Raw genomic sequence first — 57,057 nt, forward strand, 5'->3', positions numbered from 1 at the left:
CTGGAATTTATTCAAGGCAGCTTTTTTACCGGCCCCGGCTCGTCGACGACGGGCGCTTTCGCATCGAGTGCCAAGCCGCGCGCAGCCGGCGCACCGATCGTCCAGTCATGGAGCACGGTATAGGCGACCGCCAGCAAAGTCGGGCCGATGAAAACACCGAGGAAGCCGAAAGCAAATGCGCCACCCAGGATACCCAGCATCACCAGGATCAGAGGCATGTCGCTATTCTTGCCGATCAGGATCGGCTTGATGACGTTGTCTGACATGCCGACGACCAGCACGCCCCACACGACCAGAAAGATCGCCCATCCTGTCGCGCCGCCGTGGTACAGCCAGATTGCAGCGGGCAACCACACGACAACCGGGCCGCCCGGTATCACCGACAGAAAGAATGTCGCCAGCCCGAGCAGCGCCGGCGCCGGCACGCCGGCGATCCAACATCCGAACCCAGCCAGAATCCCTTGCACGAGCGCCGTGCCGAGAATCCCGTAGACCACGCCCTTCACCGTGCTGCCAGCCAGCGCCAGCAGATAATCGGCGCGCTCGCCGGCAATACGCCGCATGCCCGCATTCAGCCAGGCCGCTGCGCCCTCGCCCCCCGTATAAAAGAAGAAAGCGAGCACGATGCTTAAGGCCAGCAACCCGAGACCATGCGTAACAGCAATCGCAGCCGCCAGAATCCACTTGCCGGCCGGCGCCGCGAGCGTACGCAATTGCGCGATCAGTTCCGAATTGCTGCTTGTGAGACGCTCCCAGAATGCATCGATGCTGGAACCCACCAGCGGAATCCGGGCAACCCACGGTGGCAAATCCGGCAAGCCGGCCTCAAAGAGCCGTTGAACCAGTGCGACGATTTCGTGCACGTGCGCCCCAAAGGCGAAGCCCGCATAGACGAACGGTCCGAGCACCACAATCAGAATGATCAACACGATCAAGGTGGCGGCCCCTTTGCGTCGGCCGCCCATGGCCGCGGTCAGCCGCCGGTACAAGCCCCACGAGCTATAGCTGAGAATGGCGCCCCACAGCAGCGCGGTCGTGAAAGGCGCCAGCACCAGCAGCGAGCCGCCCACCAGAATAATCAGCGCGAACACTGCGGCAAGGCGTTCGATCAGTTGGTCCGATTTCACAATGAATCTCCTGTTGCGCCAAACCCCAGTGACGAGCGGACATAAGCTTGTCGGGCGCCCGCTGAAAGGGTCAGTATAGAAGCGAGTCATGCGCCTGGGGGCGTCTTATATCACCGAGCCAGGTCGCCCCGCAACGACTCCACAGGCACGCTAAACAGCGCTGATTTTTCGTGTAGAAACGTCCTAATTCATCCGGCATTGCCGGCCAAACAATATGGCGGCATAGAAAAGACTAGAATATAAGGTTCTGTGCACCCCAATTTCCGGATTTATGCGCTCGCGAATCGCCAAACGTCTCCCCCCCGATGCCGACAAGCTTGTCGGTCTCTCGCTCGCGCTTTTCGCGTCGGGCAGCCGCACCGAGGACCGCTTCTGGGAAGCGAAACTCGATGCGCTGCTGGCCAAGATCGTCCGCAACGCCAACCAGACTACGCTGGACGCCGCGCTCGATCATCTGCAGCAAAATCATCCCGATGCCTACGGCGCGCTCGCCGATATGGCGGAAACCCATAGCGAGTCTTTCATCGTCGAACACGAAGGCGTGCCGTACGAGGCGCTGCTGATCGCCGCACCCGTACTCGCCTGGACGCGCTACATGATTCCGTCCGGTCCGCTCAAGACCGACGCCGCCGACGCCCTGCGCGCGCACCTGCAGGCACACGTGCTCGCGGCCAACACGCGGGTCGCCATGGCGCCGTTCCTATACAGCATCGATCAACTGCCGCGTCATCACGTCGAAACCTGGCGCATTGCCCAGCAACTCACCCAGGCGGCCATGGCCGGTGGCAACGTCAAGCTGAATTTCGGCGAGTTGCCGGAGACTTCGCCGATTCTGGCCGACCCGCGCTTCCTGCTGGCCGTGGTCGCGGCGCCGGTCGGCGAGCCGACGTTCCGCTGGCAGGAAGAAGAACACGGCAGCCGGATCGAGCGCGGGCAATGCCTCGAGCAATGGGCCACGCAAGGCGGCGCCAACTTGTCGCTGGTGCTGCCGGGCTGCGAATTCGAGTGCCTGCTGCCGGATGCCTATTACTCGGCCTGCCGCGACGCCGACGAACGCGTGCGCCCTCACACGGTGCGCACCGCCGTGCGCTATCTGTTCGACACGATCGGCGCGGCGCCGCAGGAGTTGCGCGCGGTTGTCGCGGGCTTCGGCGAACGCCGCATCGACGAATACCGCGTCGGCTTCACGCGCCGCGGCAGCAACGACGTGATCTACGGCGTCGTGTGGCCGCTGTACGGCCGTGAGAACGGCGAACCCGGCATCGACGAGGAACCGCAGGAAACCCCCGCCTCGGACGATCCGCTCGAAGAAATCGTCGCATTGCTCAAGGAGACCGGCGTGACCGAAGTGCGCCGCCACGCCGGCCGCTTCGAGCCGGAATACTGCGACGACTGCGGCGTGCCGCTGTATGCCGATCCGCTCGGCGAAATCGTCCACGCCGAAATGCCGGAGGACGCGGAACCCGCGCAGCCGCACTTCCATTGACCATCCTCGCCGGCGCGCTCGCGCGTCGAAGTCGACATAAAGAAGCCCCGCCACGCGCGGGGCTTTTTTTTTGCCGGTTCATTTTTACGTCATTCCTCTTATGCCTTTTGGACAGGCCGCCAAGTTGAAGGGAATTTGTCATCATAGGAACGGCGACGCATCGCGAACGCATCCGGCTCCTCACGTGCCGTGCGCGCGCATCGCGCCACTTCGCCCGACTCATCTGGAGACATGCATGCGATTCTCGATACTCAACTCAGACGCGGAACGACGTGATGGGCTCAAAGCGCTGCTGCGGCAGATCGACCGGCTGGCGCGTTTCAACGAGGCACAAGACTGGCGTCAGGTCGAACGCACGCTCAAACGTCAACGGCCCGACCTGCTCCTGATCGATTGGCAGGACTGGATGTCGATCTCCGACATTCGCCATCTGCTCAGCCATTACCCCGATCTGCGCATTGCCGTGCTCACCGATCAGATCTCGCCGGTCGCCGTGCGAGAACTGATGGACGAAGGCGTGCTCGGCGTCGTGCCGCGCGACACCGATCCTTGTCTGATCGTGCGCGCGTTTGAAATGGTGCTGCTGGGCGGTCACTACGTGCCGCCCGGCGCGCTGGCGCTCGATCCTCCGCTGCCGCCCGACACCGCGATCCGGCCGTTCGACGAGAAGAGCCCACCGCCGCGCCGCACCAGACTGGCCAACGTACTGTCGCCCCGTCAGCAGCAGATCATGCGCTGTGTCCACATGGGCAGCACCAACAAGATGATCGCGCGCACGCTCGGCATCAGCGAAGGCACCGTCAAGATCCATCTGACCAGCATATTCCAGCAGCTCGGTGCGCCGAATCGCGCCGCCGCGGTCGCGCTCTACAACGGCTGGCTGTCGAACCATTTGCAAGTGCTGCGCAATGGCGGCGATGGCCTGCTGCGCCCGATCATGGGGCAACCCGGCGTGGTGCCGTTGCGGCGCCGCGCGCGGCGCCGCTTCCAATATCCGTTGCCGGCTAACGACACGGCCGCCTTGTTGCCCATGGCGGCCGAACAAGGCGCGCCATATGGCGACGCGGCGCCCGCCGGAGCGGCACCGGACCCGCTCGCACAAGGTCCTGCATGAGCGCAGCCGGCGCGCGCAACAGAATCCGGGCGAGCACTTTCCGGCAGCGTTTGCGCGTGCTGGCATGGAATCCGCTCACACCTTTTCTCGTCCAACGAGTAATATGAGACTCATGGGTTTCCTCTACACACCGCTTCCGTTCTGGGTCGCTGTCGGTGGCTGGATCGCCACTGCGATAGTGGTCGCGCTCGCGCTGTGGAAAAATCCTTTCAAACGACTTCAGGACGGCACACTGCAGCATGTCTGGCTTGCGATCATCGTCGCAGTGTCGGTGCTGTGGGCAAGTAATGCATGGCTCGACGACGGCACCGTCATGCATCTGCTCGGCGCCACGCTAGTCGTCACGTTGTTCGACTGGGCGTTGGCGCTGATCGCCATGGCGGTGGTCACCGGTCTTGCCGCCGTCATCTTCGATGCCCCGTGGCAGGGCATCGCGCTAACTTTCCTCGTCTACGGTGCACTGCCGGTCGGCATTTCCACTTTGCTCCAGCGCATCAGCATCGCGTGGCTGCCACGCAATCTCTTCATGTTCATCCTCGGCCAGGGTTTTGTCTCGCCTGCCATCGCCGTGTCGCTCACGGCCGCCGCCGCCCTCGGCATTCATATCGCCCTCGCCGACGGTTCGATGACCGTGGTGCCTGCGGGCTACGCGTTCAGCGTGTTTCTACTTGCCATCGGGGAATCCTGGTTCACTGGCATGTCGACGGCATTGATCGCGGTCTACCGCCCTGCGTGGGTCACCACTTATGATGTGCGGCGATACCGGCTAGGCGGACCGCGCACCTGACACTTGCGCGGGCACCGAACGCGTACTTGCGGCAATTGGCGACTCGACAACATCGAGCCGCCAGCGGACACGCCATCAACAGGACAAAATATTTGTGTCAGGATTGAACTCCACCCTCTCGCCGGGCATCTTACGTGCCTCATCTCATTAGCGTCTAACGAACTAGATGGATCGCACCAACGTACCGCGCCGATTGCTGCGGTTGGTCGGCCGGTTGGCAACATGTGCGGCGAGTCTCTCGCTCATATGCTCTGCTCCCGCATTCGCCGATCAACTCGAGCAGCACAACGATCTCGTCAACAAATTTGTCAATGATATGCACGCGGACCCGCTGGTTGCGGACTGCGCGGCTCATGGCAACTTTGTCGCCAGCACGTCGACCGCCTTCGACCATGTCGAATTTCCACCTAGTTCGTTCGACAGCGCGCACGCGTCGGTCACGCCATGGAACGATTCGTTCGACGAGGGCAAGCAGCGCGTCAAGGTAGATAACATCGTCACCGTCGAAGGGCTCGGCATCCGCCAGAGTGGCGGCGGCGATCCTGCCGATCTGAAGTTCCGCTGCGGCTATGTCGGCGCGCAGATGCTGGCGTTCAGCTGGAACGATCCGGTGCCGCCGACCCGTGCACGCAGCGCTGAACCATCGGGGTCGCAAGCGTCGTCAGGCAAGCATAAAAGCGCCAAAGGCAAGCACTCGGCGAGCGGCAAAACGACGAAGAAGGCGACCACGAAGTCTTCCAAACCGAGTTCGGGCAAATCGTCGCGAACGAGTTCGAACAAAGCAACCGCGAAGAAGACACCGGCGAAGAAAAAGACTCAATAACGGGTCACGCTTGCGGCATCGGGCCGCCGGTGCCACAGGTCAAAACAAGCGCCCCAATGAAAACAAGGCACACACCGTGAAGTGTGTGCCTTGTTTTTTATGCGCGGCGATGTTCAGGCAAATGTTTCCACGTGCCGCAAGATCGCCTGCAGCATCGCAGCGCCGAGCGACGCGCTACGCTCGCCGTTCCAACCCACCCGTTCGTCGGGAAGATTGGCGTTGTCCTTGAATGGCATCTCCAGGGTGAGCGACAGACAACCGAATTCGTTGCCGATGTACTTCGACGCCAGCTTCAGTGCGTCCTCGCGATACTTGCTCGCGGCGTAGCCGTACTTGTCCTGAAAATCAGGGCTCGCCTGCTTGAACGCTTCAATGAACGCTTTCTGCTCCTGCCCTTGCCGTTCGGTAAAGCCCGGCAGCATTTCGGAGCCGGCCACGAACACGTAAGGCAGCGCCTCGTCGCCGTGAATATCGAAGAACAGATCGCAACCGGTGGCATGAATCGCGTCGCGCACCACCAGCACCTCAGGACTGCGCGTGGCATCCGGCTCCATCCACTCGCGATTCAGATTCGCTCCGGCCGCATTGGTGCGCAGATTGCCGTGCACGCTGCCGTCCGGATTCATGTTCGGCACGATGTAGAAGACGGCGTGATCGTAGAGCTTGCGCGCGACCGGGTCGCCCGCCCAATCGCCCCAACCCGCGAGCCGCTTCACGAGACCTTCGATAAACCATTCGGCCATCGTCTCGCCGGGATGCTGGCGCGCGATCAGCCAGATTTTCTTCTTGGGCGTGTCGCCGCTTTGCGGCGTGCCGAGCGTGAGCAGCGACATGGGCCGGCCTTCGACGGTCGTGCCCAATTCGGTGAGCGTGGCCTGCGGCATCTGCTGCACCGCCCCGAGAAACTCCGAATGACGCTCCTCGCTGTACGGCTCGAAGTACGCGTAGTAAATACGGTCGAAATCCGGCGTGTGATCGATCGTCAGCACACGGCCGTCGTAGGACGTGGGCACGCGAAACCAGTTCACGCGGTCATAGCTCGCCACCGCCTGATAGTCGCGCCAGCCTTCGGCGAAGGCACACGCGGCCGCATTCTCGAAGGTCATCACGCAGCGCTCGCCCGCCGCGCCCGACAAACCGAAATAAAACCACTGCGCGAACTCGGCATGGCTGTCCGGCCGCACGCGCAAGCGGATATTGCCCGCGTCTTCGCAGGACAGCACTTCGATCGCACCCGCGTCGAAGTTGCTTGTAATCGATAACGTCATGATGTTCTTCCCTGCTTCTATGCGCGGCGCAACGCTTATTCAGCGACGCGGCGGCGGAATACGTAAGTGGAATCGTTCGAGGCATCAGCGTCGAACGCATAGCCGTCGGCGTCGAAGTCCTTCAGTTGCTCAGGCCTGTCGAGGCGGTTTTCCACGGCATAGCGCGCCATCAAGCCGCGCGCGCGCTTTGCATGAAAGCTGATGATCTTGTAGCGGCCGCCCTTCCAGTCCTCGAAAACGGGCGTGATGATCGGCGCTTCGAGCAGCTTCGGCTTGACCGACTTGAAGTACTCGCCCGATGCGCAGTTCACCAGCACGCGCGATGCCGCGGCGTTCTTCTTCAATTGCGCATTCAACGCCTGCGTGATGCGCTCGCCCCAGAACGCGTACAGATCCTTGCCGCGCGGGTTGGCGAAACGCGTACCCATTTCGAGCCGGTAAGGCTGCAGCAGATCGAGTGGACGCAGCAAACCGTACAGGCCGGACAACACGCGCACGTGATTCTGCGCATAGTCCAGATCCGCCGACGAGAGCGTCTTCGCGTTGAAGCCCTCGTACACGTCGCCATTGAACGCCAGCACCGCCTGCTTGGCGTTGTGCGTGCCGAACTTGGGCGACCACTGCGCGTAACGCTGAAAATTGAGGTGCGCGAGCTGATCCGAAATGTCCATCAGGGAGGCGATCTGCTGCGGCGACAAACGACGCAATCCGCCGATCAATTCGGCCGCGTCGTCGACAAAATCGGGGATCGTGTGCTTTTTGACGTGAGGCGGGGTTTCGTAGTCGAGCGATTTCGCCGGCGACAGAACGATTATCATAGAGGCTTGCAGGCACGCCGTGCCTGGCGGTCAAAGACGAAAGCCAGATTGTAACGAATGCCCGGTTCCCATGCCTCACCCGACGCTTTGCGCGTCGTCCTCGATTCCAATGTGTGGATCGACATACTCGTGTTCGACGACCCGCACACGCGGCCGATCGCGGCCGCGCTTGAAAGCGGCGCGCTGGCCGCGCTGATCGACGCGCGCTGCCTCGCCGAACTCACCTACGTGCTCGACTATCCGCAATTCGTGCATCGGAACGTGGACAAGGCCGCGGCGCTGGCGGTCGTCGCGCGGCTCGCGCAGCTGGTCGAACCCGAGGCGCAAGCGGAAGACGCCAAGCCCTTGCCCAAATGCAAAGACCGCGACGACCAGAAGTTTCTCGAGCTCGCGCACGCCGCGCAGGCCGACTGGCTGGTTTCGAAAGATCGCGCGGTACTGAAACTGGCCAAGCGGATTGCGCGTGACTTCGGCTTTCAGATCGCGCAGCCGGCGCCGTTCGTCGCCGCCATCGGCATGTCCCTGAGCGCCGCCGGCGAGCCTTTAACAGCATGACTCTTCAGCCGCATGGCCCTGGCCAGACGGCTAACGTGAGTTCCGTGGCGCGCACACCACGCCGCGATTCCCTACAATCAGGCTTCGCCCGTTTCAAACGACGCCTTTGCCTAACCCATTTGCCCACGCTCCGGACAGCACCATGAATGCACCGCACGACACGCCCACGAGTCCCACGTTTCCGTCTCGCCTGCCTGATGTCGGCACGACGATTTTCACGGTGATGAGCGCGCTCGCCGCCGAAAAAGGCGCGGTGAATCTCGGTCAGGGCTTTCCCGATTTCAACTGCGATCCGCGGATCGTCGACGCGGTCGCGAACGCCATGCGCGACGGCCATAACCAGTACCCGCCAATGGCCGGCGCCGCGCCGCTGCGTCAGGCGATCTCGGACAAGATCGAGAACCTGTACGGCCGCCGCTACAACGCCACCACCGAAATCACCGTGACAGCGGGCGCGACGCAAGCATTGCTGACCGCGATTCTGTGCACGGTCCACCCGGGCGACGAAGTGATCGTGGTCGAGCCGACCTACGACAGCTACCTGCCGTCCATCGAACTGGCGGGCGGCAAGCCGGTATTCGTCACGCTCGACGCGCCCGACTACGCGATCCCGTTCGACAAGCTGGCCGCCGCGATCACGCCGAAAACGCGGCTCCTGCTGATCAACACGCCGCACAATCCGACCGGCACGGTCTGGCGCGCGGATGACATGCGCAAGCTCGAAGAGATCGTGCGCGGCACCAACGTGCTGATCCTGTCCGACGAAGTGTATGAACACATGGTCTACGACGGCGCGCCGCACGAGAGCGTGGCCCGCTATCCGGAACTGGCGCAACGCAGTTTCGTGGTATCGAGCTTCGGCAAGACCTACCACGTGACGGGCTGGAAGGTCGGCTACGTGGCCGCGCCCGCCGCGCTCACCGCCGAGTTCCGCAAGGTGCACCAGTTCAACGTGTTCACGGTGAACACGCCAATGCAGATCGGCCTCGCCGACTACATGAAAGATCCGTCTCCGTATCTCGACTTGCCGGCGTTTTATCAGAAGAAGCGCGACTTCTTCCGCGCCGGCCTCGCGAATTCGCGCTTCAAGCTGTTGCCGTGCACGGGCACGTACTTTCAGTGCGTCGACTATTCGGCGATCAGCGACTTGCCCGAAGCCGAATTCGCGCAATGGCTGACCGGCGAGATCGGCGTCGCGGCCATTCCCGTCTCGGCGTTCTATCACGAGGCCCATGAGTCGGGCGTGGTGCGCTTCTGCTTCGCCAAGCAGGAAAACACACTCGCCACCGCGCTCGAGCGGCTGGCGCGCCTCTAGCATGTCCCGCGCGATGCTGCGAACGAACCTACGTTCCTCGCCATCGCGCGCAGCGGCCCCGGCGTGCGCGGCACGCGCCGGTCCGCTTCCTTCGGGGCAACGCCCGTCAAGCAGGGCGCGATGCCGCGATATGCGCCTTGCGGTCCTCGGTCACACGCTGCGCGGCCGGCCTGGGGTTGATCGCTTTCACATAGCTCTTCCAGTCAATGCCGGCGTCGACCAGAAAATCGCTGCCGTAAATGGTCTGCGTTGCCATGCCCACCAGCGGCAAGCTCACATACCCGGCCGTATCCGCCACGCTGAAGCGTTCGCCCATCAGATACGGCCCGAACTTCGCGATCCGTTTGAAGCCGGCAATGTGGTGCTTGAGCAGTTTCTCCACGCGCCCCTTGGTCGCGTCGGTCACGGTGCCGCCGAAGAACGCTTCCTTGTAGAGATTGCGCGCGGTCAGTTCGAGATGCACGTCGACGAACATGATCAGTTCGCGCTCCTTGGCCGCTTCCCATGGGTCGGCGGAGAAAATCGCCTTGTCGGGAAAACGCGCGGCCAGATACTCGACGATGCATTGCGACTCGCACAGATCGCCGTCTTCAGTCTGCAGATAAGGCACTTTGCCGAGCGGCGAATGCTCGAGCATCGCCTCGTCCTGACTGGGCTTCACGGACACTTCCTCGAACGGAATGCCGTGTTCGAGCAGCACGAACTTCACTTTGTTGTAATAGTTAGAGAGCGCGAAACCGCACAGCTTGATCATCAGGTGTCTCCTTCCCTTGAGTTGTATGCGACCGCCCGTCAACGTCAAAGCAGCGGCCTTCGTTCAATCATCCAGTAAATTGCACGATCGTACTATTCTAAAATAACCATGGAGTCGAGCATCACAATGACCTCTCGCAATTTCAGCATCGAGACTATTGGCATTGTCGGAACCGGAGCAATGGGCCGCGGCATCGCCCAGATCGCCGCACTGGCCGGTCTCACCGTGCGTCTGTACGACACTAACCCTGCCGCGATCGGCGCCGCGCGCGACTACCTTGCCGAGACTTTCGCCAAATTGACCGCCAAAGGCAAGCTCGACCAGGCGCGCTCGCTTGCGGCGCTCGCGAACGTGAGCGGCGCGCAAAGCATCGGCGAGCTGGCCGGTTGCGATCTGGTCGTGGAGGCGATTGTCGAGAAACTCGACGTGAAGCAGGCACTGTTCCGCGAACTCGAAACCGTCGTGAGCGGCAACTGCGTGCTGGCGTCCAATACGTCTTCGCTGTCCATCACGGCGATTGCCGCCGGCTGCAGTGACTCGTCGCGCGTGGTCGGTTATCACTTCTTCAACCCCGTGCCGTTGATGAAGGTGGTCGAAGTGATCGACGGTCTACGCAGCGACCCCGCGGCCGGTGACGCGCTGATGGATCTCGCGCGCCGCATGGGTCACACGCCGGTGCGCGCGAAAGATATGCCCGGCTTCATCGTGAATCACGCGGGCCGTGGCATGAATACCGAAGGCTTGCGCGTGGCGGGTGAAGGCGTGGCCAGTTTCGCCGACATCGACCGCATCATGCGCGAGCAGGCAGGCTTTCGCCTCGGGCCGTTCGAGTTGCTCGATCTGACGGCGCTGGACGTCTCGCATCCGGTGATGGAGTCGATCTATCACCAGTTCTATGAAGAGCCGCGCTTCACGCCGTCGCCCATCACCGGCACGCGGCTCGCGGGCGGATTGATCGGCCGCAAGACGGGCGAAGGCTTTTATCGCTACGAAGAGGGCAAGCAGCAAGTGCCTGCCGAAGCGCCCGCGCCGACTGAATTGCCGGCCAGCGTGTGGGTCAGCAAGCGTTATCCGCAAGCTCACGATGCCGTCGTGCAACTCATTGAGAAAGCCGGCGTGAAACTCGACGACGGCGCTACGCCCGCAGCGAATTCGCTGATCGTCGTCACACCGTTCGGCCACGATGCGACCACGGCCGCTGTCGACGAAGCACTCGACGCCAGCCGCGTCGTCGCCATCGATGCGCTCTTCCCGCTCGTCGGCGCGCAACGCCGCACGTTGATGTCCACACCCGCCACCACGCGCGCCGCGCGTGACACGGCGCACGCGCTCTTTGCCGCCGACGGCGTGCCCGTCACCGTGATCCGCGACTCGACCGGCTTCGTCGCGCAACGGGTGGTGGCGACCATCGTCAATATCGGCTGCGACATCGCGCAAAAACAGATCGCCACGCCGGACGATATCGACCTTGCCGTCACGCTCGGCCTCGGCTACCCGCGCGGCCCGCTTGCCCTCGGCGACGCGCTAGGCTCGACGACCATTCTCGCGATCTTGCGCAACATGTTCAGTGTGCTCGGCGATCCGCGCTATCGTCCGTCGCCCTGGCTTGCGCGACGCGCCCAGCTTGGCCTGTCGCTCACTCAGCGCGACGCGGCCGATACCGAAACGCAGACCCTGGAGACGCAACAATGAGCGCCGAACTGCTGACCTCGCGCCCCACCGAAAGCGAATCGACGCTGGTCCTCACGCTTTCGAACCCCGGCGCACGCAACGCGCTGCATCCGGACATGTACGCCGCCGGCATCGAGGCGCTCGACTCAGTGGAGCGCGATCCGTCGATTCGCGCCGTCGTAATTACCGGCGCCGACAACTTCTTTTGCGCGGGCGGCAATCTGAACCGCCTGCTGGAAAACCGTGCGAAAGATCCGTCCGTCCAAGCCGAAAGCATCGATCTGCTCGGCGAATGGATCTCGGCGCTGCGTCTATCGTCGAAGCCGGTGATCGCCGCCGTCGATGGCGCCGCAGCCGGCGCGGGATTCTCGCTCGCGCTCGCGTGCGACCTGATCGTCGCCGCGGACGATGCCAAGTTCGTCATGTCGTATGCACGTGTCGGCCTGACGCCCGACGGCGGCGGTTCGTGGTTTCTCGCTCAAGCCCTGCCGCGTCAATTGGCCACCGAAGTGCTGATCGAAGGCAAACCAATCGGCGCCACGCGTCTGCATGAACTCGGCGTCGTCAACAAACTGGTCAAGACCGGTGCCGTGCGCGATTCCGCGATTGCCTGGGCCGACGAGATCGGCAAGATTTCGCCTAACTCGGTCGCGCGCATCAAGGGGTTGATCAGCGCAGCCGGCACGCAGCCGCTCGCCGATCATCTCGTGGCGGAGCGCGACAGCTTTGTGGCTTCGCTGCATCACCGTGAAGGGCTGGAAGGCATTTCCGCGTTCCTCGAAAAACGCGCGCCGGTCTACAAGTGAGCGAAGGGACGATGCCTGACTACCAGCTGCCCAAGCGCCGCCGCATCTTTCTGATGCGTCACGGCGACGTCACCTACTTCGACGACTCCGGCCGCGCGATCGATCCCGAAACCGTGCCCCTGAACGCCAACGGCCGCGAACAGGCCAGCGCGGCGGGCCGCGTGTTCGCCGAACAGCAGGTCCGCTTCGACCGGGTGATCGTCAGTGGCTTGCCGCGCACCATCGAAACCGCGCGGCGCGTGTTGGCCGAGACCGGCCAGCAGATCGAACTCGAAATCGAGCCTGCCTGGGAAGAGATTCGCGGCGGCAAGCTCGGCAATATTCCGCCGCAGGATATCGAGGCCGCGTTTCTCGGCGTGTTCGATGGCATCGTGCCGGACAGCACGCGCTTTCTCGACGGCGAGACCATCGGCGCCCTGTTCGATCGCGTCTTGCCCGCGGTCGCGGCGTTGCGAGAAGACACGTCGTGGGACACCGTGCTGCTCGTGCTGCACGGTGGTGTGAATCGGGCAATCCTGTCGCATGCGATCACCGCCGGCGGCCGCACGTTCTTCGGCCATCTGGCGCAAGCCACCGGCTGCATCAACGCGCTCGACGTCGGCGCTGCCCCGCGCGACTGGGTGCTGCGCACGATCAACTATTCACCGCCGTCGCCGCTGCATCGCGACGTCCGCAACACCACGATGGAAATGCTCTACGCACAATTCATTCAATACAAGCGTAGCTGAACCCCGAACTGGAGGAGACAGATGGTGCAAGCCACACAGACCGGCGAACCAGAACACCGACCGGACTATTCGGACTTCGAGGGCACGCGCCCGGTCAGCGAGCGGCAACGCTTCGACACCGATGCGCTCGCCGCCTGGCTGACCCAGCATGTCGACGGATTTTCCGGGCCGCTCACGCTGGAGCAATTCGCCGGTGGTCAGTCCAATCCCACGTTCAAACTGCTCACGCCGTCGCGTTCGTATGTGATGCGCGCCAAGCCAGGGCCGGCGGCGAAACTGCTGCCGTCAGCGCACGCCGTCGAACGCGAATACCGCGTGATGCATGCGCTCGCCGACACTGACGTGCCGGTCGCAAAAATGCTCGCCTTGTGCGAGGACGAAAGCGTGATCGGCCGCGCGTTCTATGTGATGGAGTTCGTCGAAGGCCGCGTGCTGTGGGATCAATCGTTGCCCGGCATGACGCCCGCCGGGCGCGCCGCCATCTACGACGAAATGAACCGCGTGATCGCGGCGCTGCACAGCGTGGACGTCACGGCTGTCGGTCTCGCCAACTATGGCAAGCCAGGCAATTACTTCGTGCGCCAGATCGGCCGCTGGAGCAAGCAGTACATCGCATCCGAGACCGAGCCGATCGACGCGATGCAGCGCCTGATCGAATGGCTGCCGCAGCATATGCCGGCCGAAACGGGTGAGCGCGCATCGGTCGTGCATGGCGACTACCGGCTCGACAATCTGATTTTTCATCCCGACGAGCCGCGCGTGCTCGCGGTGCTCGACTGGGAGTTGTCGACGCTCGGCGATCCGCTCGCCGACTTCGCGTATCACTGCATGGCGTGGCACGTCGACCCGACGCAATTCCGCGGCATCGCGGGCCTCGATTGCGCGGCCCTCGGCATTCCCGACGAGCGCGAGTACGTCGAACGCTATTGTCAACGCACCGGCTTCGAGATTCACGGCGACTGGAATTTCTACCTGGCGTACAACATGTTTCGCATTGCCGCGATCCTGCAAGGCATCATGAAACGCGTCGTCGACGGCACCGCGGCCAGCGCTCAGGCACTCGACGCCGGCCGTCGCGCGAAGCCGATGGCCGAACTCGCCTGGCGCTACGCGCAGAAAGTGCGCTGACCGGAATCGCGCGCTAAGTCGCGCGTCCGGGTGTGCATCATGCTGCGCCCCGAACAAACGTCGTTCGTTACTCATCATCCGCGAGGTCTTACGTGAATTTCGACTACACCCCGAAGGTTCAGGCGTTGCGCGAGAAACTGCTCGCATTCTTCGACGAACACATCTATCCGAACGAGCAGGCGTTCTACGCGGAAATCGCACGCAATCGCCAGAACGGCAACGCGTGGCTGCCAACCGAACTGATCGAACAACTCAAACAGAAAGCGCGCGACGCCGGCTTATGGAACCTGTTCCTGCCCGACTCCGTGCGCGGTGCGGGCTTGACGAATCTCGAATACGCGCCGTTGTGCGAGATCATGGGCCGCGTGCCTTGGGCGCCTGAAGTATTCAACTGCAACGCGCCCGACACCGGCAACATGGAAACGATCGAGCGCTACGGCAGCGACGACAACAAGCGCGCGTGGCTCGAACCGCTGCTGCAAGGTCAGATCCGTTCGGCGTTTCTGATGACGGAACCTGAAGTGGCGTCGTCGGATGCGACCAATATCCAGACCAGCATCGTGCGCGATGGCGATTACTACGTGATCAATGGCCACAAGTGGTGGTCGTCCGGCGCGGGCGATCCGCGCTGCAAGATCTATATCGTCATGGGCAAGACCGATCCGGAAGCGCCGCGCCATCAGCAGCAGTCGATGATTCTGATTCCCGCCGACGCCACCGGCATCACCGTGCATCGCCCGCTCACCGTCTTCGGTTACGACGACGCGCCGCACGGGCACATGGAAATCACGCTCGAAAATGTGCGCGTGCCGGCCGGCAACATGCTGCTCGGTGAAGGCCGTGGCTTCGAAATCGCGCAGGGCCGACTCGGACCGGGACGCATCCATCACTGCATGCGTTTGATCGGTCTTGCTGAACGCGCGCTCGAATTGATGGCGAAACGCTCGCTGCAACGTGTCGCGTTCGGCAAGCCGGTCGCCGCGCAAGGCGTCACGCAGGAGCGTATCGCCGAAGCGCGCTGCATGATCGAACAGGCGCGCCTCCTCACCCTGAAAACGGCCTACATGATGGACACCGTCGGCAACAAGGGCGCGCGCGGCGAGATCGCCATGATCAAGGTCGTCGCGCCGAACATGGCGTGTCAGGTGATCGACTGGGCAATTCAGGCGCACGGCGGCGGCGGTGTCAGCGACGACTTCCCGCTAGCGTATGCCTACGCGTCGGCACGAACGCTGCGTTTCGCCGACGGTCCCGACGAGGTGCATCGCAACGCGATCGCCAAGCTCGAACTCGCGCGTTATATGGATGCCGGCGCGGCCGCTCGTGTGGAGACGCCGATCACGCGGGTTTGAGGTCGAGTCGCGCGACCATGCCTGTTGCTGCGATGTCGCGACCGACTCGCGGCGCCGCAAGCAGCATCGCGCGATCTATGCTCTAATTTTCGTCAACTGCGGCGCCCTTCGAGGCGCCGCTTTCACGAAACAAAGGAGATACGATGATCGACGTCTATAGCTGGGCGACCCCGAACGGCCACAAGGTTCACATCATGCTCGAGGAAACGGGCCTCGCGTACAACGTCCACGGTGTGAATATCGGCGCGGGCGACCAGTTCAAACCCGAGTTTCTCGCCATCAGCCCGAACAACAAGATCCCGGCCATCGTCGATTCCGAGGGGCCCAAGGGCGCCGGCGGCCAGCCGTTCGCCTTGTTCGAATCGGGCGCGATTCTGATTTATCTCGCCGAGAAAACCGGCAAGTTTCTGCCGACCGATCCGGCCGCGCGCTATTCGACATTGCAATGGCTGATGTTCCAGATGGGCGGCCTGGGTCCGATGCTCGGTCAAACGCACCACTTCCGCAACTACGCGCCGGAACAGATTGAATACGCGGTCAACCGTTACACGAACGAGACGAAGCGTCTATATGGCGTGATGGACACGCAACTCGGCAAGACGAAATATCTCGCGGGTAACGACTATACGATTGCGGACATCGCCGCCTTCCCGTGGACGCGTTCGTGGCAAAACCAGGGCTTGGAACTCGATGCGTTTCCGAATGTAAAGCGCTGGCATGAAGAGATCGCCGCGCGTGCGGCAGTGGTGCGTGGTGTGGAAGTGCTGGCGTCCGCGCGCCAACCGCTCATGGACGACAAGGCGAAGGAAATACTGTTCGGTGCGACCCAATACGCGAAACATTGAATTCGCCGCGGCATCTGAATCTGCATCATTGAAAAAGCGCGAGCCGGCATGAATGCCGCTCGCGCTTTTTTTGCCTTGCATGCGCCCGCTGCAACGCTAGAAATAATGCCGCGTGATGAACTCCGCGACACACACAGGCCGCTCACTGCCCTGCCGCTCCAGCGTCACATTCCACACCACTTGCACACCGTTTTTTTCGACTTCGGTCACGGACTCGACCGCGAACTTCGCGCGCAACTGAGAGCCGACCGGCACCGGCGACGTAAACCGCACGCGATTCAAGCCGTAATTGACGCCCATGCGCTGCTCGAGTGCCACCGTCTTACCGAGCAGCGCCGGGATCAACGACAGCGTCAGGAAACCGTGCGCCACAGGACCGCCGAACGGTGACTCGCGCCGCGCCCGCTCCGGGTCGACGTGAATCCATTGATGATCGCCGGTCGCTTCGGCGAAACGATCGACGCTCGCCTGATCCACCGTCAGCCATTCGCTCACGAGCGGCTCGGCGCCCACCAACGCGCCCAGGGCCGTGGCGCTGCCGAACGTTGCGGCAGAAGGCGCCGCGCTGTCCGTCATGACGCGGCGCCCGGATTGCGCAGGCCGAACAGTCCCTTCGAGCGCACCGTGATCACGGTTTCGCCATGCTGATTGATGCCCTCCCACTGCGTCGACACGATACCTCGATCGGGCTTGCTCTCCGAGATGCGCTTGTCGAGCACGGCGTTCATCATGGTGATCGTGTCCCCGACCCGCACCGGCTTCAACCAACGGATTTCGTCGATACCGGGTGAGCCCATCGACGTGGAACCCGCGAACGCGTTGCGCACCAGCATGCCCATCATGACCGAACAGGTATGCCAGCCACTCGCGACCAAGCCGCGAAACGGCGATTCGGCAGCCGCGGCTTCATCCAGATGAAACGGCTGCGGATCGAACTTCTGTGCAAACTCGACGATCTCTTCGCGCGTGAACGTGTGCTTGCCGATTTCGATGCTCGTCCCGACTATCAAGTCCTCGTAACTCAGACCCATCGTCGCACCTCCTTGTATCCGATTCGAATGTCTGATCAGGCTTCGGCAGTCACGAAGCCGGGTAGCGCGGCGAACCGCGCGAGATGGTGATCGACATCGCCCAATGTGGTTTCGATGATAGCAAGCCGCTTGAACAGATGCGCCGCGGCCACTTCGTTCGTGACGCCCATGCCGCCGTGCAACTGAACCGCCTGTTGGCCGACGAACCGCGCGGCCTGACCGACCCGCGCCTTCGCGGCGGAAACCGCGCGGCGACGTTCGTCCGCATCCGTGCTGGCATAGCGCATCGCGGCCAGATACGTGACAGAACGCGCCTGTTCGGCGTGAATCAGCATCTCGACCATACGGTGCTGCAACGCTTGAAATCGCGCGATCGGCTGGCCGAACTGCTGGCGCGTCTTGGTGTAGTCGACGGTGGCGAGGTTCAAGGCATCCAGCGCGCCGATCGCCTCGGCGCACAACAGCACCGTGCCGTAATCCGCGATATGTTCGAGCGCGGCCGCGCCGGCGTGTTGGCCGGCAAGCCGGCGCGCGGGCGTGCCGTTGAATTCGAGTGTGGCGGCACGCTGGCCGTCGATCGTGCGGTAGTCCGCGATCTTGACGCCCGCCGCATTGCGCGCCACGACGAAAAGCGCGATCTCGCCGTTCAGCCGGGCCGGCACGATCCAGTGATCCGCTTGCGCGCCATGCTGCACCACAGACTTCGTGCCGGTCAGTGTGAACTGCTCGCCGTGGCCGCTTGCGGTTGTCTCGAGCGCGAACAGGTCGTAGCGTGCGTGCGGTTCGTGAAATGCCACCGCCAGTTTGATCTCGCCTTGAGCCGCGCGTTCGAGCAACGACGCGTCTTCGCCCCGGTCGCTACCCGCGAGGCGCAACGCCTCGATGCCGACCGCAGTCGCCCAATAAGGCTCGACGACCAGCGCGCGACCGAGTTCCTGCATGACCACCAGCATGTCGATCGGGCCGCCGTTGAAGCCGCCTTGCGCTTCCGGCACCGGCAATGCTGTCAGGCCCAGTTCGGTAAACGCGGCCCAATGCGCGTCCGACACGCCGGTTTCCGATCTCACGATCGCCTGGCGCGCTTCGAACCCGTAGCTTTTGTCCAGATAGCGGCGCAGCGCGTCGGCGAATTGCTGTTGCTCGTCGTTGAAAGTGAAGTCCATGCGCCGCTCCTCAAAGTCCGAGAATCATCTGCGCGATGATGTTCTTTTGAATTTCGTTCGAGCCGCCGTAAATCGACGTCTTGCGGAAGTTGAAGTAGTACGCGGCCAAGGGCGCGGCATCGTCGTCGCCGGCCACGCTGTGTTCGCGTTCGCCTTCGAGGAACGGTACGTCGAACGGTGCGGCGAGTGGGCCGACCGCTTCGAACATCAGTTCGGTCAGCGCTTGCTGCACTTCCGTGCCCTTGATCTTCAGCATCGACGCTTCCGGTCCCGGTCCACGTCCGCCGGTTTCATTCGCGACCACGCGTTGCACGGTGACTTCGAGCGCCATCAACTCGATCTCGAGGCTCGCGACTTTCGCGGCGAACACTGGGTCTTGCAGCAGCGGCTTGCCGTTCTTTTTCTGATTCAATGCAAGCCGTTTCAGGAAAACGAGTTCGCGCTTCGACTGGCCAACCCGCGCGATGCCTGTGCGCTCGTGGCCGAGGAGATACTTCGCGTAAGTCCAGCCGCGATTTTCTTCGCCGACCAGATTCTCGACTGGCACCTTCACGTCTTCGAAAAAGACTTCGTTGACTTCGTGGTCTTCGTCGAGCGTAATGATCGGCCGCACAGTGATGCCCGGCGTTTTCATGTCGATCAGCAGGAACGAGATGCCCTCCTGCTTTTTGGCACCGCTGTCCGTGCGCACGAGGCAAAACATCATGTCGGCGTACTGGCCGAGCGTGGTCCATGTTTTCTGACCGTTGACCACGTAATGGTCGCCGACGCGCTCGGCGCGTGTGCGCAGCGAGGCCAGATCGGAACCCGAGCCCGGCTCGGAATAGCCCTGGCACCACCAATCAGTGCCATCGAGAATGCGCGGCAAATAATGGCGCTTCTGCGCCTCGTTGCCGTACTTCATCAACACGGGCGCCACCATGGAGACACCGAAAGGCAGCACGGACGGCGCGCCGATACGCGCACACTCTTCGTCCCAGATGTGCCGCTGAGTCGCGTCCCAGCCCGGGCCGCCATATTCTTTCGGCCACGCGATCGCCGACCAGCCGCGCGTGCCGAGCAGCTTGTGCCAGCCGGCGAAGTCTTCGCGGGTAAGGCGCTTGTGATTGAGTACTTTGTCGCTCAACTCGCGAGGCAGATTCGCTTCGAGCCAGGCGCGGATGTCCGCGCGGAACGCGTTATCAGCGGAGGAATAGTCCAGATTCATGCGTCGTGTCTCCTGGCCGCCACCACCCGCCGCCAGTGAGCCACTGCGCTATTGCAGCGGTTCCTTCAAGGCAGCCGGGACCGGTAGCGGCATCACTTCGATGCCTTCTTCGACCAAGGCTCTCGCGTCTTCCGGTGTCGTGACACCGCGAATATTGCGTGCAGGCGCTTCATTGTAGTGAATGCGCCGTGCTTCCTCGGCGAAGCGGTCGCCCACGTTCTCGGTCTTTTCCAGTACCTCGCGCAAGGCACGCATCACACGCGCCTGCATTTCCCCTGCGCCCGCTGGCGCTTTCGTTTCGGTCGCACCCGACAGGTTCAGGCGCGGCGCCGACGGCAAACGGCTAACCTCGTTCGCGCCGCAGATCGGACATTCGACGAGCTTGCGGGACTGCTGCGATTCAAAGTCATCTGCCGAAGCGAACCAGCCTTCGAACCGATGGCCATGCGGACACTGTAAATCGAGGACCTTCATGTGGAATCAGGGCTTGCGTGCCAGTTTAGCGCAAAACGGAAATTTGTGAACGGTCGTTCGTAAAAATTTACGGACGAAGGCGCCGACGCCGGAGGTCGCTGACAATTCGGACGCGGTGGGCGATTTTAACGCTTTGCGCAAACGCCTGCCGAAGGTGTTCCGGAAGACAGATGGGCTTGCCGGTCACAAACGTCTGCGCGCCTTCGCACGCTCGCCGCCGCGCTGCTTCTATGCCACGAGACATTCCAGTTGACGACCAAGCCGCGGTTCGAGCTCGCGTGCCTCTTTAGCGAGGTTGATCTGCTTGACCGCTCTCGCGATGTCGAACACGTCTGCCTTGATTTCATAACCGCCGCGCGCAGCGAGCCAATCAAGGATGTCCGACAGATGCCATACCGATGCACTGCCCTCGTGGACCGGCGGCGGAAAATCAATTGCGTGGCTCAGCATCAGCTTGCGCATGTTTTGCCGCGACACACCAGCGACTTCGGCGACGTCGGTGAGGCCGACAAAATCGGGGCCCGCCTCGACGAGACGTGCTGTCGGCACCACGCGCTTGATGTCCTGCAGAGCACTGACCAGCGCCTCGAATGCGGACTCGCCTTCGCGCGTAAAAAACAGCGCGATGCGGCCCGGTTGCCCGACGCCGACGGTCGCATCGTCGCACCCGGCCTCGCCCAGACGCTCGACGATCGCGTCAAGATCGCAGTCTTGCGCCGCGAGCCGGTACTTCAAGGTGAACACATATTCCATAAGTTACTCCTGCCTTCGATCAGCCCAAGGCTTTCGCCAACAGAACGCTTCTGCTACCGGCAAGCCGTACAGTTGTCGACGATGCGCCGCAGATGTCGGGCGTGGTTGCCGGGATTCCTCGGCGTGCTCCAGACGCTCGATATGCAGAACTCGCCGCACCGACACTCCGCGTCTTTATCAGGACAGTACATTTTTCCCCAGGCGTGACCTTTGCCGCCGCCCTGAACACGCCAGCCATTTCTTTCGGCATACGCCAACGCCGCTTCGACCTCTTTCTTAGAGTGGGTTCCTCGAACCATCTAATGTCCTCCAATTTAGCGAGTGGCGATCAGGTTGTCAAGTGACAACCTGATCGCCACTCGAAAGAATCGAGAGTCCCCACAACTTCGCTATCCGAAATAAACAAATCGTGGTGCCCGCTCTCAAAGGTCGATACTAGAGCGACGGCGGCTGTGCGACGAGTCCGCCGGATGGCATAAGACAAAGGACACATTTCAAGGCACCGGCAAACACACTCGCGGTTGCAGAGATTTCGCAACCTGCAATGACAAAGCCCCTGCCGGTCTTAGACCGGCAGGGGCTTTTCTCAGACTTCCGAAGCGGCGCGCAGCGCGCAGCTTCTTCGCTACCGACGTTATTCCGGTTCCGCCAACGGCCACGCACCCGACAACACCTTCTCCAGCCAGAATGTGCCAATCACCGTCTTCACATCAGTAACCTTGCCCGTGCGCACCCACTCGGACATCTCAGGCACTGTCGCCGTGAACAGTTCGAGAAATTCGCCTTCGTCGAGCTTGCGCTCACCGGCGGTCAAACCGCGCGCGAGGTAGATGTCGATGAATTCGGTCGAATAGGAAATGATCGGGTGAATGCGCGTCAGATAAACGTACTCGCGCGCGGTATAACCCGTCTCTTCCCGCAACTCACGTTTCGCGCAGGCCAACGCGCCTTCGTTCGGATCGAGCTTGCCGGCCGGATACTCGACCATGACCTTGCCCATCGGATAGCGATACTGGCTTTCCAGCAGCACGCGGCCGTCGTCGAATAATGGAATCACCATCACGGCGCCGGAATGCTGAACATATTCGCGCGTGGCGTGCTTGCCGTCCGGCAGACGAACGGTGTCGCACTTGAGCGTCAGAAACGGCCCTTGATGGATCGTTTTGCTCTCGAGACAGGTCTCGGTAAGCGCGGCGTCGTGATCGGGAAGTTCAGCCATATGCGGACCTTGGGGACATGGTGCGCCGACGGCGAGACGCCGTCAGCGGCGTTTGACGAGATACTGGAAGGTGAAGCCAGGGAACGCGAACACCACGAAGAGCGCGAACGTGATGGCGTAGAACTGCCAACCCTGTTCGAAGCGGTTACCCGCGCGCGCTTCCAGCAGAAAACCGAGCGCGCCGATCACGAAATACAGCACGATCAATTCGGCAATCCGGATCCAGGCGCTTTTCTTCACCGCTTTCAACGGCACGGCGGCGAAGAGGCGCTGATTCAGGAACGGCAGGTTGGCGCCGACCAGCGCCAACAGCACGATAAACCAACCCGCTGCCGACATCAGAGCAGCAGCGTGTGCTGGATAGCCTGCAGGCAGGCCTTCAACAGCGGATCCGGCACGATACCGAGCACCAGCACGGCCACACCGTTGAACGCGAGCAAAGCACGCGTGCTGGTGTCGGCGAGGATGGGCGACTTGTCTTGCGGATCGTCGAAATACATCAGCTTGACGATACGCAGGTAGTAGAACGCGCCGAACAACGAGGTGATCACGGCCAGCACCGTCAGCCAGGTCAAACCGGCATTCATGGTGGCCTGCAGCACCGCGAGCTTCGCGTAGAAGCCGACCGCGGGCGGAATGCCGGCGAGCGAGAACATCATGATCATCATCACGAACGCGAACACCGGGCTGCGTTGATTCAGGCCCTTGAAGTCCTCGAGCGTGTCCGCTTCGAAATCGCGGCGCGCCAGCAGCATGATGACGCCGAACGTGCCCATCGTCGTGATCAGGTAGACGATGCTGTAGTACATGGCCGAGCCGTACGCGTTGGCCGCACCCGTGGTCTTGTGATCAACCACGCCGGCCAGCAGACCCAGCAGCACGAAACCCATGTTCGAGATCGCCGAGTACGCGAGCATCCGCTTGACGTTGCGTTGCACGATACCGGTGATGTTGCCGACGATCAGCGACAGCGCCGCGAGGATCACCAGCATTTCCTGCCATTCGACCGCGAGCGGCAGCAGACCCATCACGAGAAAGCGCAGACCCCAGGCAAACGCGGCAACCTTCGGACCGCCGCCGACCAGCAGAGTCATTGCCGTCGGTGCGCCTTGATAGACATCGGGCACCCACATGTGGAACGGCACCGCGCCCATCTTGAACGCCACGCCCGCCACGATGAAGATCACGCCGAACAGCAGCACGCTCGGGTCGTAGTGGCTCGTGCCGATCGCCTTGAACACTTCGTTCAGGTCGAGCGAACCGGTCGCACCGTACAACATGGAAATGCCGTACAACAGGAAGCCGGAAGCCAGCGCGCCGAGCACGTAGTACTTCATGGCCGCTTCGTTCGACGGCGCCGCGTCACGACGCAAGGCAATCACACCGTACAGCGACAGCGACATCAGTTCCAGGCCGAGATACAGCGTCAGAAAGTTGTTGCCCGAGATCATGACGAGCTGGCCGAGCAACGAGAACATGCCCAGCAGGAAGAACTCGCCGCGGAACAGCCCGCGATCTTCGAGGTAACGTCGCGAATAGACGATCGACACCGCGTAGCCGAGCGTCACCACCGCTTTCATCACGTTGGCGAACGAGTCCACCACGTACATGTGGCCGAAGTAGTAGCGCACTTGGGGGTCGAACGCGTTCATTGCGAACCAGACGCCGGCGACCAGCGACGAGAAGAACGCGATGAAGTACGTGGTACGGCGACCGGCCTGGCCGACGAACGTGTCGTTGAGCCACGCGACGACAACCGCGAGCATCAGCAGCGCGTCGGGCAACAGAGCAGTCATAGGGGCGTTTTGCATGGTCTTTAATTCCTCGCTCGGCGTTACTGAGGCAACGGCAGCTTTGACTGCGCAACGTGGGCGAGGAGGTTTTCCACGGATACGTGCATCACATCGGTAAAGGGCTTCGGATACAGGCCCATGAACAGCGTCAGTGCGGCAAGCACTGCCAGCATGAAAAATTCGCGACGGTTGATGTCGAGCAGGCCCTTCACGTGATCGTTGGCGATCGCGCCGAAGTACACGCGCTTGTACATCCACAGCGTGTAGGCCGCGCCGAGAATCAGCGTGACTGCCGCGCCGCCCGCGATCCAGAAGTTGTACTGGACTGCAGCCAGGATCACCATGAACTCACCGACGAAACCGGAGGTGCCCGGCAGGCCGCAATTCGCCATGGAGAACAGCATGACGAACGCCGCGAACTTCGGCATCACGTTGACGACACCGCCGTAATCGGAGATCTGACGCGAATGCATACGGTCGTACAGCACGCCGATGCTCAGGAACATCGCGCCCGACACGAAGCCGTGCGAGATCATCTGCACGATCCCACCTTCCACGCCGAGCTGGTTGAAGATGAAGAAGCCGAGCGTCACGAAACCCATGTGCGCGATTGACGAATACGCGACCAGCTTCTTCATGTCCGTCTGCACCATCGCGACCAGGCCGATGTAGATCACCGCGATCAGCGACAGCGTGACGACGACCGGCGCCAGAAAGTGGCTGGCGTCCGGCGTGATCGGCAAGGAAAAGCGCAGGAAACCGTATGCGCCCAGCTTCAGCATGATCGCGGCCAGCACGACTGAGCCGCCGGTCGGCGCTTCCACGTGGGCGTCAGGCAACCACGTGTGAACCGGCCACATCGGCACCTTCACGGCGAAGGCCAGGAAGAACGCTATGAATAGCAGCACCTGTGGCGTCATGGCGATCTGCGCATGCTGCCACGTGGCGAGGTCGAACGTGCCGGTCTCGACGTACAGGTACAGCAACGCGACCAGCATCAGCAGCGAGCCCATCAGCGTGTACAGGAAGAACTTGAACGCCGCGTACACGCGGTTCGCCCCACCCCACACGCCGATGATGATGTACATCGGAATCAGCGTCGCTTCGAAGAACACGTAGAACAGCATGCCGTCGGCCGCGCTGAACACGCCGACCATGATGCCCGACAGGATCAGGAACGCGGCCAGGTACTGACCCACGTTCTTGGTGATCACTTCCCACGCGGCGATCACGACGATCACCGTGATCAATGCGGTCAACACGACGAACCACATCGAGATGCCGTCGACACCAAGGTGATACGTGATATTGAAGCGCTCGATCCAGTTCGCCTTTTCGACGAACTGCAGATCGGCGGTGCTCGAATCAAAACCGGTAATCAGCGGGATCGTCACGAGGAAGCTGACGACCGAACCGATCAGCGCAATCCAGCGCGCGGGAGCCGGGTTCTGGTCGGAACCGATGGCCAGGACCAGGAGGCCGACGAGGATCGGCAACCAGATCGCAATACTGAGAATCGGATAAGCGTGCATTAGTGTCCCTCGCCTTATTTGCCGCCGAGCGTTACAAACAGGGTCAGGAGCCCCAACATGCCGATAATCATGGCAAACGCGTAGTGGTAGATGTAGCCGGATTGGAGGAAGCGGATCACGCCGGCGAACCAGCCGATAAAGCGTGCGCTGCCGTTGACGATGCCGTCGATCACCACGACGTCGCCTTCCTTCCAGAGACCACGGCCAATTGCCACGGCGCCCCGCGCAAACACGACTTCGTTGATCTTGTCCATGTAGTACTTGTTATCGAGCAGCGTGTAGATCGGACCGAACGCGCGCTTGATGACAGCGGGCAGATCCGGACGAACCAGGTACAGGAACCACGCGACCACCACACCCGCGAGCGCCAGCCAGACCGGCAGACCCGCGACCGAGTGCAGACCCATCGCCGCCCAGCCCTGGAACTCTTCGGCCATCTCATGCAGCGCCGGATGGTTTTCGCCGATGAAGATCACCTTGTCGAACGCCACGCCGTGCTGGAAGAAGTCGCCGAACAGCATCGGGCCGATGGCGATCGCACCGATCACCACCGAGGGGATCGCCAGCAGCACCAGCGGCAGCCACACCACCCACGGCGTTTCGTGCGGTTCGTGAGCGTGGTCGTCGTGACCATGGCCGTGGCCATGTGAATCGTGACCATGCGAATCGTGGCCGTGCGCGTCATGTGCATGCGCTGCGGCTTCGATGCCCATCGGCGATTCCGGATGCTTCGGATCGCGGAAGCGCTCCTTGCCGTGGAACACCATGAAGTACATACGGAACGAATACAGCGCGGTCACGAAGACGCTCGCCACCACGGCGAAGTACGCGAAGCCCGAGCCCGGCAGATGCGACAGCTTCACTGCGTCGATGATCGAGTCTTTCGAGTAGAAGCCCGAGAAGAACGGCGTACCGATCAGCGCCAGCGAACCGACCAGCGACGTGATCCACGTAATCGGCATGTACTTGCGCAGGCCGCCCATGTTGCGCATGTCCTGATCGTGGTGCATGCCGATGATCACCGAACCCGCGCCGAGGAACAGCAGCGCCTTGAAGAACGCGTGCGTCATCAGGTGGAAGATGGCAACCGGGTATGCCGACACGCCCAGTGCAACCGTCATGTAACCGAGCTGCGACAACGTCGAGTAAGCCACCACGCGTTTGATGTCGTTCTGGACAATCCCGAGAAAGCCCATGAACAACGCTGTAATCGCACCAATTACGGTAATGAACGACAGCGCGCTATCCGACAACTCGAACAGCGGCGACATGCGCGCCACCATGAAGATACCGGCCGTCACCATGGTTGCCGCGTGAATCAGTGCGGAGATCGGGGTCGGGCCTTCCATCGAATCCGGCAGCCAGACGTGCAGAGGGAACTGCGCCGACTTACCCATCGCGCCGATGAAGAGGCAGATGCAGGCGACCGTCAGCAGACCCCAGTCCGTGCCCGGAAAGCTCAATGCCGCGAGTTCGGTGCGCTTCGCGAAAACGTCCCCGTAGTTCATCGAACCGGCGAAAGCGAACAGCAGGCCGATGCCGAGCAGGAACCCGAAGTCGCCGATGCGGTTCACGATGAACGCCTTCATGTTCGCGTAGATCGCGCTCTCACGCGTGAAGTAGAAGCCGATCAGCAGGTACGACACCAGACCCACCGCTTCCCAGCCGAAGAACAGCTGCAGGAAGTTGTTGCTCATCACGAGCATCAGCATCGAGAACGTGAACAGCGCGATGTACGAGAAGAAGCGCTGGTAGCCATCGTCGTCGGCCATGTCGCCGATCGTGTAGATGTGCACCATGAGCGACACGAAGGTCACCACGCACATCATCATCGCCGTCAGCGAGTCGACCAGGAAGCCGATCTCGAACTTCGTCTTGCCGATCGACATCCATTCGTAGACGGTCGCGTTGAAGCTCGCGCCGTCCATCACCTGGAAGTAGACGATTGACGAGAGGATGAACGCGATCGCGACGCCGAGGATCGTAACCGTGTGTGCACCGGCTCGCCCTACCGCTTTCCCGAACAGCCCCGCAATCAGGGAGCCAGCCAGCGGTGCCAGCGGGATCGCCAGCAGCAGGTTTTCATTGAGTGTCGTTGACATAACCGCTTTACCTGAAATTAACCTTTGAGCTGATCGAGGTCCTCGACATTGATCGTGTCGAGGCTACGGAACAGGGTCACCAGAATTGCGAGTCCGATCGCCGCTTCGGCTGCCGCAACCGTCAGCACGAAGAAGACGAAGATCTGACCATGCACGTCCCCGAGGTAATGCGAGAACGCGACGAAATTGGTGTTCACCGCCAGCAGCATCAGTTCGATCGCCATCAGGATGATGATGACGTTGCGACGGTTCAGGAAAATGCCGACGATGCTGATCGCAAACAGGATCGCGCCGAGGACAAGGTAATGGGCAAGGGTCAACATGATTTCTATCTCCTGTCCGCTCAGCTGTTCTTAGCCGGTGCCGAGTCGGCCGCTGCTGCTGCCGCTGCTGCGGCTTCTTCCGCCGCGACGGTTGCCGCGGTCTTTTCCGACGCCATCTTCACGACGCGCACACGGTCCTGGGCACGTACCTTGACCTGCTCGCTGACGTTCTGACGTTTGCTGTCTTTCTTGTGGCTCGTGGTCAGCGCAATCGCCGCGATGATCGCCACCAGCAGCACCAGACCGGCCACTTCGAACGCAAAGATGTAGTCGGTGTAGATGACCTTGCCGATCAGGCGCGTATTCGACCAGTCGCCCATGCCGTTCGCGGCGGCGGTGGTGTCGCGCAGCGCCGTGGCGGTCGCGCCGTAACCGTGCCAGAGAATCAGTGCGGTTTCGATCACGATGATCGCGCCCACCAGGGTGGCCATTGGCACGAAGCGTTTGAAGTCTTTGCGCAGCACGTCGATGTTGATGTCCAGCATCATCACGACGAACAGGAACAGCACCATCACCGCGCCGACGTAGACCAGCACCAGCAGGATCGCAAGGAACTCGGCCTGCAGCAGCATCCAGATCGCGGCTGCGTTGAAGAACGCCAGCACCAGAAACAGTGCGGACGACACCGGGTTGCGCGAGGTGATCACCTTCAGCCCTGAAACGACCAGGAGCAGCGCGAAGATGTAGAACAGTACGGTCGTGAATTCCATGATTACCGGTTCATCGTTAGGCCATCGTCAGGCATTGTTCTTTGGCACTTGTGGCTGGCATAACGCCAGAACAGCCGCACAGGTGCGCCGTGCCGCGGCGTTCAGGCCGCGGCGCCCGGCCCGACAACAGGCCGTGATTGCTGCATTTACTGCTTTAACTGAAGCGCTTCAACGATACGGTGCGTCGGCTGCCTTGTTCGCGGCGATCTCCGCTTCATAGCGATCGCCCACGGCCAGCAGCATGTCTTTCGTGAAGTACAGGTCGCCACGCTTCTCGCCGTGATACTCGAGAATGTGCGTTTCGACGATCGAATCGACCGGGCAGCTCTCTTCGCAGAAACCGCAGAAGATGCACTTGGTCAGGTCGATGTCATAGCGCGTCGTGCGGCGGGTGTTGTCCGCGCGCGTTTCCGACTCGATGGTGATGGCGAGCGCCGGGCACACTGCTTCGCACAGCTTGCAGGCGATGCAGCGCTCTTCGCCGTTTTCATAGCGGCGCAGCGCGTGCAGCCCGCGGAAACGCGGCGAGATCGGGGTCTTCTCTTCCGGGAATTGCACGGTCACCTTGCGCTGGAACGTATAACGTCCGGTCAGCGCGAGGCCTTTGAGCAGTTCCGTGAGGAAGAAGGTCTTGAAAAAGTTTTGGATTGCGGTCATGGGTTCATCCGCCCTTTATTTCCAGATGTTCAACGGCGACATGATCCAGAAGCCGACCACCACCAGCCACACCACGCAGACCGGAATGAAAATCTTCCAGCCCAGACGCATGATCTGGTCATAGCGATAGCGCGGGAATGTGGCACGCGCCCAGATGAACACCGACAACAGGAAGAAAACCTTGGCGACGAGCCATACGATGCCCGGGACGAACGACAGGAAGCCGAACGGTGCGCTCCAGCCGCCGAGGAACAGTGTTGCAGCCAATGCCGAGATCACGATCATGTTGATGTACTCGGCGAGGAAGAACAGCGCGAACGCCATACCCGAGTAATCGATCATGTGGCCCGCGACGATTTCCGACTCCCCTTCCACCACGTCGAACGGGTGACGGTTCGTTTCGGCGATGCCCGAGATGAAGTACACGACGAACATCGGCAGCAGCGGAAGCCAGTTCCACGACAGGAAGTTCAAGCCGTACGACGCGAAGATGCCATGTTCCTGCGAAGCGACGATGCCCGACAGGTTCAGCGTGCCAGCGGTCATCAGCACGACCACGAGCGCGAAGCCCATCGAGATTTCGTACGAGACCATCTGCGCCGCGGCGCGCATCGCGCCGAGGAACGCGTACTTCGAGTTCGACGCCCAACCCGCCAGAATCACGCCGTACACGCCGATCGAGGAGATCGCCATCGCGTACAGCAGACCCGCGTTGATGTCGCCAAGCACCGCGCCCGCCTGGAACGGAATCACCGCCCAGACCGCGAAGGCCGGCACCACCACCATGATCGGCGCGATCAGGTAGATCCAGCGGCTCGCCTGCGCCGGCTGAATCACTTCTTTCAGCAACAGCTTCAGCACGTCGGCGATCGGCTGCAAGAGACCTGCGGGGCCGACGCGGTTCGGGCCGAGACGCACGTGCATCCAGCCGATCAGCTTACGCTCCCACAGAATCAGGTAAGCCACGCACAGCAGGATCACGACGGCCACCACCAGGATGCGCACCAGTGCCCACACCGTGGGCCATGCCACACCGAGAAGCTGGGTGCCGCCCGAGTTGATCGTATCGAACAAGCTCATTTACGCCTTCTCCACCACCAGTTCACCGAACAGGCTGCCCAGCGCTGCACCGGCAGGCGTAGCCGCCGATACGCGGACGACCGTCTCCGCAAGATTTGCGTCGCGCACGGCCGGCAACTGCACCGATTGCTCGCCCTGGCGCACGCGCACCGCGTCGCCTTCCTTCAAACCCAGTTTGTCGAACAGCCCAGCCGGCAGACCGACCGAGTTCGCTGCACGTGCCGCTGCGGTCAGATGCAACGACTCAGCGCGACGCACCAGCGCGTCGGCGTGGTAGATCGGCACGTTCGCAATACGCTCGAACTTGCCTTCCGACGCTTTCGCCGCCTTGCCGCGCGCAACCGCGACGCCCGTCTTGTTCGACAGACGCGACGTCAGTTCGCCGTCGCCGAGGGCAGCCGTGCGCACTTCTTCCGAGGTGTCGAATTCGAAACCGGGCACGCCCAGCAGGCTACCCAGCACACGCAATACCTTCCATGCCGGACGCGTATCGCCGAGCGGACGCACGACGCCGTTGAACGTCTGCACCGTACCTTCGGCGTTGACGAACGTGCCGGCCGTTTCCGTGTACGGAGCGATCGGCAGCAGCACGTCGGCGTATTCCGCGCCGGTCTGGAACGGCGACATCACGACGACCATTTCAGCCTGCTTCAACGCGGCCAAAGCCTGCGCCGGATTGGCCGTGTCGAACTCCGGTTCGACGTTCAGCAGCACATAACCCTTGCGCGGTTGCTCGAACACTTCGCGAGCGTTCAGACCGCCCTCGCCCGGCAACGCGTTCACGAGATGCGCGCCAACCGTGTTGGCCGCTTCCGTGAGGAAGCCCAGCGTCGCGCCGGTCGCGTCCGCGATCCATTGTGCCGCGGCGTGAATGGCCGCGAAATCCGGATGACGGACCGCGCTGTTGCCCAGCAACACGAGGCGGCGTTCGCCCGTGGCGAGCGACTTCGCGACTCGCTTGTTGGCGTCCGTCGGCTGCGTGCCGGCGAAAGCTTCCGGCAGTGCCACGCCGTTGGCTTCCGACACTGCGCCGGCGATGCCAGCCAGCGCTTCCAGCCATGCCGACGGCGCTGCTACAACGCGCTCCGCTTGCGGGATCAGTGCGTCGTCGCTGGTGGACTGCACGAGCGTGAGCTTCGCGCCGCCCTTCGCAGCCTGACGCAGACGCGCGGCGAACAACGGATGATCGCGGCGCAGATCCGAGCCAATCACGAGTGCGGCGTCGACGTTCGACAGATCGGCGATAGCGGCGCCGAGCCACGGCGTACCGTTGACCGGTGCGGAGAAATCCGACTGACGCAGACGGAAGTCGACGTTAGGCGTGCCGACCGCTTGCGCCAGTTGCTTCAACAGGAACAGTTCTTCAACCGTGCTGTGGGCGCTACCCAGTGCGGCCAGCGCGTTCGCGCCGTGGTCGCCCTTGATGCCCTTCAAACCCTTCACCACATATTCGAGCGCGGTTTGCCAGTCGGTCTCGACCCATTTGCCGCCTTGCTTGAGCATCGGCTGAGTCAGACGCTCGGGGCTGTTCAGGCCTTCATACGAGAAGCGGTCCTTGTCCGAAATCCAGCATTCGTTGATGGATTCGTTTTCGAACGGCAGAACACGCATCACGCGGTTGTTCTTCACTTGCACCACGAGGTTCGCGCCGACGGAATCGTGCGGGCTCACCGACTTGCGGCGCGACAGTTCCCACGTACGGGCGCTGTAGCGGAACGGCTTGCTGGTCAGCGCGCCGACCGGGCACAGATCGATCATGTTGCCCGACAGTTCCGAATCCACCGTCTTGCCGACGAACGACGTGATTTCCGAATGCTCGCCGCGGCCCAGCATGCCGAGCTCCATCACGCCGGCCACTTCCTGGCCGAAGCGGACGCAACGCGTGCAGTGGATGCAACGCGACATTTCTTCCATGGAGATCAGCGGACCGACGTTCTTGTGGAACACCACGCGCTTTTCTTCGCTGTAGCGCGATGCCGACTTGCCGTAACCCACGGCCAGATCCTGCAACTGGCACTCGCCGCCCTGGTCGCAGATCGGGCAATCCAGCGGGTGGTTGATCAGCAGGAATTCCATCACGGCTTGCTGGCCCTTCACCGCCTTGTCCGACTTGGTGCGCACGATCATGCCGGCCGATACCGGCGTGGCGCATGCGGGCACCGCCTTCGGCATCTTTTCGACATCGACCAGACACATCCGGCAGTTGGCCGCAATCGACAGCTTCTTGTGATAGCAGAAGTGAGGAATGTATGTGTCGACCTTATGCGCAGCCTGGATCACCATGCTGCCTTCGGGCACCTCGACTTTCTTGCCGTCTATTTCAAGTTCAACCATGATGGTCAATCTTCCTTAACCTGTTACCGCTCAATCGTTCGCCTGTTCAGCGCCTGTTTCAGGCGATGAACCCCGCGGATGGCATGTTCTTCTGCGTGCTTATCTGCTTGTTTATCCGCAGACTCAAGCCGCTACGGTTTCCGACGCCGCTGCTGCGCCGGCATGACCGCCGACGAGGCAATGCTTGTGGGCGACGTGGTATTCGAATTCGTCCCAGTAGTGCTTGAGCATGCCGCGAACCGGCATGGCCGCTGCATCGCCGAGCGCGCAAATCGTGCGGCCCATGATGTTTTCAGCAACCGAGTTCAGCAGATCCAGGTCTTCCGGACGGCCCAACCCATGCTCGATACGATGCACGACGCGGTACAGCCAGCCCGTGCCTTCGCGGCAAGGCGTGCATTGACCACACGATTCTTCGTAATAGAAATACGACAGACGCAACAACGAGCGCACCATGCAGCGCGTCTCGTCCATGACGATGACCGCGCCCGAACCGAGCATCGAGCCAGCCTTGGCGATCGAGTCGTAGTCCATGTCGGTCTGCATCATGATGTCGCCCGGAATCACCGGTGCCGACGAGCCGCCGGGAATCACAGCCTTGATCTTCTTGCCGCCGCGCATGCCGCCGGCGAGTTCCATCAACGTGGCGAATGGCGTGCCGAGCGGAACTTCATAATTGCCCGGACGCTCGACGTCGCCTGCGACGGAGAAAATCTTCGTGCCGCCGTTATTCGGCTTGCCGATCTCGAGGTAATTCTGCGGACCGATCGCGAGCAGGAACGGCACTGCGGCGAACGTCTCGGTGTTGTTGATCGTGGTCGGCTTGCCATACACGCCGAAGCTCGCCGGGAACGGCGGCTTGAAGCGCGGCTGGCCCTTCTTGCCTTCCAGCGATTCGAGCAGCGCGGTTTCTTCGCCGCAGATATAGGCGCCGTAACCGTGGTGCGCATGCAGTTCGAACGAGAAGCCCGAGCCCATGATATTTTCGCCGAGGAACCCGGCGCGGCGAGCTTCGTCCAACGCTTGTTCAAAGCGTTTGTAGACTTCCCAGATTTCGCCGTGGATATAGTTGTAGCCAACCGTGATGCCCATCGCGTACGCGCCGATGGCCATGCCTTCGATCAGCGAATGCGGATTGAAGCGCAGGATGTCGCGGTCTTTGAACGTGCCCGGTTCGCCTTCGTCCGAATTGCAGACCAGGTACTTCTGGCCGGGGAACTGACGCGGCATGAAGCTCCACTTCAGGCCGGTCGGGAAGCCCGCACCGCCACGGCCACGCAGACCCGACGCCTTGACGTCGGCGATCACCTGCTCGGGCGGAATCTTCTCTTCCAGAATACGGCGCAGCTGGGCGTAACCGCCGCGCGCCACATAATCTTCGAGATGCCAGTTGTCGCCGTTCAGGCCGGCGAGAATCAACGGTTTGATGTGACGATCGTGTAAAGACGTCATTTCGAAAGTTCCTCGAGCAGCTGGTCGATCTTCGCGCGGCTCATGAAGCTGCACATGCGATGGTTGTTCACCAGCATCACCGGCGCGTCGCCGCACGAACCCATGCACTCACCTTCTTTCAGGGTGAATTTGCCGTCGGGCGTGGTTTCGCCGAAGTCGATGCCGAGCTTCTGCTTCAGATATTCAGCGGCGCTGTCCGAGCCGCCGTCCGGGCCGAGCTGGCACGGCAGGTTGGTGCAGAGCGTGATCTTGTACTTGCCGACCGGCGAGGTCTCGTACATCGTGTAGAAGGTAGCCACCTCCTGCACGGCGACTGCCGGCATGCCGAGATAGTCCGCGACGAACTGCATGAGTTCGGGCGTCAGCCAGCCATGCTCTTCCTGAGCAGTAGCCAACGCCGACATCACGGCGGACTGTTTCTGATCGGCGGGATACTTCGCGATCGCGCGATCGATTTCTTTCAGGCCTTCAGCTGAGATCATTTTCAGACACGACTCTTTCAATTCCTACCGAACGAAAACCTGTCGCGCGCTGCATGATGCGACAGACCCGGCGTTCCTTTGCTTGACGCGCGCTTCGATGCAATCTGAAGGCGCGCTCTGATGAATACGTCCTAGCGATCCACTTCGCCGAACACGATGTCCTGCGTGCCGATGATCGTCACGGCGTCGGCGATCATGTGACCGCGCGCCATTTCGTCGAGCGTGGACAGGTGTGCGTAGCCCGGTGCGCGGATCTTCAGGCGATACGGCTTGTTGGCGCCGTCGGAAATCAGATAGATGCCGAACTCGCCCTTCGGATGCTCGACCGCGGCATACGCCTCGCCTTCCGGCACGTGGAAGCCTTCTGTGAAGAGCTTGAAGTGGTGAATCAGCTCTTCCATGTTCGACTTCATGCCCACGCGCGACGGCGGCGCAACCTTGTGATTGTCGACCATCACAGGGCCGGGATTCTTGCGCAGCCACTCAATGCACTGTTTCACGATCCGTGTGGACTGGCGCATTTCTTCGACACGCACCAGATAGCGGTCATAGCAATCGCCATTCACGCCGACCGGAATGTCGAAATCGAGCTTGTCGTAGACTTCGTACGGCTGCTTCTTGCGCAGATCCCATTCGATGCCCGAGCCACGCAGCATCGCACCGGTCATGCCGAGATTCAGCGCACGTTCCGGGCTGACCACACCGATACCGACCAGACGTTGCTTCCAGATCCGGTTGTCGGTGAGCAGCGTTTCGTATTCGTCGACGCACTTCGGAAAACGCGTGAAGAAATCGTCGATGAAGTCGAGCAACGAGCCCTGGCGGTTCTCGTTCATCCTCGACAATGCCTTCGCATTGCGAATTTTCGACGCCTTGTATTGCGGCATTGCGTCAGGCAGATCGCGATAGACGCCGCCCGGACGATAGTAAGCCGCGTGCATCCGTGCGCCGGACACCGCTTCGTACACGTCCATCAAATCTTCGCGTTCACGGAACGCGTACAGAAACACCGCCATGGCGCCGACGTCGAGCGCGTGCGCGCCGATCCACATCAGGTGGTTCAGCACACGCGTGACTTCGTCGAACATTACGCGAATGTATTGCGCGCGTACCGGCACCTCGATGCCGAGCAGCTTTTCGATCGCCATCACGTAGCCGTGCTCGTTGACCATCATCGACACGTAGTCGAGACGGTCCATGTACGGCACCGACTGGATGTATGTTTTGGTTTCGGCGAGCTTTTCAGTCGCACGATGCAGCAGGCCGATGTGCGGATCGGCGCGCTGGATGACTTCGCCGTCGAGTTCGAGCACGAGGCGCAGCACACCGTGCGCTGCCGGGTGCTGAGGGCCGAAGTTGAGCGTGTAGTTCTTGATCTCTGCCATGGCGTTCTCTTAGTGTTTCAGACCGCCATAGCGATCTTCGCGGATCACGCGCGGCGTGATTTCCCGCGGCTCGATCGTCACAGGCTGATAGACGACGCGCTTCTCTTCCGGGTCGTAACGCATTTCGACGTAGCCGGAGACAGGGAAATCTTTACGGAACGGGTGACCAATGAAACCGTAGTCGGTCAGGATGCGGCGCAGGTCCGGGTGGCCTTCGAAGACGATGCCGTACAGGTCGAATGCTTCGCGCTCGTACCAGTTGACCGAATTCCAGATTTCGACCACAGACGGCAGGATCGGCACTTCGTCGTCCGGTGCGAACACGCGCAGACGCAGACGCCAGTTGTTCTGCACCGACAACAAATGCAGAACGGCCGCGAAACGCGGACCGTCGTAAGCGCCGTCGGCGTAGGTCTGATAGTCGACGCCGCACAGATCCACGCATTGCTCGAAACCGAGCGAGCGGTCGTCGCGCAAACGGGTTGCCACGTTGAGGTAGTCGCCGGCTTTCACGACGATCGTCAACTCACCGATTGCTTCGGTGATGTTCAGCAGGAGGCCGCCAAAGGCCGCCTCGAGGTTCGCTTTCAGGGTCTCGAGTTTGCTTGCCATATTGTGGGGGAGGCGTTGGCCTTATTGACGGGCGATTGTGTTGGTGCGGCGAATCTTGGCCTGTAACTGGATCACGCCGTACACCAGCGCTTCCGCCGTGGGCGGACAACCCGGCACATAGACGTCGACCGGCACGATCCGGTCACAGCCGCGCACCACCGAATACGAGTAGTGGTAATAGCCGCCGCCGTTCGCGCACGAGCCCATCGAAATCACCCAGCGCGGCTCGGCCATCTGGTCGTAGACCTTGCGCAGAGCCGGCGCCATCTTGTTGCACAGCGTACCGGCGACGATCATCACGTCAGACTGACGCGGACTCGGACGAAACACCACGCCAAAACGGTCGAGGTCGTAACGGGCAGCGCCCGCATGCATCATCTCGACTGCGCAGCACGCAAGACCGAACGTCATCGGCCACAGCGAGCCGGTGCGCGTCCAGTTGATCAGTTTGTCAGCCGTGGTGGTGACAAACCCTTCCTTCAAGACCCCTTCGATACTCATTTGCTTTCCACTCCAGACGGGGCGGCAAGCCTTGGCCACCCACGCAAACCGGCGATTAATCCATCATTCCCAGTCGAGGCCGCCCTTCTTCCAGATATAGGCGAAGCCCAGCAGGAATTCGAGCAGGAAAATCATCATTGCCATGAAGCCCGGCCAGCCGATGTCGCGCAAGGCAACGCCCCACGGGAACAGGAACGCGGTTTCAAGGTCGAAAATGATGAAGAGAATGGCGACGAGGTAATAGCGCACGTCGAACTTCATGCGCGCATCTTCGAATGCTTCGAAGCCGCACTCGTACGGTGCGTTTTTCTCGGTATCGGGCTTGTTGGGACCGAGGATCTTGCCGATACTGACCAGTGCTACGCCTAAACCGGTGCCCACAACGAGGAACAACAAGACGGGGAAATAGGCTGCGAGGTTCAAGACTATCCTCAATCGGTTGGTTCTGAGTGCCGTCAGGAGCATAGCACTCCTGACGCGAAATCACTTCCGAAACGCACATGCCGCAAGCCCAACGCAAGCCGCACGTCAGAAGTGAAAATGCCAGCCGAAGCGAAGCAAGCGGCTGGCATTTAGATAACATTTTGGTGCCGACGGCGAGACTCGAACTCGCACAGCTTTCGCCACTACCCCCTCAAGATAGCGTGTCTACCAATTTCACCACGTCGGCACTGCATGCAATCCGGGAAAACAACTTATAAAACCCGCGAATCGCTTCAAGACTTAGATTGTAACTGGTCTAAACAGATTGTTCAACGCACAAAAGCACGTTTGAACGAAAATTTATTTCGGCACGTCGGTCGCCGGGACGGACGCAGCCGATGCCGGCAAAACAGCCGAGCCACCTGCCGGTGCCGAGGCAGCCGAAGCCGCGACCGGCGCAGTCACAGCCGCGCCCAGCACGCCTGCGGAAGGTTTCGCACGATACGCGCCGAGGTAAGTGAGCGTCAGCGTGGTGACAAAAAATACCGCTGCGAGCACCGCCGTTGTACGCGACAAAAAGTTTGCCGAACCGGTCGCGCCGAACAGGCTTCCCGACGCGCCGCTACCAAAAGCCGCGCCCATATCGGCGCCTTTGCCGTGCTGCAGCAAGACGAGGCCGATAACCCCGAGTGCCGACAACAGCTGAACGACGATAATCAATGTTTTCAAATACAGCATCACACTCACCTGAGTCTTTATTTAACCGCGCCACACACTGCGTGCTGCACGGGATGGGGTCATCCTCGCCAAGGCGCCCTGCTTAACCGGCGACGCTCGTTGCGGCCGCCGCCTTGCAGATCGCCAGGAAATCCTGGTCTTTCAACGACGCGCCGCCGATCAGGCCACCGTCGATATCCGGCTGGCGGAACAATTCTTCCGCGTTTTCCGGCTTCACACTGCCGCCGTACAACAGCGGCACATCCGCCACCGCCGCACCCTTTGCCGCCAGACGCGCACGCAGAAACGCATGGACTGCCTGCGCCTGCTCCGAGCTTGCGCTCTTGCCGGTGCCGATCGCCCAAACCGGCTCATACGCGACGACAAGCCGCGCCGCCTCTTGCACCGACAACTTGGCCAGCACTTCGTCCAGTTGCGTGCCGACCACCTGCTCGGTCGAACCGGCTTCGCGCTCTTCAAGCGTTTCGCCGACACAGACGATCGGCGTCAGGCCTGCTTCCAGCGCGCGCTGCGTTTTCACCGCGACCAGTTCAGCACTTTCGCGATGATAGGCACGGCGTTCCGAGTGTCCGACGATCGCGAGCGTGGCGCCGAAATCCACCACCATCGGCGCGGCCACTTCGCCGGTATAGGCGCCATGCGTGAACGCTGACACGTCCTGCACGCCCCACACGACCTGGCTGCCTTCCAGCAACGATTGAGACTGCGCGAGGTACGGACTCGGCACGCAGACGCCGACGCGCACGTCGGCCGGCAATTCGCCCGCGCCTTGCGCCACCGCTTGCAACAGCGTGGCATTCTCGGCGAGGCGCCCGTGCATCTTCCAGTTACCGACTACCAGTTTGGCTCGTTGTTTCGACATCGTCTCGTCTTGTCTTGGCGGCGGACTTTGTTTGCGCTTACAGTCCGCCTTTCGGTTTCATGCGGCGTGCGCAAAACGCGCAATTTTACTGCGTGGGGTGGATCGGGTCAAACCGACCGTGTCAAGCGTCCTGACCCCAAGACAGTACGATCTTGCCGACATGCGTGCTGCTCTCCATCAGCGCGTGCGCGTCGGCAGCCTGCGCGGCCGGGAACACGCGATGCACCACCGGCTTGATGCGGCCGTCTTCGAGATGCGGCCAGACATGCTCTTTCAACTGCGCGGCAATCTTCGCCTTGAATTCGATCGGCCGCGGACGCAGTGTCGAACCGGTCAGCGTCAAACGGCGGCGCAGCACCTCGTTCAGATTGAGCTCCGCTTTCGCACCGCCCAGCAACGCGATCAGCACGATGCGGCCGCCATCTGCCAACGCCGTCAGTTCGCGCGACACATAACTGCCCGCCACCATATCGAGCACCACGTCGACGCCGCGATCGTTGGTCAGCGACTTGATCACTTCGACGAAATCTTCAGTCTTGTAGTTGATCGCCCGCTCCGCGCCCAACGCTTCACAGGCGCGGCACTTCTCGTCCGAGCCAGCGGTCGCGAACACGCGAAAGCCGAGCGCATGCGCGATCTGGATCGCCGTCACGCCGATGCCGCTGGAACCGCCCTGCACCAGCAGCGTTTCGTTCGGCGCGCCTTCGCCCTTGCCGAGTTGCGCACGGTCGAACACATTGCTCCACACCGTGAAGAACGTTTCCGGCAGCGAAGCCGCTTCGACATCCGACAAACCGGCAGGCACCGGCAGGCACTGCAGCAGCGGCGCGACCGCGTATTCCGCGTAGCCGCCGCCGGCCAGCAACGCGCACACGCGATCGCCTACCTTCAGACCGAACGGGTTGTTCTTCTCGTCGATCGACCCTTCGACGATTTCACCCGCCACTTCCAGCCCTGGCAGATCCGACGCGCCCGGCGGCGGCGCATAGCCGCCCTTGCGCTGGAACACGTCCGGACGGTTGATGCCGGATGCGGCCACCTTGATCAGCACCTCGCCTGCTTTCGGCTGCGGCGTGGGCCGCTCAGCCAGCTTCAGGACGTCCGGCGCTCCGAATTCGGTGATTTCGATCGCTTTCATCTGCGTCAACTCCAAGATTGGATTGCGTTGCATGCCGGAATGAACAAATAGAGTACCCGTTTCTGTCCACCTGCAACGTAATCCACCCTGCACCCTTCATAAAAAACGGCCGGCGCGCATTCACGCTGCCGGCCGTTGTGCCGCTACCGCATTACTGCGGCGTCGGTTCGCCTTGCGGCGCGCCGCTTGCGCCATTCGCGCCTTCATTCAGCAACGCCTTGGCCGACAAACGCACGCGGCCCTTTTCGTCCGTCTGGATGACCTTGACCTTCACTTGCTGGCCATCCTTCAGGTAGTCGTTGATGTCCTTGATACGCTCGTTGGCGATTTCGGAGATGTGCAGCAGACCATCCTTGCCCGGCAGGATGTTCACGATCGCGCCGAAATCGAGCAGCTTGAGCACGGTGCCTTCGTACACCTGGCCCACTTCGACTTCCAGCGTGATGTTCTCGATACGCTTCTTCGCTTCGGCCATCCCTTCGCTGCTCGTGCTGGCGATGGTGACGACGCCGTCGTCCGAAATATCGATCGTCGTGCCGGTTTCTTCGGTCAGCGCGCGGATCACCGAACCACCCTTGCCGATCACGTCGCGAATCTTTTCCGGATTGATCTTGATGGTGATCATGCGCGGTGCGTAGTCCGACAACACCGTGTTCGCGCCCGACACCGCCGAGGTCATCTTGCCGAGGATGTGCATACGGCCTTCCTTCGCTTGCGCGAGGGCCACCTGCATGATTTCCTTGGTAATGCCCTGGATCTTGATGTCCATCTGCAGCGCGGTCACGCCTTGTTCCGTGCCCGCCACCTTGAAGTCCATGTCGCCGAGGTGATCTTCGTCGCCGAGGATGTCGGTCAGCACGGCGAACTTATTGCCTTCCAGGATCAGGCCCATGGCGATGCCGGCGACGTGCGCCTTCATCGGCACGCCGGCGTCCATCAGCGCGAGGCAGCCGCCGCACACCGAAGCCATCGACGAGGAACCGTTCGATTCCGTGATTTCCGACACGACGCGAATCGAGTAGCCGAATTCGTCGGCGCTCGGCAGGCAGGCAGCCAGCGCGCGCTTGGCGAGACGGCCGTGACCGATTTCACGGCGCTTCGGCGAACCGACGCGGCCCGTTTCGCCGGTCGCGAACGGAGGCATGTTGTAGTGGAGCATGAAGCGTTCGCGGTACTCGCCTTCGAGCGCGTCGATGTTCTGCTCGTCGCCCTTCGTGCCCAGCGTGGCCACCACCAGCGCTTGCGTTTCGCCGCGCGTGAACAGTGCCGAACCGTGGGTGCGCGGCAGAACGCCAGTACGAATTTCGATCGGACGCACGGTGCGCGTGTCGCGGCCGTCGATACGCGGTTCGCCGTTCAGGATCTGCGTACGGACGATCTTCGCTTCGATGTCGAACAGCACGTTGCCGACGGTTGCCTTGTCGGCCGCCACCGTGCCGCCTGCTGCGGCGTCTTCTTCCAGCTTCGCCGACGTGGCTGCGTAGACTTCCTTCAGCTTGGTCGAACGGGCTTGCTTGTCGCGCAATTGGTAAGCAGCGAGCAGGTCGGCTTGCGCCAGTTCCGTCACGCGTGCGATCAGCGGTTCGTTCTTCGCCGCCGGTTGCCAATCCCATTCCGGCTTGCCGCCTTCGCGGACCAGTTCGTGGATTGCGTCGATCGCGATCTGCATTTGTTCGTGGCCGAACACCACGCCGCCGAGCATCACTTCTTCGCTCAGTTGCTGCGCTTCCGATTCCACCATCAGCACCGCGCGTTCCGTACCGGCGACGATCAGGTCGAGCGCCGATTCCTTCATTTGCGGACGCGTCGGGTTCAACACGTATTCGTTGTTGATGTAGGCCACGCGTGCTGCGCCGACCGGGCCGTTGAACGGCAGACCCGACACGGCGAGCGCCGCCGACGCGCCGATCAGCGCGGGGATGTCAGCGGGGATTTCGGGGTTCAGCGACAGGACGTGGATCACGACCTGGACTTCGTTGTAGAAGCCTTCCGGGAACAGCGGGCGCAGCGGACGATCGATCAGGCGCGAGATCAGCGTTTCGCCTTCCGACGGACGGCCTTCGCGGCGGAAGAAGCCACCCGGGATCTTGCCAGCGGCGTAAGTCTTTTCGAGGTAGTCGACGGTCAGCGGGAAAAAGTCTTGACCCGGCTTGGCCGTCTTGGCGCCGACCACGGTGGCCAGCACCACGGTATCTTCGACGTCGACGATTACGGCACCGCTCGCCTGGCGAGCGATTTCGCCGGTCTCGAGGCGAACCTTATGTTGTCCCCACTGAAATTCTTTGACGATCTTATTGAACATAGTCATTGCTTTTCCTCTTCGTAATGCCGCGCGGACCAGAAGCGGCGCGGCAACGCCAGGACCGGCGCCGCATGGGAAGAGTAGTGTTATGCCATTCCAGAGAACCACGCCCTACGTCGAGTACGCGCGCGAACCGCTGGAATGACACAAAGCTCCGCCCCTGAAGCCCGGCCATGAATCTCTTCTTTACTGCTTGCTCTACTGCTTGATTACTGCTGCCTGCTCCCGCCGCATGAACCGGCACGCCACTGCGGAGAACAGCCGGCGCGCATCACATGAAGCGCACCGTGCAAAAACAAAATGCCTGTATCAGTGGAACTGACACAGGCATCTTGCTGAACGACTGGCCGATTACTTACGCAGACCCAGCTTCTCGATCAGTGCGCGGTAACGATCCGCGTCCTTACCCTTCAGGTAATCGAGCAGCTTACGACGGCGGCTCACCATGCGCAGCAGACCGCGGCGGCTGTGGTGATCTTTCGTGTGTGCCTTGAAGTGAACGGTCAGTTCGTTGATGCGGGTCGTGAGCAGCGCGACCTGAACTTCGGGGGAGCCGGTGTCGTTAGCGGCGCGTGCGAATTGCGCAACGACTTCGGACTTCTTGCTTGTTTCAACTGCGGACATGTCGATTTCCTTAAGAACTAGACAGGCGGTCACGGAAGAAAGGCCGTGCCGTGGGTTACCCGTGTGCTTTAAATATTGCTGACAGGCCTTGGATAAAGGCTTGCCTCACAACGGGACGCGTATTGTAGCACAGCCCAATCCGGCCGCGAACCCCGCTGTGCCGGGCGATGGCGCGCCTCGCCTCGATCACGGCCGCTTCATCCTGCAGACGGTCGGCAGGACGGTGCGCTCGGGCGGCAGCGCCAGCACCGTGCGAAAACCGTAGCCGGAGCCTTCGTTATCGAAATGCACGCCCGGCGTACCGGCTTTGTCCATCTCCATCACGTAAAGGGGCTGGATCAGTTGATGATCGTCGGCGCGCATCCACGAGGCGTGGAAGCCGTTGTCGAACTTGATTCCCTCGAGGGCTTTCGCCACCGCCATCGGATCGGCGCTGCCGGCGCGCGTCATTGCCGCAGCCAGAGTTTCGATCATCAGCGGCATGCGCAGCACCGGGTAGTCGTCCTGCGCGGCCGGAAAGCGCGCCCGGAAGGCCCCGTACCAGGCGTCGGACGCCGCGCCGCCGGCGTTCGGATGCCAGTCTGCCACCGCGATCACGTGGCCGACGCCGGCGTCGCCCAAAGCGGCGGGCGCGCCGAGGCTGTTGCCGTAGAACGTGTAGAACTTCGTGTCCAGCCCCTGCTCGCGCGCGGCCTTGACGAGCAGCGTCAGGTCGTTGCCCCAATTGCCGGTGATCACGGCGTCCGCCCCGCTCGCGCGGATCTTCGCAATGTACGGCGCGAAGTCCTTCACGCGGCCGATCGGATGAAATTCGTCGCCGACCACCGCGATGTCCGGACGCTTCGTCGTCAGCGTCGAACGCGCGAGGCTGCTGACGTCGTGTCCGAAGCTGTAATCCTGGTTCAGCAGATAGACCTTCTTCACCGCCTTGTCGCGCTGGATCACGTCGGCCAGCGCGTCCATGCGCATGCCCGCGTGCGCGTCGAAGCGGAAATGCCAGAAGCTGCAGTTGGCGTTGGTCAGCGACGGGTCGTCGGCGGAATAGTTGAGGAACAGTTCGCGGTTGCCCGGTTCGCGGCTGTTCTGCTTGTCGATCGCGCCGATCAGCGCGGCGGCGACCGCCGAGCTGTTGCCCTGCATGATGTAGCCGATATGACGGTCGGCGGCCGCGCGCAATTGCGTGAGCGCCTCTTCGGTGCCGCCCTTGCTGTCGAGCACGACCAGCTCGAACGGATGCGCGCCGTCGGCGAGCTTCACGCCGCCGTGCGCATTCACCTGCTCGACGCCGAAGCGCACGTTGCGCTCCACCGCCGCGCCCGCGTTGGCGAACGGGCCGGACATGCCTTCGATCAGCGCCAGCTGGATCGGCGCGCCGGTGGGTTTGCTCGCCGGCTTTGCTCCAAGGCTGGCCGCGGGACTAGCCGCCGGCTCGCTCGCCGCATACGCCACCGCGGCCACCGACATCGCCGCCAGCGCCGCTGCCGCCGTCCGTTGCCACTTCGCCATCGTCATCGCCCCGCCTGATTGGTGAAAGCGCGGATCATAGGGCGTTCAGCACGGAATAAGCAAGCCGGCGCAAGCGTTATCGTATTGCCCGGCCGGCTCTTCATGAAGCGCAAATCTTTTGCCACAGCGCGTGTCAAAATAATGCGTCTCGATGATAAAAACCGGTACTCAAACGCCATCGGAGGAATACATGTTAAACCGCCATCACACCACGGCGGCCTCGATCGGAGCGCCGGCCGCGGGGCGCTTGCGCCGCGCGGCGCTCGTCTGCCTGAGCGCGCTGGCGCTTGCCGGCTGCGTACAGCCGTGGCAGCAATACACCCAAGGCGCGGACGAATCGACCATCGTCGCGCGCCTCGGCCCGCCGCGCGAAAGCTATGACCTGCCGAATGGCGGCAAGCGGCTGATGTGGCCGACCCAGCCGATGGGCGAAACCACCACCGCGGCCGACATCGACGCATCCGGCAAGATCGTCAATGTGCGCCAGGTGCTGCAGCCCAACGAGTTCTACCGCGCCGAAATCGGCAAATGGACCAAGAGCGACGTGCTGGTGAATTTTGGCCGCCCGGTCGAAACGTCGTACTTCCCGTTGATGAAGCGCGAAGTCTGGACCTACCGTTATCTGGAAGACAACGTCTGGTACATGATGTACAGCTTTTATTTCGACGAGCAGGGCATCGTGCGCCTGACGCAGAAAACGCCCGATCCGTTGCACGATCCGGATCGCCGCAGCCTGTTCTGAGCGCCGCCTGATCAGATTCGCATGCATCTACGAAGCCGCCTTCCCGGGCGGCTTTTTTTTATTTATTACGCATGGCGGCGAATTTTATTTCGCGCACAGCAGATTTATTTTTTGATAGAAAGGCTTTCGTAAGCATTGATTCGGTGCTGGCCTCTCATGAGGCCGCACGAGCGCAGCCGTGAATTCGGCGCCGAATGAATGCGCCCCACTACGGAGCCGCTATCCATGAATCGTCCCAAACGCCTGCTGGTCGCCAACGTCGCCTGGGCGCATGAAACCGCCGTGCGCAACCCCGAGTTTTTCCGCGATCTGGTGCGCGGCCAGAATCCCCACGTCCTGTGGATCGGCTGCTCGGACAGCCGTGTGCCCGCCGAGACCATCACGCATTGCGAACCGGGCGACCTGTTCGTCCACCGCAACATCGCCAACCTCTTTCAGCCCAACGACGACAATTCGGCGAGTGTCCTCGAATATGCGGTGAAGGTACTGAAGGTCGGCCACGTGATCGTCTGCGGCCATTACGGATGCGGCGGCGTGCGCGCCGCGCTGCTGCCGCCCGAGCCGAGCCTGCCGCATGTGAATCGGCGGATCGCGCCGCTTTGCACGCTCGCCAAGGCGCATCACGAAGAACTGCAGGACCACGAAAGCGAACGTGAGCGTGTCAACCGCCTCGCCGAGCTGAACGTGCTCGAACAGGTGCGTGGGTTGCGCGCGCACCCCATCGTGCGGGAGGCCGATACGGCGCCGCTCGTACACGGCTGGATCTTCGCGCTCGAAGACGGGCGCATCAAGGTCCTCACGTCCGGCTACGAAGCCGACGACGCGATGACCTGCACGACCGCCGCCCACAGCGCCGCCGCTTGACGCGACACCCACGCGGCACTTCATGCGAATCCGATCCGGTTCAGCTTTCGCCGCATACCAGGCTCCACTCCTCACTGCACCGACACCATGAACTTTCGAACTTTCTTCTCCACGTTTCAGCGTGACCTGCTTGCGGGCACGGTCGTTTTTCTAGTGGCCCTGCCGCTTTGTCTGGGTATCGCTAACGCATCGGGCGTCGAACCATTTGCCGGGCTCGTCTCGGGCATTGTTGGCGGACTGGTGGTGGCCGTGCTGAGCGGCTCGCGCTTGAGCGTGAGCGGGCCGGCAGCAGGCCTTGTCGTGATCGTCGTCGACGGGATCGCGCAGCTCGGCAGCTTCTCCGCGTTCCTGCTGGCCGTGCTGCTGTCCGGCGCGATCCAGTTCGGTTTCGGCATGCTCAAAGCCGGCCGTTTTGCGGCCTATGTGCCGTCGCCGGTGATCAAGGGCATGCTCGCGGCCATCGGCGTGCTGCTGATCGTCAAGCAGTTTCCGCTCGCGCTCGGGCTGTCCGGCGTGCATGCGGCGTCGGGTACGCAAGCTGCCTCACTGGCGGCCGGAGCGGTTGCCACGCCGTTCGGCTCGATTTCGCTCGCAGCCTGCGTGATCACCCTGCTGTCGCTGGCGATTCTGATCGGCTGGGAGACGCGCGCATTTCGGCGCTTCGCACTGGTGCGCCGCGTACCGGCGCCGCTCGCCGTCGTTCTGCTGGGGATCGGCGCGACGTTGCTGCTCAGCGTGCTGGCGCCGTCGCTCGCGCCGCCCGCCGAACATCGGGTCGCCCTACCGCCGCTGGAATCGTTCGCGGCATTGCAACTCGCATTGGAATGGGCCGACTTCGGGCCGCACTTCGCGCAGCTCGTCAATCCCGATGTCTGGCGCGTCGCCATCACGCTGGCGATCGTTGCGAGCCTGGAAACGCTGCTGAGCCTCGAAGCCGTCGAGCAGATCGACCCCGAACGACGCGCCGCGCCGCCGGATCGCGAGTTGAAGGCGCAAGGCGTGGGCAACCTGATTGCCGGCGCGATCGGCGGCTTGCCGATCACGTCGGTGATCGTGCGCAGTTCGGCCAATGTGCATGCGGGCGCGCAAAGCCGGCTCTCGGCGATCATTCACGGCGTGCTGTTGCTCGTCAGCGTGTTTGCGCTCACTAGCGTCATCAACCTGATTCCGCTGGCCTGTCTCGCGGCGATCCTGATCTTCACGGGGTTGAAGCTCGCCAAGCCGTCGCTATTCGTCGCCGTCGCGAAACAGGGCTTTGCGCCGTTCGCGCCGTTTATCGTCACGCTGGTCGGCGTGCTCGCGACCGACCTGCTGATCGGCATCGTGCTCGGCATTCTGTGCAGCGTGCTGCTCGCGTTGTATGCGAATCTGCGCAGCCCAATCGTGCTCGCGCAACACGGCGATCACTATCTGCTGTCGTTTCGTAAGGACGTGTCGTTTCTCGGCAAGGTGGCGCTCAAGCACTACCTGCAGCAGGTTCCTGACGGCGCCACCTTGATCGTCGATGCGACGCGCGCCGATTTCGTCGACCACGACGTGCGCGAACTGCTCGACACATTCGTGGCTGACGCGCCACGCCGCGGCATCGCTGTCGAAGTGCGGCATCAGGTGCAGGCACAGGCGCGCGCGTCACGCGGCTGGTCGATGCGACGCACGGCGACGGAGTAACGCCGCTCGCAATGAAAAAGCCCCGTGCCAATCAAGGCACGGGGCTTTCCCGACTCATACGAAAAACGATGGCCACGCAGTCGCGCCGTCAGCGCGCTGCTACCACACCGCTTACTCCGAACGTTGCGGATTCAATTTGTCCGCGTTCGAGTACAGCTTGTTGAGCGCCGAGATATACGCCTTCGCCGAAGCCGCGACGATATCCGGATCGGTGCCCACGCCGTTGACGATGCGCCCGCTCTTCGACAGACGCACGGTCACTTCGCCTTGCGCCTGCGTGCCGGTGGTGATCGCATTCACCGAGTAAAGCAGCAGTTCCGAGCCGCTGCCCACTTCCGTTTCGATCGCGTTCAGCGTGGCGTCGACCGGGCCATTGCCGCGCGCTTCGCCGGTCACTTCCTTGCCTTCCACCGAGAACACGATTTTCGCGTGCGGTTGCTCGCCGGTTTCCGAATGTTGCGACAGCGACAGGAACTTGTAGTGCTCCCTCTCCTGCGCCTCGGCGGATTCTTCCGTGACAATCGCGATGATGTCTTCGTCGAAGATTTCCGACTTGCGGTCGGCCAGTTCCTTGAAGCGCGCAAACGCCGTGTTCAACTCGCCTTCGCTATCCAGCGCGATACCCAGTTCCTGCAGACGCTGCTTGAACGCGTTACGGCCCGACAGCTTGCCGAGCACGATCTTGTTCGCGCTCCAGCCCACGTCTTCGGCGCGCATGATTTCGTAGGTGTCGCGCGCCTTCAGTACGCCGTCCTGATGGATGCCCGAAGCGTGCGCAAACGCGTTCGCCCCGACCACCGCCTTGTTCGGCTGCACGACGAACCCGGTGATCTGCGACACCAGCTTCGAAGCCGGCACGATCTGCGTGGTATCGAGACCGATATCGAGGCCGAAGTAATCCTTGCGGGTCTTCACCGCCATCACGATTTCTTCGAGCGACGTGTTACCCGCGCGCTCACCGAGGCCATTGATCGTGCATTCGACCTGACGCGCACCGCCGATCTGCACGCCGGCCAGCGAATTCGCCACCGCCATGCCGAGGTCGTTATGGCAATGCACCGAGAACACCGCTTTATGCGAGTTCGGAATGCGCTCGCGCAGCGTTTTAACGAGCTGGCCGTACAACTCCGGCACGCCATAACCGACCGTATCCGCGATGTTGATCGTAGTCGCCCCTTCGGCGATCACCGCTTCCAGCACGCGGCACAGAAAGTCCATATCCGAGCGGCTGCCGTCTTCCGGCGAGAACTCGACGTCGTCGGTGAATTTGCGGGCGAAACGCACGGCCAGCTTGGCCTGCTCGAACACCTGGTCCGGCGTCATGCGCAGCTTCTTTTCCATGTGCAACGGCGAAGTTGCGATGAACGTGTGGATGCGGAAGTGATCGGCGGGTTTGAGCGCGTCGGCCGCGCGCTGAATGTCTTTGTCGTTGGCGCGGGCGAGCGAGCAGACCGTGCTGTCCTTGATCAGGCCCGCGATCGTATGGATCGAATCGAAGTCGCCGTTCGAGCTTGCCGCGAAGCCCGCTTCGATCACGTCCACTTTCATCCGCTCGAGTTGCTTGGCGATACGGATTTTCTCTTCTTTCGTCATTGACGCGCCGGGCGATTGTTCGCCGTCTCGCAACGTGGTGTCGAATATGATCAGTTTGTCGGACATGTCGAGTCTCCTGCGGAGTCGTTCAATTGTAGGGATGGGATATTGGAATTCGGCTGTCTGCGCCACCGCTGGCGACACTCGATCACGGAGAAGGCGGACGGAGGGTAAAACGATCAGCGTGACCCGAAGCGTGGCCATCAGCGCGGCGGACGCTCCAGCATGGGCACGCTCAGCGGCGCGCCGCCTGTCGAGGCTCGTTGCGCGGTTCGACAAGGAACGTGAACGCATTGATCCAAGGACTATAGCGACATTCCCGCCGGCGTGCAATTAGCGCCGGACCTGCCTACGGAGCGTTGCGGGGCACCGCCAAACGGGCTCGCCAAACGAAAAACGGCGACCCGATGGCCGCCGTTTTCCCGTGTCATGCACATCAGCGCACGCGAGCGAACCGTTACCTGTCGCCTGTCACCGAGCGAGCCGGATTCGCCCTGCCCCGCATCGCCTGATAACCCCAGAACACGTAACCGGACAGGCCGTACAGCACGAACAGGCCGAACAGCATCAGCGGCGGGTCGGAGGACACCAGCACGAACGCGACCACTACCAGCAGAATCACGCCGAACGGCACGCGATGCCGCACGTCGAGCGCCTTGCCGCTGTAGAACGGCGCGTTCGACACCATCGTCACGCCGGCGTAGATGGTCAGCACGAAGGCAACCCACGGCAGCCAGACCAGCTTGAGCGGCACGCGGTTGTCGGTGGCGAGCCACACGAAACCGGCGATCAGCGCCGCCGCGGCCGGGCTCGGCATGCCCTGGAAGAAACGCTTGTCGACCACGCCGATGTTCGTGTTGAAGCGCGCGAGACGCAACGCGGCGCCCGAACAGTAGACGAACGCCGCGAGCCAGCCCCAGCGGCCGAGGTCCTTCAGAATCCACTCGTACATCACGAGCGCCGGCGCCACACCGAACGACACCATGTCCGACAGGCTGTCGAACTGCTCGCCGAACGCGCTTTGCGTATGCGTCATGCGGGCGACGCGGCCATCCATGCCGTCCAGCACCATGGCCACGAAGATCGCGATGGCCGCGACCTCGAAGCGCACATTCATGGCCTGCACCACGGCAAAGAAGCCGCAGAACAGGGCCGCGGTGGTAAAGGCGTTCGGCAGCAGATAAATGCCGCGCTTTCTCAGGAACTGCTGACGCTGGGCGCGCCGGCTGTCGACCGCCGCCTCCGTCACCATCGGCTTGTTACGGCGGAACGGACGCGGAAGCGGTCCGCTGTTACGGGGTCGACGCGGTTTGAATGCGGCCATTCGGAAAACCTCCTTGGTGCCGCTTTATAGTTCAGCGAGGATCGTGGACGACGCCGAAACCTTCTCGCCGATCGACACACGCGGACGGCTGCCCACCGGCAGATACACGTCGACGCGCGAACCGAAGCGGATAAATCCGTACCGTTGACCACGGGTGAGCGGCTCACCTGCCCGTACGTAGCAAAGAATGCGCCGCGCGATCAAACCGGCGATCTGCACCGAGGTCACCGTCTGTCCGCCGGCCATTTCGATCACCACCGCATTGCGCTCGTTTTCGGTGGAAGCCTTGTCCACCGCGGCATTCAGATACGCGCCCGGGAAATATTCGACCTTGGAGATCGCGCCATCCACCGGCGAACGTTGCGAGTGGACGTTGAAGACGTTCATGAACACGCTGATCTTCAGCGCTTCACGGTTGGCATACGGATCATGCGCGGTCTCGACCGCGACGATACGGCCGTCGGCCGGGCACAGCACGGCATTCGCCTGCGTGGGGATCGGGCGCGCCGGATCGCGGAAGAACTGCACGACGAAGATCAGGAGGAGCCAGAACAGCCATGAAAAGCCGAACCCCGCGATGAAGTGAACCAGGAGTGCAACGACGGCCGCGATGGCGATGAACGGCCAGCCTTCTCGCGCGATGATCGGATGAGGGTAATTCATGAATGGCTTCTGTGTTTTTGGAGGGTAGCCCCCCTTCCTCGCGGAAGAAGGGCCCCCTAAGAACCGTACGTGCGAGTTTCCCCGCATACGGCTCAAATCTACAAACAAAGCCCGGTCTTAGGACCGGGCCGGCTTAGTTACCGCAATTTTACCTGCGTGCACCTGCTGATGGCAGTGCGGGTGAAGCAGAACCCTGTTCGAGAGAGCGTCAGTGCCACCGTGCATCCGATACTCTAGATGATGGTCATGCCAGCCGGTCTCCTTTGTCAGGGCACAGCCACAATGCGAGCAAAGCCCGTCTTGCGACATATACAGCGAAACCCATTGCTTCCGATAACGCATTGAGTGTTCCATGCGCGCCTGTCGCAACTGTTCGCCGTACTGCTCCCACTCAGGATCAAAGGGATTGAATGCTCCTTTGACCTTTCTGTGTCGCTTAATTTCCGTACCGCTGATCTGGTACAGGCTAAGCAACCCCTTACCACCGTCGTCACGAGCTACAGGAACAGCGAACACCCAGTGTCGATTGCCCTCCGAGTGAAAGTATTTCTTCTTCACCCATTCGGCGCTCTTGTTCAGGTGCCGCCTCTTCGACCACCGCCAAAGCCTTCGGAAAATCAAAGACTCCATGCGGCTGTATGCCTCTTTGGCGACCACAGGACTGTGATACTGCGCCCAGCCCCGTAGCATCGGGTTCAGCAGTCGAATCAGATTCTCCTGCTTTACCGTCTTATGACCGCTGATCGTATCCGCCACCTTGCGATAGAACGTTTTCACGTTCTTCTTGCTCGGCTTGATGAGTAGCGTCCCCGAGTACTTACGGAAATTCCACCCCAGGAAATCGAAGCCTTGGTCAATGTGTGTGATCCGCGTTTTCTCCTCGGACAGTTGCAGACCTCGAACGGCAAGGAATGTTTCCACCCAAGGTCGAACTTCCTGCTCCAGCAACTCTTGCGAGTCACCGGTGATCACGAAGTCGTCCGCGTACCGCACCACATTGACTTTAAGCTTGTTGGCTTTTGCGATCCCAAACTTCGCACTAAGGTGCGCTAGCAGTTCTCGCTCCAGCCCGTTCAGCGTCACATTCGCCAGCGTCGGAGAAATGATCCCTCCTTGCGGCGTACCGGCCTCTGTCGCCTGAAGCTGCCCCTTGTAAATCAGGCCAGCTTTCAGCCATTTCCGGAGGATTTCCTTGTCCATCAGGACATGGGTCTCCAACCAGTTATGGCTAATATGGTCGAAGCATCCCTTGATATCCGCCTCCAGCACCCAACGGGCTGAGCCCTTCTGGGACATGGCGACGAATATCTGTGACATGGCGTCAGCCGTCGAGCGGTTTAACCTGAACCCATAAGAGTTCGGGTCGCTCGTCGATTCCGACACCGGCTCCAAGGCCAGCAGATACAAGGCTTGCATCGCCCTGTCCCGCATGGTCGGAATGCCCAGAGGGCGCTCCTTTCCATTGGCCTTGGGGATAAAGACTCTCCGTAAAGGCAGAGGCTTATATCCACGCCGCTTCAACCTGCCGACAGCAAGCCATCGGCTCTCAGGCGAGTCCCAAAGTTCGCGATCGACTCCAGCCGTTCGCGCACCCTGATTCTGCGTAACACGTCGTACCGCATACAGCTTTGCGGACAACGTGCGGGTCAACATCCGTTGCAGGGCTCTCCCCCTGCGCCAGTTGCCTTCCCGCGTCGCCTTCGCAATTCGAATCTGCATCCCTCTCACGTTCCGTTCAACCCGCCGCCAATCTACGGCGTACCAGTTGTCCGGCGCGTGGGAAAGCGCAGATCCGTCCTTTCGGACAGATACTCTCATGCTGCTCTCCTACTCGAAGAAGTGAATCCCGAGCGAAGAACAGATCGCCCCTTGCGGGAGCGATCTGCTCCCGCAAGGGGGTTAAAAACATATGCTGACGGTCCAGAAGCCCGACAGCAATCATCTTCCAGCTAAGGGTTAGTCAGCCATCTTGCGACGGTAGACCAGACGGAAGTCTGCCCGCTTTCGCGTGGGGTAATGTTCCAACCCCTATCCGACCCATTACAGACCGGCTTTCGCTTTCTCCGTCATCCCATACCTGCACAATCAACAGCGTCCCTCACGGTTCGCCTGCCAGTCAAACTACGACCGGCAACCATACAGGCTTACCACGTTCCCGGCATGTCACACGACTGACTTAGGTTCTGCCTATTCCCCGGCGGTCCGATGACGACGTAACCCGAATTTACAGCGGGTTATCCGACCGCACACCTGTTTGGTTGATGCCTGTCAGCAGCTTTGGCACCGTCCTACTTACGAGGTTTATCAGCAGTTCATTTGCATTAACCATATCAGCCAGCCTAGCCCCTCAACCCCGTTGCTGCTGGGAGTCTCCGGATGGTCATCTCGCAACCACCATCCGCCCGAACTTCCGGGGGGTACATTGTTAGAAGAGCTTCACACCCCACCGTTGCCAGTGACACATGTCTTCCTAGGCTACTGCTGGTCGTACAGCAGGTTCACTACCCTCGCCAATGCAGCCAGCGAGGCCGAACAATGACACACCGAGCTTTTCGCTCGTATCGTTTAGCGACTCCGTTGCCCTGAGGCGCAGGAATTGCAAACATCACCCCGCCCTGTCGGCGGAGATGAAGCCGCTGACTGGGCGGGACCTGACGGTAATCAGGTCAATGCAATACGGTTGACGGCGGAATGCACCGTGTCCCGTGTTCACTACTAAGGTGTGCCCCTAAGGACACATCTACTGCTTAAAGTGCGGCTCACAAGGGAGCCGCCTGCGGAGGGCATGGTGAGTCCAGTCGAGACCTTCCTCAATAACCCTCTAGTCGATGCCCCGTAACGTGGGGCTGACGGACACGAGCGTGCGTGTCGCACGTAAAACCGTAGGATAGCAAAAGCCGCCCAGGGTTCAGCACCCTTGGACGGCTTTTTGATCTGTCCGGCTATTGCGGCACGGCGCCGCGCCGGACAACAGCTAGAACCAGCTTAGTTCTTCGACTGGTCGACCAGCTTGTTCTTCGCGATCCACGGCATCATCGCGCGCAGCTTCGCACCGACCTGTTCGATCTGGTGCTCGGACGTCAAACGGCGGCGCGATTGCAGCGTCGGTGCGCCAGCCTTGTTTTCGATGATGAAGCTCTTTGCGTACTCGCCTGTCTGAATGTCGGTCAGCACGGCCTTCATCGCCTTCTTCGTTTCAGCCGTCACGATACGCGGACCCGTCACGTACTCGCCGTATTCGGCGTTGTTCGAGATCGAGTAGTTCATGTTCGCGATGCCGCCTTCGTAGATCAGGTCGACGATCAGCTTCAGTTCGTGCAGGCATTCGAAGTACGCCATTTCCGGCGCGTAGCCCGCTTCCACCAGCGTTTCGAAGCCGGCCTTGATCAGGTCGACCGTACCGCCGCACAGCACGGCTTGTTCGCCGAACAGGTCGGTTTCCGTTTCTTCGCGGAAGTTCGTTTCGATGATGCCGGCACGGCCGCCGCCGTTCGCTGCCGCGTACGACAGTGCGATGTCACGTGCTGCGCCCGACTTGTCCTGCGCGACGGCGATCAGGTGCGGCACGCCGCCACCTTGCGTGTAGGTGCCGCGAACCGTGTGGCCCGGTGCCTTCGGCGCGATCATGATCACGTCGAGGTCGGCACGCGGAATCACTTGGCCGTAGTGAACGTTGAAGCCGTGTGCGAATGCCAGCGCCGCGCCTTGCTTGGCGTTGGCGTGCACTTCCTTCGCATAGACTTCGGCGATCTGTTCGTCCGGCAGCAGCATCATGACGACGTCCGCGCCCTTGACGGCTTCCGCCACTTCCTTGACTTGCAGGCCGGCGTTCTCAGCCTTGCTCCACGATGCGCCGCCCTTGCGCAGACCGACCGTGATGTTCACGCCGCTTTCCTTCAGGTTCAGCGCGTGCGCATGGCCTTGCGAGCCATAGCCGATGATGGTGACTTGCTTGCCCTTGATGAGGGAGAGGTCAGCGTCCTTGTCGTAGAAAACTTTCATGTCGGTTCCTTGGCTAAATTCGATGATTCAGTGAAATTCAAATGCTGCAAATAGTGTGTTGCGTGGCCGGGTTGGTGCAGGCACGGCCCGGCCTGGATCGAGACGGTTGAACGCTCGCGCGTCACACCTTCAGAATGCGCTCGCCGCGACCGATCCCCGAGCTGCCCGTGCGGACCGTTTCGAGAATCGCCGTGGCGTCGAGCCCTTCGATAAAGGCGTCGAGCTTGTCGCTCGCGCCCGTCAGTTCGATCGTGTAGGTCTTTTCAGTGACGTCGATGATGCGGCCGCGGAAAATATCCGACATCCGCTTCATCTCCTCACGTTCCTTGCCGACCGCCCTCACCTTGATCAACATCAGCTCGCGCTCGATGTGGGCGCCCTCGGTAAGGTCGACCACTTTCACCACCTCGATCAGGCGGTTCAGATGCTTCGTGATCTGTTCGATCACGTCGTCCGAGCCAATGGAGACGATGGTCATGCGCGACAGCGAACGGTCTTCGGTCGGAGCCACCGTCAAGGTTTCAATGTTGTAGCCGCGTGCCGAGAACAGACCAACCACGCGTGATAACGCGCCCGGTTCGTTTTCCAGCAGGACGGAAATGATGTGTCTCATGATTCGCTTCTTCCAGATGTTTTGTCGATGTCTGCGAGCGGAGTCGCGCCGCTTCGTCCGCCCTCGCCTTTCATGAAGGCGCGCATGACGAAGCCGACGCAAATTCCGTCGTTATAGATCTTCCGAACCCATGAGCATCTCGGTGATGCCCTTGCCGGCCTGAACCATCGGCCAGACGTTTTCGGTCGGATCGGTCTGGAAATCGAGAAACACCGTGCGATCTTTCAGACGCAGCGCTTCCTTGAGCGCCGGCTCGACATCGGCCGTGCGTTCGATACGCATGCCGACGTGGCCGTATGCTTCGGCGAGCTTCACGAAATCCGGCAGCGCATCCATGTACGAATGCGAATAGCGCTTGCTGTATTCGATCTGCTGCCACTGGCGCACCATGCCCAGATAGCGGTTGTTCAGCGAAATGATCTTCACCGGAGTCTCGTACTGCTTGCAGGTGGAGAGCTCCTGGATACACATCTGGATCGAGCCTTCGCCCGTGATACAGAGCACGTCGTCGTCCGGGTGCGCCATCTTCACGCCCATCGCCGCCGGCAGGCCGAAGCCCATCGTGCCGAGACCACCGGAGTTGATCCAGCGGCGCGGCTTGTTGAAGC

55 protein-coding genes and 1 tRNA gene (1 of these 56 only partly in view) are annotated in these 57,057 nt (G+C 61.7%); 15 read left to right on the forward strand and 41 right to left on the reverse strand.

All coding sequences use genetic code 11. The features are described 5' to 3' along the window. Positions 1-11: 11 nt before the first annotated feature. On the reverse strand, positions 12-1,127 hold the full coding sequence (locus P0D73_RS18830; protein WP_408295603.1) for an AI-2E family transporter: 1,116 nt from the start codon (positions 1,125-1,127) through the stop codon (positions 12-14). A 271-nt stretch (positions 1,128-1,398) separates the two neighbouring features. Between P0D73_RS18830 and P0D73_RS18835 the strand changes: the two genes are divergently transcribed. The 4 genes from P0D73_RS18835 to P0D73_RS18850 all read left to right on the forward strand — a co-directional run bounded on the left by P0D73_RS18835 (position 1,399) and on the right by P0D73_RS18850 (position 5,337). Continuing rightward, on the forward strand, positions 1,399-2,613 hold the full coding sequence (locus tag P0D73_RS18835; RefSeq protein WP_132375225.1) for a DUF2863 family protein: 1,215 nt from the start codon (positions 1,399-1,401) through the stop codon (positions 2,611-2,613). Between the two features lie 235 nt (positions 2,614-2,848). After that, a complete protein-coding gene (locus P0D73_RS18840; RefSeq protein ID WP_408178065.1) occupies positions 2,849-3,727 on the forward strand; it encodes a response regulator transcription factor in 879 nt (292 codons plus the stop codon). 112 nt (positions 3,728-3,839) lie between these two features. Beyond that, positions 3,840-4,514 (forward strand): energy-coupling factor ABC transporter permease, encoded by a 675-nt coding sequence (locus P0D73_RS18845; RefSeq protein WP_132375227.1) that lies wholly within the window; start codon positions 3,840-3,842, stop codon positions 4,512-4,514. 166 nt (positions 4,515-4,680) lie between these two features. After that, entirely contained in the window at positions 4,681-5,337 is a 657-nt protein-coding gene (locus tag P0D73_RS18850) for a BspC domain-containing protein (protein WP_408432472.1), read from the forward strand. 113 nt (positions 5,338-5,450) lie between these two features. Here P0D73_RS18850 and P0D73_RS18855 read toward each other — a convergent pair whose 3' ends face one another. Beyond that, positions 5,451-6,605 carry a M14 family metallopeptidase gene (locus P0D73_RS18855; RefSeq protein ID WP_132375229.1) on the reverse strand — a complete coding sequence of 385 codons (1,155 nt, stop codon included), beginning with the start codon at positions 6,603-6,605 and terminating at the stop codon, positions 5,451-5,453. A gap of 35 nt (positions 6,606-6,640) precedes the next feature. Further along, complete coding sequence (gene yaaA, locus P0D73_RS18860) at positions 6,641-7,423, reverse strand: peroxide stress protein YaaA (protein WP_408315273.1); 783 nt, start codon at positions 7,421-7,423, stop codon at positions 6,641-6,643. 57 nt (positions 7,424-7,480) lie between these two features. On the opposite strand from yaaA, the gene P0D73_RS18865 reads away from it, so the two are divergent. Together P0D73_RS18865 and P0D73_RS18870 are read left to right on the forward strand one after the other, a co-directional pair. Continuing rightward, a complete protein-coding gene (locus tag P0D73_RS18865; protein ID WP_408292979.1) occupies positions 7,481-7,978 on the forward strand; it encodes a putative toxin-antitoxin system toxin component, PIN family in 498 nt (165 codons plus the stop codon). 142 nt (positions 7,979-8,120) lie between these two features. Further along, a complete protein-coding gene (locus P0D73_RS18870) occupies positions 8,121-9,293 on the forward strand; it encodes a pyridoxal phosphate-dependent aminotransferase (protein ID WP_132375232.1) in 1,173 nt (390 codons plus the stop codon). A gap of 106 nt (positions 9,294-9,399) precedes the next feature. Here P0D73_RS18870 and P0D73_RS18875 read toward each other — a convergent pair whose 3' ends face one another. Next, positions 9,400-10,047 carry a glutathione S-transferase family protein gene (locus P0D73_RS18875; protein ID WP_132375233.1) on the reverse strand — a complete coding sequence of 216 codons (648 nt, stop codon included), beginning with the start codon at positions 10,045-10,047 and terminating at the stop codon, positions 9,400-9,402. A gap of 126 nt (positions 10,048-10,173) precedes the next feature. Between P0D73_RS18875 and P0D73_RS18880 the strand changes: the two genes are divergently transcribed. From P0D73_RS18880 to P0D73_RS18905, 6 genes are all read left to right on the forward strand, one after another. Further along, positions 10,174-11,739, forward strand: coding sequence for a 3-hydroxyacyl-CoA dehydrogenase (locus P0D73_RS18880; protein WP_408432474.1), 1,566 nt, complete (start codon positions 10,174-10,176; stop codon positions 11,737-11,739). Beyond that, a complete protein-coding gene (locus P0D73_RS18885; protein WP_408432476.1) occupies positions 11,736-12,524 on the forward strand; it encodes an oxepin-CoA hydrolase, alternative type in 789 nt (262 codons plus the stop codon). Before P0D73_RS18880 ends, P0D73_RS18885 begins: the two co-directional genes overlap by 4 nt. A gap of 11 nt (positions 12,525-12,535) precedes the next feature. Beyond that, positions 12,536-13,252, forward strand: coding sequence for a histidine phosphatase family protein (locus tag P0D73_RS18890; RefSeq protein ID WP_408432478.1), 717 nt, complete (start codon positions 12,536-12,538; stop codon positions 13,250-13,252). Positions 13,253-13,273: 21 nt separating this feature from the next. Further along, a complete protein-coding gene (locus tag P0D73_RS18895) occupies positions 13,274-14,380 on the forward strand; it encodes a phosphotransferase (RefSeq protein WP_408432480.1) in 1,107 nt (368 codons plus the stop codon). A gap of 92 nt (positions 14,381-14,472) precedes the next feature. Beyond that, positions 14,473-15,732: an acyl-CoA dehydrogenase family protein gene (locus tag P0D73_RS18900; RefSeq protein WP_408432482.1), complete on the forward strand. Its 1,260-nt coding sequence runs from the start codon at positions 14,473-14,475 to the stop codon at positions 15,730-15,732. Between the two features lie 143 nt (positions 15,733-15,875). Next, positions 15,876-16,577, forward strand: coding sequence for a glutathione binding-like protein (locus P0D73_RS18905; protein WP_408432484.1), 702 nt, complete (start codon positions 15,876-15,878; stop codon positions 16,575-16,577). A 96-nt stretch (positions 16,578-16,673) separates the two neighbouring features. Here the strand turns inward: P0D73_RS18905 and P0D73_RS18910 are convergent, their stop codons facing one another. The 30 genes from P0D73_RS18910 to P0D73_RS19055 form a co-directional block, all read right to left on the reverse strand. After that, entirely contained in the window at positions 16,674-17,153 is a 480-nt protein-coding gene (locus tag P0D73_RS18910) for a MaoC family dehydratase (protein ID WP_408432486.1), read from the reverse strand. Then, entirely contained in the window at positions 17,150-17,608 is a 459-nt protein-coding gene (locus P0D73_RS18915; RefSeq protein ID WP_408178055.1) for a MaoC family dehydratase, read from the reverse strand. Before P0D73_RS18915 ends, P0D73_RS18910 begins: the two co-directional genes overlap by 4 nt. A 35-nt stretch (positions 17,609-17,643) precedes the next feature. Next, entirely contained in the window at positions 17,644-18,771 is a 1,128-nt protein-coding gene (locus tag P0D73_RS18920; protein ID WP_408432488.1) for an acyl-CoA dehydrogenase family protein, read from the reverse strand. 10 nt (positions 18,772-18,781) lie between these two features. Continuing rightward, the gene (locus P0D73_RS18925; protein WP_408432490.1) at positions 18,782-19,978 is read right to left on the reverse strand and encodes an acyl-CoA dehydrogenase family protein; all 1,197 of its coding nucleotides are present in this window, start codon (positions 19,976-19,978) and stop codon (positions 18,782-18,784) included. A 48-nt stretch (positions 19,979-20,026) separates the two neighbouring features. Then, the gene (locus P0D73_RS18930) at positions 20,027-20,452 is read right to left on the reverse strand and encodes a DUF1178 family protein (RefSeq protein WP_132375244.1); all 426 of its coding nucleotides are present in this window, start codon (positions 20,450-20,452) and stop codon (positions 20,027-20,029) included. Between the two features lie 228 nt (positions 20,453-20,680). Continuing rightward, positions 20,681-21,205 carry a helix-turn-helix transcriptional regulator gene (locus P0D73_RS18935; protein ID WP_408178052.1) on the reverse strand — a complete coding sequence of 175 codons (525 nt, stop codon included), beginning with the start codon at positions 21,203-21,205 and terminating at the stop codon, positions 20,681-20,683. A 53-nt stretch (positions 21,206-21,258) separates the two neighbouring features. Further along, entirely contained in the window at positions 21,259-21,504 is a 246-nt protein-coding gene (locus tag P0D73_RS18940) for a hypothetical protein (RefSeq protein ID WP_408178051.1), read from the reverse strand. Positions 21,505-21,839: 335 nt separating this feature from the next. Continuing rightward, a complete protein-coding gene (locus tag P0D73_RS18945; RefSeq protein WP_408178050.1) occupies positions 21,840-22,424 on the reverse strand; it encodes an NUDIX domain-containing protein in 585 nt (194 codons plus the stop codon). A 42-nt stretch (positions 22,425-22,466) separates the two neighbouring features. Then, the gene (locus P0D73_RS18950; RefSeq protein ID WP_132375248.1) at positions 22,467-22,763 is read right to left on the reverse strand and encodes a DUF2818 family protein; all 297 of its coding nucleotides are present in this window, start codon (positions 22,761-22,763) and stop codon (positions 22,467-22,469) included. Further along, entirely contained in the window at positions 22,763-24,235 is a 1,473-nt protein-coding gene (gene nuoN, locus P0D73_RS18955; protein ID WP_132375249.1) for an NADH-quinone oxidoreductase subunit NuoN, read from the reverse strand. The genes P0D73_RS18950 and nuoN overlap by 1 nt, the downstream gene beginning before the upstream one ends. 23 nt (positions 24,236-24,258) lie before the next feature. Beyond that, on the reverse strand, positions 24,259-25,749 hold the full coding sequence (locus P0D73_RS18960; protein ID WP_408178049.1) for an NADH-quinone oxidoreductase subunit M: 1,491 nt from the start codon (positions 25,747-25,749) through the stop codon (positions 24,259-24,261). Between the two features lie 14 nt (positions 25,750-25,763). Continuing rightward, entirely contained in the window at positions 25,764-27,851 is a 2,088-nt protein-coding gene (gene nuoL / locus P0D73_RS18965; RefSeq protein WP_408432493.1) for an NADH-quinone oxidoreductase subunit L, read from the reverse strand. Positions 27,852-27,868: 17 nt separating this feature from the next. Then, on the reverse strand, positions 27,869-28,174 hold the full coding sequence (nuoK, locus tag P0D73_RS18970; RefSeq protein ID WP_006052894.1) for an NADH-quinone oxidoreductase subunit NuoK: 306 nt from the start codon (positions 28,172-28,174) through the stop codon (positions 27,869-27,871). Positions 28,175-28,194: 20 nt separating this feature from the next. Further along, the gene (locus P0D73_RS18975) at positions 28,195-28,884 is read right to left on the reverse strand and encodes an NADH-quinone oxidoreductase subunit J (protein ID WP_028196947.1); all 690 of its coding nucleotides are present in this window, start codon (positions 28,882-28,884) and stop codon (positions 28,195-28,197) included. Between the two features lie 168 nt (positions 28,885-29,052). Continuing rightward, positions 29,053-29,541 (reverse strand): NADH-quinone oxidoreductase subunit NuoI, encoded by a 489-nt coding sequence (gene nuoI, locus P0D73_RS18980; protein ID WP_012432383.1) that lies wholly within the window; start codon positions 29,539-29,541, stop codon positions 29,053-29,055. 15 nt (positions 29,542-29,556) lie between these two features. Further along, positions 29,557-30,621 (reverse strand): NADH-quinone oxidoreductase subunit NuoH, encoded by a 1,065-nt coding sequence (gene nuoH / locus P0D73_RS18985; RefSeq protein ID WP_106280370.1) that lies wholly within the window; start codon positions 30,619-30,621, stop codon positions 29,557-29,559. Next, the gene (nuoG, locus tag P0D73_RS18990; protein WP_408315289.1) at positions 30,622-32,955 is read right to left on the reverse strand and encodes an NADH-quinone oxidoreductase subunit NuoG; all 2,334 of its coding nucleotides are present in this window, start codon (positions 32,953-32,955) and stop codon (positions 30,622-30,624) included. It lies immediately after the preceding gene. A 123-nt stretch (positions 32,956-33,078) separates the two neighbouring features. Beyond that, positions 33,079-34,407, reverse strand: coding sequence for an NADH-quinone oxidoreductase subunit NuoF (gene nuoF / locus P0D73_RS18995; protein WP_132375253.1), 1,329 nt, complete (start codon positions 34,405-34,407; stop codon positions 33,079-33,081). Further along, positions 34,404-34,889: an NADH-quinone oxidoreductase subunit NuoE gene (nuoE, locus tag P0D73_RS19000; protein ID WP_106280364.1), complete on the reverse strand. Its 486-nt coding sequence runs from the start codon at positions 34,887-34,889 to the stop codon at positions 34,404-34,406. Before nuoE ends, nuoF begins: the two co-directional genes overlap by 4 nt. Before the next feature lie 131 nt (positions 34,890-35,020). Beyond that, a complete protein-coding gene (locus tag P0D73_RS19005) occupies positions 35,021-36,274 on the reverse strand; it encodes an NADH-quinone oxidoreductase subunit D (RefSeq protein WP_408178045.1) in 1,254 nt (417 codons plus the stop codon). Between the two features lie 9 nt (positions 36,275-36,283). Beyond that, complete coding sequence (locus P0D73_RS19010; protein ID WP_132375255.1) at positions 36,284-36,886, reverse strand: NADH-quinone oxidoreductase subunit C; 603 nt, start codon at positions 36,884-36,886, stop codon at positions 36,284-36,286. Positions 36,887-36,907: 21 nt separating this feature from the next. After that, complete coding sequence (locus P0D73_RS19015; protein ID WP_006052903.1) at positions 36,908-37,387, reverse strand: NuoB/complex I 20 kDa subunit family protein; 480 nt, start codon at positions 37,385-37,387, stop codon at positions 36,908-36,910. Between the two features lie 63 nt (positions 37,388-37,450). After that, entirely contained in the window at positions 37,451-37,810 is a 360-nt protein-coding gene (locus P0D73_RS19020; RefSeq protein ID WP_013339872.1) for an NADH-quinone oxidoreductase subunit A, read from the reverse strand. A 162-nt stretch (positions 37,811-37,972) separates the two neighbouring features. After that, positions 37,973-38,057 (reverse strand) — tRNA-Leu (locus P0D73_RS19025). 113 nt (positions 38,058-38,170) lie between these two features. Beyond that, positions 38,171-38,548 (reverse strand): preprotein translocase subunit SecG, encoded by a 378-nt coding sequence (secG, locus tag P0D73_RS19030; protein ID WP_095419939.1) that lies wholly within the window; start codon positions 38,546-38,548, stop codon positions 38,171-38,173. Between the two features lie 82 nt (positions 38,549-38,630). Beyond that, positions 38,631-39,410, reverse strand: a complete 780-nt coding sequence (tpiA, locus tag P0D73_RS19035) for a triose-phosphate isomerase (RefSeq protein WP_408432495.1) — start codon at positions 39,408-39,410, stop codon at positions 38,631-38,633. A gap of 121 nt (positions 39,411-39,531) precedes the next feature. Further along, positions 39,532-40,548, reverse strand: a complete 1,017-nt coding sequence (locus tag P0D73_RS19040) for an NAD(P)H-quinone oxidoreductase (protein WP_132375256.1) — start codon at positions 40,546-40,548, stop codon at positions 39,532-39,534. 151 nt (positions 40,549-40,699) lie between these two features. After that, positions 40,700-42,856 carry a polyribonucleotide nucleotidyltransferase gene (gene pnp / locus P0D73_RS19045; protein WP_207915644.1) on the reverse strand — a complete coding sequence of 719 codons (2,157 nt, stop codon included), beginning with the start codon at positions 42,854-42,856 and terminating at the stop codon, positions 40,700-40,702. 345 nt (positions 42,857-43,201) lie between these two features. Continuing rightward, positions 43,202-43,474, reverse strand: a complete 273-nt coding sequence (gene rpsO / locus P0D73_RS19050) for a 30S ribosomal protein S15 (protein WP_011487489.1) — start codon at positions 43,472-43,474, stop codon at positions 43,202-43,204. Positions 43,475-43,660: 186 nt separating this feature from the next. Beyond that, a complete protein-coding gene (locus tag P0D73_RS19055) occupies positions 43,661-44,986 on the reverse strand; it encodes a branched-chain amino acid ABC transporter substrate-binding protein (RefSeq protein WP_408432497.1) in 1,326 nt (441 codons plus the stop codon). Between the two features lie 184 nt (positions 44,987-45,170). Here P0D73_RS19055 and P0D73_RS19060 point away from each other — a divergent pair, with 184 nt between their 5' ends. The 3 genes from P0D73_RS19060 to P0D73_RS19070 all read left to right on the forward strand — a co-directional run bounded on the left by P0D73_RS19060 (position 45,171) and on the right by P0D73_RS19070 (position 48,254). Then, positions 45,171-45,722 carry a hypothetical protein gene (locus P0D73_RS19060; RefSeq protein WP_408178043.1) on the forward strand — a complete coding sequence of 184 codons (552 nt, stop codon included), beginning with the start codon at positions 45,171-45,173 and terminating at the stop codon, positions 45,720-45,722. A gap of 225 nt (positions 45,723-45,947) precedes the next feature. Further along, entirely contained in the window at positions 45,948-46,586 is a 639-nt protein-coding gene (locus P0D73_RS19065; protein WP_408432499.1) for a carbonic anhydrase, read from the forward strand. Positions 46,587-46,673: 87 nt separating this feature from the next. Continuing rightward, complete coding sequence (locus P0D73_RS19070) at positions 46,674-48,254, forward strand: SulP family inorganic anion transporter (RefSeq protein ID WP_408178041.1); 1,581 nt, start codon at positions 46,674-46,676, stop codon at positions 48,252-48,254. A 111-nt stretch (positions 48,255-48,365) separates the two neighbouring features. On the opposite strand, the gene P0D73_RS19075 is transcribed toward P0D73_RS19070, so the two are convergent. The 7 genes from P0D73_RS19075 to P0D73_RS19105 all read right to left on the reverse strand — a co-directional run. Further along, positions 48,366-49,913, reverse strand: coding sequence for a 2-isopropylmalate synthase (locus P0D73_RS19075; protein WP_132375261.1), 1,548 nt, complete (start codon positions 49,911-49,913; stop codon positions 48,366-48,368). A gap of 391 nt (positions 49,914-50,304) precedes the next feature. Then, complete coding sequence (gene pssA / locus P0D73_RS19080) at positions 50,305-51,171, reverse strand: CDP-diacylglycerol--serine O-phosphatidyltransferase (RefSeq protein WP_132375262.1); 867 nt, start codon at positions 51,169-51,171, stop codon at positions 50,305-50,307. A 24-nt stretch (positions 51,172-51,195) separates the two neighbouring features. Further along, positions 51,196-51,834 (reverse strand): phosphatidylserine decarboxylase, encoded by a 639-nt coding sequence (locus P0D73_RS19085; protein ID WP_012432365.1) that lies wholly within the window; start codon positions 51,832-51,834, stop codon positions 51,196-51,198. Positions 51,835-51,951: 117 nt separating this feature from the next. Continuing rightward, entirely contained in the window at positions 51,952-53,652 is a 1,701-nt protein-coding gene (gene ltrA, locus P0D73_RS19090; RefSeq protein WP_171925029.1) for a group II intron reverse transcriptase/maturase, read from the reverse strand. 1,167 nt (positions 53,653-54,819) lie between these two features. Further along, complete coding sequence (ilvC, locus tag P0D73_RS19095; protein WP_132375266.1) at positions 54,820-55,836, reverse strand: ketol-acid reductoisomerase; 1,017 nt, start codon at positions 55,834-55,836, stop codon at positions 54,820-54,822. A gap of 121 nt (positions 55,837-55,957) precedes the next feature. After that, positions 55,958-56,449, reverse strand: coding sequence for an acetolactate synthase small subunit (gene ilvN / locus P0D73_RS19100; protein WP_007175629.1), 492 nt, complete (start codon positions 56,447-56,449; stop codon positions 55,958-55,960). Positions 56,450-56,560: 111 nt separating this feature from the next. Further along, on the reverse strand, positions 56,561-57,057 hold the 3' end of the coding sequence (locus P0D73_RS19105) for an acetolactate synthase 3 catalytic subunit (RefSeq protein WP_408231388.1). 1,267 nt of this gene lie beyond the right edge of the window; the window shows 497 of its 1,764 coding nt (coding positions 1,268-1,764); its start codon lies off the right edge, out of view — the gene reads right to left on this strand; its stop codon occupies positions 56,561-56,563.

The sequence above is a fragment of the Paraburkholderia sp. RL18-101-BIB-B genome (assembly GCF_046026985.1).
Taxonomy (GTDB): Bacteria; Pseudomonadota; Gammaproteobacteria; order Burkholderiales; family Burkholderiaceae; genus Paraburkholderia.

Coding starts and splice junctions, on each gene's coding strand:
- P0D73_RS18835 (WP_132375225.1), top strand. CDS start 1,399: ATGCGCTCGCGAATCGCCAAACGTCTCCCCCCCGATGCCGACAAGCTT.
- P0D73_RS18840 (WP_408178065.1), top strand. CDS start 2,849: ATGCGATTCTCGATACTCAACTCAGACGCGGAACGACGTGATGGGCTC.
- P0D73_RS18845 (WP_132375227.1), top strand. CDS start 3,840: ATGGGTTTCCTCTACACACCGCTTCCGTTCTGGGTCGCTGTCGGTGGC.
- P0D73_RS18850 (WP_408432472.1), top strand. CDS start 4,681: ATGGATCGCACCAACGTACCGCGCCGATTGCTGCGGTTGGTCGGCCGG.
- P0D73_RS18855 (WP_132375229.1), bottom strand. CDS start 6,605: ATGACGTTATCGATTACAAGCAACTTCGACGCGGGTGCGATCGAAGTG.
- yaaA (WP_408315273.1), bottom strand. CDS start 7,423: ATGATAATCGTTCTGTCGCCGGCGAAATCGCTCGACTACGAAACCCCG.
- P0D73_RS18865 (WP_408292979.1), top strand. CDS start 7,481: ATGCCCGGTTCCCATGCCTCACCCGACGCTTTGCGCGTCGTCCTCGAT.
- P0D73_RS18870 (WP_132375232.1), top strand. CDS start 8,121: ATGAATGCACCGCACGACACGCCCACGAGTCCCACGTTTCCGTCTCGC.
- P0D73_RS18875 (WP_132375233.1), bottom strand. CDS start 10,047: ATGATCAAGCTGTGCGGTTTCGCGCTCTCTAACTATTACAACAAAGTG.
- P0D73_RS18880 (WP_408432474.1), top strand. CDS start 10,174: ATGACCTCTCGCAATTTCAGCATCGAGACTATTGGCATTGTCGGAACC.
- P0D73_RS18885 (WP_408432476.1), top strand. CDS start 11,736: ATGAGCGCCGAACTGCTGACCTCGCGCCCCACCGAAAGCGAATCGACG.
- P0D73_RS18890 (WP_408432478.1), top strand. CDS start 12,536: ATGCCTGACTACCAGCTGCCCAAGCGCCGCCGCATCTTTCTGATGCGT.
- P0D73_RS18895 (WP_408432480.1), top strand. CDS start 13,274: ATGGTGCAAGCCACACAGACCGGCGAACCAGAACACCGACCGGACTAT.
- P0D73_RS18905 (WP_408432484.1), top strand. CDS start 15,876: ATGATCGACGTCTATAGCTGGGCGACCCCGAACGGCCACAAGGTTCAC.
- P0D73_RS18910 (WP_408432486.1), bottom strand. CDS start 17,153: ATGACGGACAGCGCGGCGCCTTCTGCCGCAACGTTCGGCAGCGCCACG.
- P0D73_RS18915 (WP_408178055.1), bottom strand. CDS start 17,608: ATGGGTCTGAGTTACGAGGACTTGATAGTCGGGACGAGCATCGAAATC.
- P0D73_RS18920 (WP_408432488.1), bottom strand. CDS start 18,771: ATGGACTTCACTTTCAACGACGAGCAACAGCAATTCGCCGACGCGCTG.
- P0D73_RS18925 (WP_408432490.1), bottom strand. CDS start 19,978: ATGAATCTGGACTATTCCTCCGCTGATAACGCGTTCCGCGCGGACATC.
- P0D73_RS18930 (WP_132375244.1), bottom strand. CDS start 20,452: ATGAAGGTCCTCGATTTACAGTGTCCGCATGGCCATCGGTTCGAAGGC.
- P0D73_RS18935 (WP_408178052.1), bottom strand. CDS start 21,205: ATGGAATATGTGTTCACCTTGAAGTACCGGCTCGCGGCGCAAGACTGC.
- P0D73_RS18940 (WP_408178051.1), bottom strand. CDS start 21,504: ATGGTTCGAGGAACCCACTCTAAGAAAGAGGTCGAAGCGGCGTTGGCG.
- P0D73_RS18945 (WP_408178050.1), bottom strand. CDS start 22,424: ATGGCTGAACTTCCCGATCACGACGCCGCGCTTACCGAGACCTGTCTC.
- P0D73_RS18950 (WP_132375248.1), bottom strand. CDS start 22,763: ATGTCGGCAGCGGGTTGGTTTATCGTGCTGTTGGCGCTGGTCGGCGCC.
- nuoN (WP_132375249.1), bottom strand. CDS start 24,235: ATGCAAAACGCCCCTATGACTGCTCTGTTGCCCGACGCGCTGCTGATG.
- P0D73_RS18960 (WP_408178049.1), bottom strand. CDS start 25,749: ATGCACGCTTATCCGATTCTCAGTATTGCGATCTGGTTGCCGATCCTC.
- nuoL (WP_408432493.1), bottom strand. CDS start 27,851: ATGTCAACGACACTCAATGAAAACCTGCTGCTGGCGATCCCGCTGGCA.
- nuoK (WP_006052894.1), bottom strand. CDS start 28,174: ATGTTGACCCTTGCCCATTACCTTGTCCTCGGCGCGATCCTGTTTGCG.
- P0D73_RS18975 (WP_028196947.1), bottom strand. CDS start 28,884: ATGGAATTCACGACCGTACTGTTCTACATCTTCGCGCTGCTCCTGGTC.
- nuoI (WP_012432383.1), bottom strand. CDS start 29,541: ATGACCGCAATCCAAAACTTTTTCAAGACCTTCTTCCTCACGGAACTG.
- nuoH (WP_106280370.1), bottom strand. CDS start 30,621: ATGAGCTTGTTCGATACGATCAACTCGGGCGGCACCCAGCTTCTCGGT.
- nuoG (WP_408315289.1), bottom strand. CDS start 32,955: ATGGTTGAACTTGAAATAGACGGCAAGAAAGTCGAGGTGCCCGAAGGC.
- nuoF (WP_132375253.1), bottom strand. CDS start 34,407: ATGACGTCTTTACACGATCGTCACATCAAACCGTTGATTCTCGCCGGC.
- nuoE (WP_106280364.1), bottom strand. CDS start 34,889: ATGATCTCAGCTGAAGGCCTGAAAGAAATCGATCGCGCGATCGCGAAG.
- P0D73_RS19005 (WP_408178045.1), bottom strand. CDS start 36,274: ATGGCAGAGATCAAGAACTACACGCTCAACTTCGGCCCTCAGCACCCG.
- P0D73_RS19010 (WP_132375255.1), bottom strand. CDS start 36,886: ATGGCAAGCAAACTCGAGACCCTGAAAGCGAACCTCGAGGCGGCCTTT.
- P0D73_RS19015 (WP_006052903.1), bottom strand. CDS start 37,387: ATGAGTATCGAAGGGGTCTTGAAGGAAGGGTTTGTCACCACCACGGCT.
- secG (WP_095419939.1), bottom strand. CDS start 38,548: ATGCTGTATTTGAAAACATTGATTATCGTCGTTCAGCTGTTGTCGGCA.
- tpiA (WP_408432495.1), bottom strand. CDS start 39,410: ATGTCGAAACAACGAGCCAAACTGGTAGTCGGTAACTGGAAGATGCAC.
- P0D73_RS19040 (WP_132375256.1), bottom strand. CDS start 40,548: ATGAAAGCGATCGAAATCACCGAATTCGGAGCGCCGGACGTCCTGAAG.
- pnp (WP_207915644.1), bottom strand. CDS start 42,856: ATGACTATGTTCAATAAGATCGTCAAAGAATTTCAGTGGGGACAACAT.
- rpsO (WP_011487489.1), bottom strand. CDS start 43,474: ATGTCCGCAGTTGAAACAAGCAAGAAGTCCGAAGTCGTTGCGCAATTC.
- P0D73_RS19055 (WP_408432497.1), bottom strand. CDS start 44,986: ATGACGATGGCGAAGTGGCAACGGACGGCGGCAGCGGCGCTGGCGGCG.
- P0D73_RS19060 (WP_408178043.1), top strand. CDS start 45,171: ATGTTAAACCGCCATCACACCACGGCGGCCTCGATCGGAGCGCCGGCC.
- P0D73_RS19065 (WP_408432499.1), top strand. CDS start 45,948: ATGAATCGTCCCAAACGCCTGCTGGTCGCCAACGTCGCCTGGGCGCAT.
- P0D73_RS19070 (WP_408178041.1), top strand. CDS start 46,674: ATGAACTTTCGAACTTTCTTCTCCACGTTTCAGCGTGACCTGCTTGCG.
- P0D73_RS19075 (WP_132375261.1), bottom strand. CDS start 49,913: ATGTCCGACAAACTGATCATATTCGACACCACGTTGCGAGACGGCGAA.
- pssA (WP_132375262.1), bottom strand. CDS start 51,171: ATGGCCGCATTCAAACCGCGTCGACCCCGTAACAGCGGACCGCTTCCG.
- P0D73_RS19085 (WP_012432365.1), bottom strand. CDS start 51,834: ATGAATTACCCTCATCCGATCATCGCGCGAGAAGGCTGGCCGTTCATC.
- ltrA (WP_171925029.1), bottom strand. CDS start 53,652: ATGAGAGTATCTGTCCGAAAGGACGGATCTGCGCTTTCCCACGCGCCG.
- ilvC (WP_132375266.1), bottom strand. CDS start 55,836: ATGAAAGTTTTCTACGACAAGGACGCTGACCTCTCCCTCATCAAGGGC.
- ilvN (WP_007175629.1), bottom strand. CDS start 56,449: ATGAGACACATCATTTCCGTCCTGCTGGAAAACGAACCGGGCGCGTTA.